Annotated in this window: 52 protein-coding genes and 1 tRNA gene (1 of these 53 running past the window's edge); 33 read left to right on the top strand and 20 right to left on the bottom strand. The window is 67.8% G+C overall.

Annotated elements, in window-relative coordinates; translation table 11 throughout:
• On the top strand, positions 1-133 hold the end of the coding sequence (gene tkt / locus ACPEH1_RS12085) for a transketolase (RefSeq protein ID WP_423715835.1). The gene continues 1877 nt to the left of window position 1, outside the view; the window shows 133 of its 2010 coding nt (coding positions 1878-2010); its start codon lies beyond the left edge, outside the window; the stop codon is at positions 131-133.
• Between the two features lie 114 nt (positions 134-247).
• On the opposite strand, the gene ACPEH1_RS12080 is transcribed toward tkt, so the two are convergent.
• A complete protein-coding gene (locus ACPEH1_RS12080; protein ID WP_017356320.1) occupies positions 248-2194 on the bottom strand; it encodes an acetyl-CoA hydrolase/transferase C-terminal domain-containing protein in 1947 nt (648 codons plus the stop codon).
• A 31-nt stretch (positions 2195-2225) separates the two neighbouring features.
• On the bottom strand, positions 2226-2783 hold the full coding sequence (locus tag ACPEH1_RS12075) for a flavin reductase family protein (RefSeq protein WP_423715834.1): 558 nt from the start codon (positions 2781-2783) through the stop codon (positions 2226-2228).
• A gap of 118 nt (positions 2784-2901) precedes the next feature.
• Between ACPEH1_RS12075 and ACPEH1_RS12070 the strand changes: the two genes are divergently transcribed.
• The 3 genes from ACPEH1_RS12070 to ACPEH1_RS12060 are packed head-to-tail and all read left to right on the top strand — an operon-like array spanning position 2902 to position 5010.
• Positions 2902-3267, top strand: a complete 366-nt coding sequence (locus ACPEH1_RS12070) for a BlaI/MecI/CopY family transcriptional regulator (RefSeq protein ID WP_136002991.1) — start codon at positions 2902-2904, stop codon at positions 3265-3267.
• Positions 3260-4441: a TonB family protein gene (locus tag ACPEH1_RS12065; RefSeq protein ID WP_153164710.1), complete on the top strand. Its 1182-nt coding sequence runs from the start codon at positions 3260-3262 to the stop codon at positions 4439-4441. The genes ACPEH1_RS12070 and ACPEH1_RS12065 overlap by 8 nt, the downstream gene beginning before the upstream one ends.
• On the top strand, positions 4438-5010 hold the full coding sequence (locus ACPEH1_RS12060; protein WP_423715833.1) for a hypothetical protein: 573 nt from the start codon (positions 4438-4440) through the stop codon (positions 5008-5010). The genes ACPEH1_RS12065 and ACPEH1_RS12060 overlap by 4 nt, the downstream gene beginning before the upstream one ends.
• Positions 5011-5029: 19 nt before the next feature.
• On the opposite strand, the gene ACPEH1_RS12055 is transcribed toward ACPEH1_RS12060, so the two are convergent.
• Positions 5030-5842 carry an MBL fold metallo-hydrolase gene (locus ACPEH1_RS12055; RefSeq protein ID WP_313242643.1) on the bottom strand — a complete coding sequence of 271 codons (813 nt, stop codon included), beginning with the start codon at positions 5840-5842 and terminating at the stop codon, positions 5030-5032.
• Between the two features lie 9 nt (positions 5843-5851).
• Positions 5852-6676 carry a S1/P1 nuclease gene (locus tag ACPEH1_RS12050; protein WP_017356073.1) on the bottom strand — a complete coding sequence of 275 codons (825 nt, stop codon included), beginning with the start codon at positions 6674-6676 and terminating at the stop codon, positions 5852-5854.
• A gap of 97 nt (positions 6677-6773) precedes the next feature.
• Here ACPEH1_RS12050 and ACPEH1_RS12045 point away from each other — a divergent pair, with 97 nt between their 5' ends.
• On the top strand, positions 6774-7469 hold the full coding sequence (locus ACPEH1_RS12045; RefSeq protein WP_136002996.1) for an aspartate/glutamate racemase family protein: 696 nt from the start codon (positions 6774-6776) through the stop codon (positions 7467-7469).
• A gap of 161 nt (positions 7470-7630) precedes the next feature.
• Here ACPEH1_RS12045 and ACPEH1_RS12040 read toward each other — a convergent pair whose 3' ends face one another.
• Positions 7631-8260, bottom strand: a complete 630-nt coding sequence (locus ACPEH1_RS12040) for an OmpW/AlkL family protein (protein ID WP_017356071.1) — start codon at positions 8258-8260, stop codon at positions 7631-7633.
• A gap of 205 nt (positions 8261-8465) precedes the next feature.
• On the opposite strand from ACPEH1_RS12040, the gene gap reads away from it, so the two are divergent.
• The 9 genes from gap to ACPEH1_RS11995 all read left to right on the top strand — a co-directional run bounded on the left by gap (position 8466) and on the right by ACPEH1_RS11995 (position 20078).
• Positions 8466-9470 (top strand): type I glyceraldehyde-3-phosphate dehydrogenase, encoded by a 1005-nt coding sequence (gene gap / locus ACPEH1_RS12035; RefSeq protein WP_017356070.1) that lies wholly within the window; start codon positions 8466-8468, stop codon positions 9468-9470.
• Between the two features lie 165 nt (positions 9471-9635).
• Positions 9636-12296 (top strand): DUF2339 domain-containing protein, encoded by a 2661-nt coding sequence (locus ACPEH1_RS12030; RefSeq protein WP_287249930.1) that lies wholly within the window; start codon positions 9636-9638, stop codon positions 12294-12296.
• Complete coding sequence (locus tag ACPEH1_RS12025) at positions 12293-13645, top strand: DUF3999 domain-containing protein (protein ID WP_166473383.1); 1353 nt, start codon at positions 12293-12295, stop codon at positions 13643-13645. Before ACPEH1_RS12030 ends, ACPEH1_RS12025 begins: the two co-directional genes overlap by 4 nt.
• A gap of 108 nt (positions 13646-13753) precedes the next feature.
• Positions 13754-14929: a phosphoglycerate kinase gene (locus tag ACPEH1_RS12020; protein ID WP_017356580.1), complete on the top strand. Its 1176-nt coding sequence runs from the start codon at positions 13754-13756 to the stop codon at positions 14927-14929.
• Between the two features lie 17 nt (positions 14930-14946).
• A complete protein-coding gene (locus tag ACPEH1_RS12015; protein ID WP_229296481.1) occupies positions 14947-15615 on the top strand; it encodes an HAD hydrolase-like protein in 669 nt (222 codons plus the stop codon).
• Positions 15616-15828: 213 nt separating this feature from the next.
• A complete protein-coding gene (pyk, locus tag ACPEH1_RS12010) occupies positions 15829-17295 on the top strand; it encodes a pyruvate kinase (protein ID WP_017356578.1) in 1467 nt (488 codons plus the stop codon).
• Between the two features lie 231 nt (positions 17296-17526).
• The gene (locus ACPEH1_RS12005) at positions 17527-18531 is read left to right on the top strand and encodes a class I fructose-bisphosphate aldolase (RefSeq protein WP_017356577.1); all 1005 of its coding nucleotides are present in this window, start codon (positions 17527-17529) and stop codon (positions 18529-18531) included.
• 200 nt (positions 18532-18731) lie between these two features.
• A complete protein-coding gene (locus ACPEH1_RS12000; protein ID WP_423715832.1) occupies positions 18732-19271 on the top strand; it encodes a hypothetical protein in 540 nt (179 codons plus the stop codon).
• Between the two features lie 24 nt (positions 19272-19295).
• Positions 19296-20078 carry a M1 family aminopeptidase gene (locus ACPEH1_RS11995; RefSeq protein ID WP_423715831.1) on the top strand — a complete coding sequence of 261 codons (783 nt, stop codon included), beginning with the start codon at positions 19296-19298 and terminating at the stop codon, positions 20076-20078.
• Here the strand turns inward: ACPEH1_RS11995 and ACPEH1_RS11990 are convergent.
• Both ACPEH1_RS11990 and cysK read right to left on the bottom strand, forming a co-directional pair.
• The gene (locus ACPEH1_RS11990; protein WP_017356575.1) at positions 20075-20698 is read right to left on the bottom strand and encodes an O-acetyl-ADP-ribose deacetylase; all 624 of its coding nucleotides are present in this window, start codon (positions 20696-20698) and stop codon (positions 20075-20077) included. The genes ACPEH1_RS11995 and ACPEH1_RS11990 overlap by 4 nt on opposite strands.
• Positions 20699-20943: 245 nt before the next feature.
• Positions 20944-21903: a cysteine synthase A gene (gene cysK, locus ACPEH1_RS11985; protein WP_136002998.1), complete on the bottom strand. Its 960-nt coding sequence runs from the start codon at positions 21901-21903 to the stop codon at positions 20944-20946.
• 248 nt (positions 21904-22151) lie between these two features.
• Between cysK and ACPEH1_RS11980 the strand changes: the two genes are divergently transcribed.
• The 7 genes from ACPEH1_RS11980 (at position 22152) to ACPEH1_RS11950 (ending at position 32781) form a co-directional block, all read left to right on the top strand.
• Positions 22152-23135, top strand: coding sequence for a LysR family transcriptional regulator (locus ACPEH1_RS11980; protein ID WP_017356573.1), 984 nt, complete (start codon positions 22152-22154; stop codon positions 23133-23135).
• A gap of 87 nt (positions 23136-23222) precedes the next feature.
• Complete coding sequence (locus tag ACPEH1_RS11975; protein ID WP_423666491.1) at positions 23223-23705, top strand: hypothetical protein; 483 nt, start codon at positions 23223-23225, stop codon at positions 23703-23705.
• Positions 23706-23781: 76 nt separating this feature from the next.
• Positions 23782-25842, top strand: coding sequence for a TonB-dependent copper receptor (locus ACPEH1_RS11970; protein WP_153164704.1), 2061 nt, complete (start codon positions 23782-23784; stop codon positions 25840-25842).
• A 221-nt stretch (positions 25843-26063) separates the two neighbouring features.
• Positions 26064-27167, top strand: a complete 1104-nt coding sequence (locus ACPEH1_RS11965; RefSeq protein WP_423715830.1) for an efflux RND transporter periplasmic adaptor subunit — start codon at positions 26064-26066, stop codon at positions 27165-27167.
• Entirely contained in the window at positions 27164-30289 is a 3126-nt protein-coding gene (locus ACPEH1_RS11960) for an efflux RND transporter permease subunit (protein ID WP_026071006.1), read from the top strand. Before ACPEH1_RS11965 ends, ACPEH1_RS11960 begins: the two co-directional genes overlap by 4 nt.
• 142 nt (positions 30290-30431) lie before the next feature.
• Positions 30432-31949: an alanine/glycine:cation symporter family protein gene (locus ACPEH1_RS11955; RefSeq protein WP_136003004.1), complete on the top strand. Its 1518-nt coding sequence runs from the start codon at positions 30432-30434 to the stop codon at positions 31947-31949.
• The gene (locus tag ACPEH1_RS11950; protein ID WP_136003005.1) at positions 31942-32781 is read left to right on the top strand and encodes a TrmH family RNA methyltransferase; all 840 of its coding nucleotides are present in this window, start codon (positions 31942-31944) and stop codon (positions 32779-32781) included. Before ACPEH1_RS11955 ends, ACPEH1_RS11950 begins: the two co-directional genes overlap by 8 nt.
• Before the next feature lie 319 nt (positions 32782-33100).
• Here ACPEH1_RS11950 and ACPEH1_RS11945 read toward each other — a convergent pair whose 3' ends face one another.
• The 4 genes from ACPEH1_RS11945 to ACPEH1_RS11930 form a co-directional block, all read right to left on the bottom strand.
• Positions 33101-34516, bottom strand: coding sequence for a M28 family peptidase (locus ACPEH1_RS11945; protein WP_423715829.1), 1416 nt, complete (start codon positions 34514-34516; stop codon positions 33101-33103).
• 167 nt (positions 34517-34683) lie between these two features.
• Positions 34684-35088: a large-conductance mechanosensitive channel protein MscL gene (gene mscL / locus ACPEH1_RS11940; protein ID WP_017356191.1), complete on the bottom strand. Its 405-nt coding sequence runs from the start codon at positions 35086-35088 to the stop codon at positions 34684-34686.
• 55 nt (positions 35089-35143) lie between these two features.
• The gene (locus ACPEH1_RS11935; protein WP_136003007.1) at positions 35144-35851 is read right to left on the bottom strand and encodes a fumarylacetoacetate hydrolase family protein; all 708 of its coding nucleotides are present in this window, start codon (positions 35849-35851) and stop codon (positions 35144-35146) included.
• Positions 35852-35976: 125 nt separating this feature from the next.
• Positions 35977-36252 (bottom strand): hypothetical protein, encoded by a 276-nt coding sequence (locus ACPEH1_RS11930; protein WP_017356189.1) that lies wholly within the window; start codon positions 36250-36252, stop codon positions 35977-35979.
• Positions 36253-36429: 177 nt separating this feature from the next.
• On the opposite strand from ACPEH1_RS11930, the gene ACPEH1_RS11925 reads away from it, so the two are divergent.
• On the top strand, positions 36430-36777 hold the full coding sequence (locus tag ACPEH1_RS11925) for a Rieske (2Fe-2S) protein (RefSeq protein WP_423715828.1): 348 nt from the start codon (positions 36430-36432) through the stop codon (positions 36775-36777).
• Here ACPEH1_RS11925 and ACPEH1_RS11920 read toward each other — a convergent pair whose 3' ends face one another.
• The 4 genes from ACPEH1_RS11920 to thiS all read right to left on the bottom strand — a co-directional run bounded on the left by ACPEH1_RS11920 (position 36778) and on the right by thiS (position 40446).
• Entirely contained in the window at positions 36778-38625 is a 1848-nt protein-coding gene (locus ACPEH1_RS11920) for an SLC13 family permease (RefSeq protein ID WP_017356187.1), read from the bottom strand.
• Positions 38626-38652: 27 nt separating this feature from the next.
• On the bottom strand, positions 38653-39387 hold the full coding sequence (gene trmB, locus ACPEH1_RS11915) for a tRNA (guanosine(46)-N7)-methyltransferase TrmB (protein WP_017356186.1): 735 nt from the start codon (positions 39385-39387) through the stop codon (positions 38653-38655).
• Positions 39387-40181, bottom strand: coding sequence for a thiazole synthase (locus ACPEH1_RS11910; protein ID WP_017356185.1), 795 nt, complete (start codon positions 40179-40181; stop codon positions 39387-39389). Before ACPEH1_RS11910 ends, trmB begins: the two co-directional genes overlap by 1 nt.
• 64 nt (positions 40182-40245) lie before the next feature.
• Positions 40246-40446, bottom strand: coding sequence for a sulfur carrier protein ThiS (gene thiS / locus ACPEH1_RS11905; protein WP_017356184.1), 201 nt, complete (start codon positions 40444-40446; stop codon positions 40246-40248).
• Positions 40447-40650: 204 nt separating this feature from the next.
• Between thiS and ACPEH1_RS11900 the strand changes: the two genes are divergently transcribed.
• The 7 genes from ACPEH1_RS11900 (at position 40651) to ACPEH1_RS11870 (ending at position 47018) form a co-directional block, all read left to right on the top strand.
• The gene (locus ACPEH1_RS11900) at positions 40651-42480 is read left to right on the top strand and encodes an autotransporter domain-containing esterase (protein ID WP_017356183.1); all 1830 of its coding nucleotides are present in this window, start codon (positions 40651-40653) and stop codon (positions 42478-42480) included.
• Between the two features lie 116 nt (positions 42481-42596).
• Positions 42597-42670: transfer RNA gene (locus ACPEH1_RS11895), tRNA-Gly, on the top strand.
• Positions 42671-42877: 207 nt separating this feature from the next.
• Positions 42878-43330: a hypothetical protein gene (locus ACPEH1_RS11890; RefSeq protein WP_136003008.1), complete on the top strand. Its 453-nt coding sequence runs from the start codon at positions 42878-42880 to the stop codon at positions 43328-43330.
• Positions 43331-43399: 69 nt separating this feature from the next.
• Complete coding sequence (gene rimK / locus ACPEH1_RS11885; RefSeq protein WP_423715827.1) at positions 43400-44293, top strand: 30S ribosomal protein S6--L-glutamate ligase; 894 nt, start codon at positions 43400-43402, stop codon at positions 44291-44293.
• Positions 44294-44531: 238 nt separating this feature from the next.
• Complete coding sequence (locus ACPEH1_RS11880; protein ID WP_423715841.1) at positions 44532-44996, top strand: hypothetical protein; 465 nt, start codon at positions 44532-44534, stop codon at positions 44994-44996.
• An 8-nt stretch (positions 44997-45004) separates the two neighbouring features.
• Positions 45005-45682, top strand: a complete 678-nt coding sequence (locus ACPEH1_RS11875; protein WP_017356179.1) for a response regulator transcription factor — start codon at positions 45005-45007, stop codon at positions 45680-45682.
• A 4-nt stretch (positions 45683-45686) separates the two neighbouring features.
• Entirely contained in the window at positions 45687-47018 is a 1332-nt protein-coding gene (locus ACPEH1_RS11870; protein ID WP_017356178.1) for a sensor histidine kinase, read from the top strand.
• A 27-nt stretch (positions 47019-47045) separates the two neighbouring features.
• On the opposite strand, the gene coaE is transcribed toward ACPEH1_RS11870, so the two are convergent.
• The 3 genes from coaE to ACPEH1_RS11855 are packed head-to-tail and all read right to left on the bottom strand — an operon-like array spanning position 47046 to position 49804.
• The gene (gene coaE, locus ACPEH1_RS11865) at positions 47046-47663 is read right to left on the bottom strand and encodes a dephospho-CoA kinase (RefSeq protein ID WP_017356177.1); all 618 of its coding nucleotides are present in this window, start codon (positions 47661-47663) and stop codon (positions 47046-47048) included.
• 10 nt (positions 47664-47673) lie between these two features.
• A complete protein-coding gene (locus tag ACPEH1_RS11860; protein WP_017356176.1) occupies positions 47674-48537 on the bottom strand; it encodes a prepilin peptidase in 864 nt (287 codons plus the stop codon).
• A gap of 7 nt (positions 48538-48544) precedes the next feature.
• Positions 48545-49804, bottom strand: coding sequence for a type II secretion system F family protein (locus ACPEH1_RS11855; protein ID WP_312707860.1), 1260 nt, complete (start codon positions 49802-49804; stop codon positions 48545-48547).
• A gap of 361 nt (positions 49805-50165) precedes the next feature.
• Between ACPEH1_RS11855 and ACPEH1_RS11850 the strand changes: the two genes are divergently transcribed.
• The 3 genes from ACPEH1_RS11850 to pilB all read left to right on the top strand — a co-directional run bounded on the left by ACPEH1_RS11850 (position 50166) and on the right by pilB (position 53002).
• Positions 50166-50594, top strand: a complete 429-nt coding sequence (locus ACPEH1_RS11850) for a pilin (protein WP_312707862.1) — start codon at positions 50166-50168, stop codon at positions 50592-50594.
• 130 nt (positions 50595-50724) lie between these two features.
• Positions 50725-51138 (top strand): pilin, encoded by a 414-nt coding sequence (locus ACPEH1_RS11845; RefSeq protein ID WP_312707864.1) that lies wholly within the window; start codon positions 50725-50727, stop codon positions 51136-51138.
• Between the two features lie 130 nt (positions 51139-51268).
• The gene (gene pilB, locus ACPEH1_RS11840; RefSeq protein WP_312707866.1) at positions 51269-53002 is read left to right on the top strand and encodes a type IV-A pilus assembly ATPase PilB; all 1734 of its coding nucleotides are present in this window, start codon (positions 51269-51271) and stop codon (positions 53000-53002) included.
• Positions 53003-53026: 24 nt separating this feature from the next.
• Here the strand turns inward: pilB and ACPEH1_RS11835 are convergent, their stop codons facing one another.
• Positions 53027-54415, bottom strand: coding sequence for a sigma-54-dependent transcriptional regulator (locus ACPEH1_RS11835; RefSeq protein ID WP_017356172.1), 1389 nt, complete (start codon positions 54413-54415; stop codon positions 53027-53029).
• A 78-nt stretch (positions 54416-54493) separates the two neighbouring features.
• The gene (locus ACPEH1_RS11830; RefSeq protein ID WP_017356171.1) at positions 54494-56107 is read right to left on the bottom strand and encodes a sensor histidine kinase; all 1614 of its coding nucleotides are present in this window, start codon (positions 56105-56107) and stop codon (positions 54494-54496) included.
• Between the two features lie 317 nt (positions 56108-56424).
• Here ACPEH1_RS11830 and ACPEH1_RS11825 point away from each other — a divergent pair.
• The coding region (locus tag ACPEH1_RS11825) for an ATP-grasp domain-containing protein (protein ID WP_423715826.1) at positions 56425-56714 on the top strand (290 nt) is incomplete at its 3' end.

The raw sequence follows: 56714 nt of genomic DNA, 5'->3' as shown, positions 1-56714 counted from the left end.
CGTGGGCCTGGACGGTGCGGTGATCGGTATCGACACCTTTGGTGCCTCGGCCCCGGCCGATGCGCTGTACAAGCACTTCGGCATCACCACCGAGGCGGTGGTGGCCGCGGCCAAGGCGCAGCTGGCCAACTGATCGCCGTCGGGTGATCCCGTGGACGCCGAGCTCTGCTCGGCGGCTGCAAACGGAAGGCCGGGCATTGCCCGGCCTTCTGCGTTTCTCCCGGCGTACCGGGCAGGTGAGCAGCGCCTACGCGGTACGCGCCAGTCCCAACCGCACCAACCGTGCTTCGATCCGTTCGCCGATGTCCTTCGGCGCCTCCAGCCCCATGCGTTGCAGATACACCGCGTCGCCGTCACCGGCCGGCTGCATGATCGCCGCCAGGACCGTGCGAAGCTTGGCCGCGCGCGTCTGCGTGTTCTGTTTCAGCCAGCCCAGCGCCTTGACCAGGTGCTGCTCGACCTCGGTGAAGTCGCTGCCCAGCGGGTAGTCCGGCAGCAGTCCGGACTGGCGGAACGGCGCCAGTGCCGCGCTGACCGCCGTGGCGGAATTGCGCTGCCAGGCCGGCGGTGCGGCAAATCCCGCAGCCAGCTTCTTCGCGGCTTTGGCCTGGTCCAGCAGTGCCGCCTGGAAGCGTGCATCGGTGATGCCCGCCATCGCGATCACGCAGTCCTCGTCGGTCATGTTGCGCAGGTCGGCAATGCCGTACTCATTGATGTAGAGGTCGCGCAGATGGCGCGGGATAGTGGTGTGGCCGTAGTTCCAGCGCACGTTCGACTGCAGCACGCCCTTGTCCTCGCGCGTGGCCCGGAAGATCAGCGCACTGCGCGCGCCGGGCAGGGCATGGGCCATCGCCACGAAGTTGTACTGCCCGCCCACGCCGGAGACCACGCGTCCGTCTTCCAGCGCATCGGAGACGGCCGCGCCCAATGCGGTGGCCATCATGCAGGAGTTGAAGAAGCGCGCATCGCGGCGTTGCATCCGCTCCAGCGTCTCATCGCCGCCGTAGAGCTGGTTGATCTCGCTGATCCGACGCATGCCGATCGCACGGCGTTCGTCATCGGGCAGGTCGCGCAGCCACTCGTAGAACTCCGGCGAGCCCAGGTAGAAGGCGCCGTGCAGGTACTCGCCTTCGGCGTCGAGAGTGGCGTAATCGGTGGTCCAGGCGGTGCCATTCTCGATCCGCTGCAGCAGGGCCAGATCGTCGTGCACCTTGCGCCGGATCACCCCGGTCTGGACCAGCCGGCGGAAGCCTTCGTTGAGCATCTCACTGCAGCCGTACAGGCCGATCTCGAACGGCTCCAGCCCGCCGGAGGCGAGCACGCTCGGGTGCGTGGCCAGGTCGGGATCGAGCGCCTGCAGGATCTGCCGATAGCGCGCGTTGTCGGTGTGCCGCAGTACCAGCGCGTGGCTCAGCGCATCGGCCAGGGTCCCGATGCCGATCTGCAGGGTGCCACCGTCGCGTACCAGTGCACTGGCATACAGGCCGATGGCGTAGTCGGCATCGCCGACCGGTTGACGCGGCAGGCCGAACAGATCCGGATATGGCCCGGGCGGCGTGATCACCAGATCGAAGAACGACACATCCACCGTGGCCGAGCCGGCCAGGTAGGGCAGTTGCGGATCGATCTCGGCGATCATCAGCGGGCGCGGCAGCCCGCGCGCGACCATTGCATCCAGGGTGTCCTGGGTGATGTCGTTGTTGCACGACAGCGACAGGCGCCGGTCGTTCGCACGCATCGCCACCTTCTGCACGATCGCATGCGGCGCGCGCTGCGCCACCGCATCGGCGGCGTGGGTGTAGTTGAGGCTGGTGTAGCTGCGCTGCGCCTGCGACGAGCCCAGCATCGCGCCTGACTGCATGTAGAACTCCTCCACCTGCACATGGTCGGGCAGGCGGTCGCGCGCCATCGCATCGGCATAGGCCAGGCGCGGGAAACCGGCGCCGAAGTGGCGCTCGGCAAACGGTCCCATGAAGCGCGCTTCCAGCCCGGCACCGCCGCGTGGCGGGTTCAACGACAGTGCGGTGTACAACTGCAGCGGCCGCGAGGCATCGTTCTCCACGCGCGCATACAGGGCATTGAGCAGGCGGTGCGGCTTGCCCAGCGCCAGCGGGGCACCCACGCGAAGGGGGCCGTCGACCCGCTGCAGCAGCCAGTCGACGGCGGCGTCCAGGTCGGTCAGGTGGTCGGTCATGCGGCGCGTTCCTGCGAAATCATGCGGGCCATTACAGCATTTCGGGGTTGAACAGACGGCGACGGGAGACCTCGGCGCCGGAGACCATGAACTGCCCATCGCCGCGGTAGTGCACGGTGTGCGGCAGTTTCGGCGAGCGCGCGACGTGCGCCTTGACCACCTCCCAGATGAAGAGGCCATGCCGGCTGATCTGGCTGCGGTCGACCAGCCGGCACTCGAAGCTGGCGTGGCATTGCGCGATCAGCGGGGCGGCCACCACGCTGCCGGGCACGGCATCCAGGCCGAAGTGCGCGAACTTGTCGATGTCCGCGCCGCTGCTGTTGCCGATTCCCACGACCGTATCGAGCAGTGCGGCAGTGGGCACATTGATGACGCATTCGCCGCTGCGGCGGATCAGCCCGAAGCTGTGGTTGCCGCTGGAGATCATGGTCGCCAGCCGTGACGGGGTGAATTCCAGAACCATGTGCCAGCCCATCGTCATGATGTCGCGCTGGCCTTTCCACGCCGAACTGACCAGCACCACCGGCCCGGGTTCGAGGAAGCGCCGCACCTCGGCGACGGGGAAGTCCACTTTCCGATAGCGTCTCATCGGCGGCTCCACGGGGAATCGCCCGATGCTGGCAGCGTGCGCATGAACCGGTTGTCGAAGGGCTTGACACCGGATTCGATTACGGGCGTAATCGGTTTGTCGATTACGGATGTAAATGATGAGCCAGATCAGCGAAGCCGAAGCCGTGGTAATGGACGTGTTGTGGCGCAACCATCCGCTGGGCGCCGACGAGGTGGTGGCCGCCCTGGCCGATCGCGACTGGGCCGAGCCCACCATCAAGACGCTGCTCAATCGCCTGCTGACCAAGGGGGCCATCAGTGCCAGCCGCGACGGCCGCCGCTATCGCTACTCGCCCGTGCTGCAGCGGCAGGCGTGGGTGGCCGAGCAGAGCGAGGGCTTTCTCGGGCGTGTGTTCGACGGGCGCGTGGCGCCGCTGGTGGCGCACTTCAGCCAGCGTGGCGAGCTGAGCGCGCAGGACATCGCCGACCTCAGGAAGCTGATCCAGGAGCTGGACCATGACTGAGCTGCTCAACGCACTGTTGCAGGCCAGCGTGTGGCTGTCGGTGGCCGTGCTGGTGCTGGCCGCGATACGGCCGGTGCTGCTGAGGCTGGGCGGCGCGGCGCTGGCGTACCGCGGCTGGTGGCTGCTGCCGATGCTGCTGGTGGTGCCGTACCTGCCGTTGCCGAACCTCCCGATCACCGGGTCCGCGCCGGTGAAGGGGGTGGCGGCCGCGCTGCGCGCACCGGATATGTCCGCCGATACGCCGGTGTGGCCATTGCTGCTGTTTGCCGCGTGGCTGGCCGGTGCGCTGGCGATGGCCACGGCCAGCTGGCGTGCGCAGCGCCGCTTCGAACGGGCGCTCGGCCGCCTGCAGCCGCGTGTCGATGGCAGCTGGCAGGCGCAGGGCGATCCCGGTCTGCCGGCGCTGGTGGGCCTGTGGCGGCCGCGCGTGGTGGTCGGCCCGGATTTCGAACAGCGCTTCAGCCCGGCCGAACAGGACCTGATCCTGCGCCACGAACACAGCCACCGGCGGCATGGCGATCCGTGGGCCAATGCGGCGCTGGCGGTACTGCGCTGCGTGTTCTGGTTCCATCCGCTGCTGCCGTGGACCGTGCGCCGCCTGCTGCGCGACCAGGAACTGGCCTGCGACGCGCGCACGGTCGATCCGCATCCGGCCCTGCGCCGTCTTTATGCCAACGCGCTGTTGAAGGCGCAGTTGGCCCACCCGGTTGCGCCGATGGCATGCCACTGGCGCAGCCAACCCATGTTGAAGGAGCGTATTGCCATGCTGAAGCAGCACAAACGGAAGGCGTTGCCGTGGTTGTCCGGGCAGGTACTGGTGGTGGGGTTGTGCGTGGGGCTTGGCGGGATCGCATGGGCCGGGCAGGGTACCGGTGCCGCACCAGTGCAGGTGAATGCCAAGCCGAAGGAGATGGCAGCGCCGCAGTATCCGCGCAGCGCGTTCGAACAGGGCGTGTCGGGCGAGGTGCTGCTGCGTGTGGAAGTGGATGCGCAGGGCAGGACCGGCGACATCCGGGTGTTGACGTCGACGCCGGCCGGCGTCTTCGATGCGGCCTCCATCGCCGCGGCGAAGCAGTGGACCTTCGAACCGGCGCTCCGGGACGGCAAGGCGGTTGCCACGGCACTGAAGATACCGATGTCGTTCAAGCTCGACGACACCGGCCCTGGCCAATGAGGCATGCCCTGGCACCGCTGCTGGTGTCGGTGCTGGTGACCGGCGGTTGCGCCGGTCACGACCAGCTCACCACCGTCGATACCCGCAGGGAAAACGTGGATCATCAGCGGCTGAACGTGGACGGCGCCGACGGGGGTGCCGGGCAGGTGCAGCCGTACACGCTGAAGGCGAGCGAAGGCTACCGCATGCCGCAGCTCTATGCCGCGCCCGATCCGGTGGTCGGCGACCGCGATCCGCGCCGCGCACTCGCGCCGACCACGATCTGCCTGCAGGTGGTGGTGGATGCCGAGGGCCGGGTGGAACGCAGCCTGCCGCTGACCGATCGCGAGTCGTGCAATGCCGCCACCGCGGCAGAGAACACGCCCCTGCTGGACGCCGCGCAGGCGGCGGTGGCGCAGTGGCGCTACTCGCCCGCAGCGGTGTGCCACTATCCCGCCGGCCAGGTGCCGAGTGATCGGGGCGATTGCACAGGGGCCAAGCGCATCGAGCCGGTGCCGGTCAGCCTGCTCTACGCGTTCACCTTCGAGATCGTGAACGGACAGCACACGGTTCGCCGCCAGCGTCGTTGAGCGCCGGCGGCGGCAGGGCTCAGGTGGCGCGTTGCGGGCCGCCCTGCAGGTTCGCCTTCACTGACGGATGCATCAGCTTCGGCTCGGCCAGCGTCGCATCGCGGGCCTGTCGTGTGGCGACGAACTCGGCCAGGCTGACACTGTCGCGCAGGTGGATGTTGCGCGCGCGCTGGTCGCCGATGGTGGTTTCATTGGCGACCTCGCGCCCACCCGGGCCGTAGTCGTGGCAGATGAACACGCGGGTGGCATCGGGCAGGGCGAGCAGCCGCTGGATGGAACGGTACAACTGGGCGGCGTCGCCACCCGGGAAATCACAGCGTGCCGTGCCGCCATCGGGCATGAACAGCGAATCGCCGGTGAACAGCGCATCGCCGATGCGGTAGGCCACGCTGTCGCTGGTATGGCCCGGCACCGCGATGACCTCGGCGGCTATTTCACCGAGCGCGAAGCGCTCGCCATCGGCGAACAGATGGTCGAACTGCGAGCCGTCGGTCGGCACGTCCAGCGCATAGCGCGGGGCGAACGTTCGCTGCACCTGCACGATGCCCTGGCCCATCGCCAGCGTGGCCTGTGGCCAATGCGGTTTGAGCCAGCGGCCGGCGCTGATGTGGTCGGCATGGGCGTGGGTTTCCAACAGCCAGCGCACCTGCAGGCCGTGCTCGCGCACATGTGCAAGCAGCGGCTGCAGCGGCCCGGCACCGAGCGCGTCGGTGTCCGGATCGTAATCCAGCACCGGATCGATCACGGCGGCCTGCCGCGTCGCCGGGTCGTGCACCACGTAGCTGAAGGTGTGGCTGTCCGGATGGAAGAAGCTGGCGACGTGCGGTGTCATGGGGGTGCCTCAGCGTTTGCCCAACGTGTCATTGAGCAGCACGGCCAGGCGCTCGCCGGCCAGGCGCAGCTCACGCTCGGCGACCGGGCGGTAGGTCGCGGCATACGACGTGGGAAGCGTACGCCTGTCCGGGTAAACGCCGGGTGCAATGGCGATGCGGCAGCTGGCTTGGGCCCATTGCACGGCGTCGCGGTCGATCTTCGAGCGCTTGTCCACCTTCGGCGCGGGCAGTGCCATCAGGCGCGCCAGATACTGGTCATCGTCCAGCTTCAGCGCATTGAGCATGCCGCTGTCCCACAGCGAGTGCAGGTTGGTACCACGGTTGTTGAACTGCACCTGGAAGTCGTTGCCGCCCTTGTCGTGCCCGTAGCCGGCATGCATCGGCTGATGGATGTCGCCGGCGAAATGCACAACGAATTTCAGCGCCTGCGCGCGCTCGGCATCGGGACGGGTGCGGTCGGCAAGGATGGCGGTCTGCGCCTTCAGTGCCTCGACCACGCAGTTGCCGCCTTTGCAGTGCTTCTGCACGGCGTAGCGGCAATCGTCTTCACCGATGTTGACGTAGTGCCAGCGCGCCGATCGGCGACCCAGACCGGGGTCTTTGGCGCGCAGTTCATCGGCCCAGGGGGCGATGGCGTGCAGGGTCGGGTCGGGCTCGCCGGCCAGCAGACGGTCGACCTGCGCCTTGGCCTGCGGGGTGAGGCGGACTTCGGCGACGCGGGCGACAAGGCGATGGCCTTGTGCGCCCCAGGCGAGGGCATCGGTGGAAACGGCGGTGAGGGCCAGCGCGAGGGCGGCGGCCGGAAGCAGGGAGGCGATGTTCATCGGCTGCATTCTAGCGGGCGCGTCCACCGCCGGGTTTGCCCGGATCTGGCCGGCCGGCCGTCAGGGCGGGTAGGCTGGGCGCTGGCCAACCACGGGAGCGGCAGCGGTGCAGAAGGTCCTGGGCTTGATCGGTGGCATGAGCTGGGAAAGCTCGGCGCACTACTACCGGATGATCAACGAGCAGGTGCGCGACGCCCAGGGCGGAATGCATTCGGCGCGCCTGCTGATGTGGTCGTTCGATTTCGCCGACATCGAGGCGCTGCAGCGGGCCGGTGACTGGGCAGCGGCGACCCGCGCGATGGTCGACGTGGCGCGTCGTCTGGAAGCGGCAGGTGCGACCGCCATCGTGATCTGTACCAACACCATGCACCTCATGGCCGATGCGGTACAGGCGGCCATCGGCGTGCCGCTGCTGCATATCGCCGATCCGGTGGGCGCGCTGATCCAGGCGGCGGGCCTGCAGCGGGTTGGGCTGCTCGGCACCGCGTTCACGATGGAGCAGGACTTCTATCGCGTACGGCTGGCCGAACGCTTCGGTCTGGAGGTGCTTGTGCCCGAGGCGGACGACCGCGCCGTGGTCCACCGGATCATCTACGACGAGCTGGTACAGGGCCGGGTCCTGCCGGCATCGCGCGACGCCTATCGTGGGGTGATGCAGCGGCTGGTGGAGCGGGGCGCGCAGGCCATCATCCTGGGCTGTACCGAAATCATGCTGCTGGTCACCGACGAGGACGCCACGGTGCCACTGTTCGACACCGCCGCGCTGCACGCGCAGGCGGCAGGGCGTCACCTGCTGGACTGACGGGGGCTGCGGGGCTGCCGCGCTGGACGGCAGCCGGGTAGAACCCGGCTCTACGGGGCTGCGGCGACGGGGGAACCCGGCAGATAAAAAAATCCCCGGCCGGAGCCGGGGAAAGCGCTTTGCTGCGAGGGGTGTTGCGCGGTGGGGTTCCGATCCGCCGATCAGAACTTGAATACGTAGGACACGCCGTAGGCCAGCGGGTCGATGTTGACGGTGCCGATCTTCTCGCCATCGAGCTTGACCCCGGTGTCGATGTCGATCCAGCGCACATCCACACGCAGCGAGCCCTTGTCGCTGACCGCAAAGTCCACGCCGGCGTGGGCGGCCAGGCCCCAGGAGTCGTCCAGCTTCAGCGAGCTGCCGGCCAGCGCACCGCCGGTTTCCTCGCTGAAGAAGGTGGTGTAGTTCAGGCCGGCGCCGACGAACGGCGAGACCTTGCCCTTGCTGTTGAAGTGGTACTGCAGCGAGACCACCGGCGGCAGGTGCTTGGTGCTGCCCACGCGGCCCAGGCCGGCGATGTTGATGTCGTGCTTGAACGGCAGCGCGGCCAGCACCTCGATGCCCAGGTTGTCGGCGATGAAGTATTCGCCGGTGATGGTCGGCTTGATGTCGTTGTCGACGTCGACCTTCAGCGTTCCGCCGGCCAGTGCGCCGTTGTTCGACTTCGGGGCGACCTGGTGCACGCCGGCACCGATCGTCCAGTCGCCCTTGGACTGGGCCATTGCGGGGGCGGCGGCCAGCGCCAGGGCGGCGGCCAGGCTGGACAGCAGGAGGGGGGCGGTCTTGCGCATGAGGGTGTCTCGTTGCGGGGTGGAATGGAGTGGGGCCAGTGTTCCCCTCCGTGCCCGCCGGCGCCTTGATTCTGATCAATCCCCGGTTCGCGGTGTGTAACCGTTTACCTCCGGCCGGGGCCGGAAACGGGCCGGTCCGGCCCTGCTAGAATGACGGCCCCTTACCATCGGCGCCGCACCGTCGCGGCTGCAGGAGCTTGTGAACATGGCAATCAAGGTTGGCATCAATGGTTTCGGTCGCATCGGGCGCAACGTGCTGCGCTCGGCCGTGCTGAACTTCGGCAATGACATCGAAATCGTCGCCATCAACGATCTGCTCGAGCCGGACTACCTGGCTTACATGCTGAAATACGACTCCGTGCATGGCCGCTTCAAGGCCGACGTGGCCGTGTCCGGCGGCGATCTGCTGGTCAACGGCAAGAAGATCCGCCTGACCCAGGAACGCGACCCGTCCAACCTGAAGTGGGACGAGGTGGGCGTGGATGTGGTCATCGAATCGACCGGCCTGTTCCTGACCAAGGACACCGCGCAGAAGCACATCGATGCCGGCGCGAAGAAGGTGATCATGTCGGCGCCGTCGAAGGACGACACCCCGATGTTCGTGTTCGGCGTCAACGACAAGACCTACGCCGGCCAGGCCATCGTCTCCAATGCTTCGTGCACCACCAACTGCCTGGCCCCGCTGGCCAAGGTGATCAACGACAAGTGGGGCATCAAGCGCGGCCTGATGACCACCGTGCATGCGGCCACCGCCACCCAGAAGACCGTCGACGGCCCGTCCAACAAGGACTGGCGCGGCGGCCGCGGCATCCTGGAGAACATCATTCCGTCCTCCACCGGTGCAGCCAAGGCCGTGGGCGTGGTGATTCCGGAGCTGAACAAGAAGCTCACCGGCATGAGCTTCCGCGTGCCGACCTCGGACGTGTCGGTGGTTGACCTGACCGTCGAGCTGGAAAAGGAAGCCACCTACGCCGAGATCTGCGCCGAAGTGAAGGCACAGAGCGAAGGCGCGCTGAAGGGCGTGCTGGGCTACACCGAAGACAAGGTCGTGGCGACCGACTTCCGCGGCGAGACCCACACCTCGGTGTTCGACGCCGACGCCGGCATCGCGCTGGACGGCACCTTCGTCAAGCTGGTGTCCTGGTACGACAACGAGTGGGGCTACTCCAACAAGTGCCTGGAAATGGCCAAGGTCGTGGCCGCGAAGTAATCGCGCGCGCCTTCCCGCTGTACCCACGAACCCCGGCACTGCCGGGGTTCGTGCGTTTGGGCACCGCATCGCGCTGCCCGCCGCCGCGATCCATTAGCATGGCCGCGTACCGTGGATGCGCGTCCAGGCGCGCGGCCGCGGCTTTGCCGATAAGGATCTGATGGAATGGAAGCTCTGATTGTCCTGCTGGGACTGGCGGTGCTGCTGGTGCCCGTGCTGCTGGTGGTCGCGCTGGTGATGATCGCCGGGCTGCGCCGGCGCGTGGCCGCGCTGGAAGCCGCTCAGGCCGATGCCCAGGCACGTCCTGCAGCGCCGGAGATTGCCGTGCCGGCGCCCGTTGCGGCGCCCGTTGCCCCGCCGCGTGCGGTCGAACCGGTGCGGGTCGAGCGGCCGTCGGCCGTCGCAGCCCCGCCACCGCCGCAGGTCGCCGCGCCGCCGCCGTTGCCGCAGGCGGCGGCCCCGGTGTCCACGCCATCCCCCGTCCGCCCGGTCGAGCCGGAGCCCCACGAGCATCGGCCGGACCTGGCCGAACGTGCGCTGGCGGCGGTCAAACGCTGGTTCACCGAAGGCAACGTGCCGGTCAAGATCGGCATGCTGGTGCTGCTGGCCGGCGTGGCCGCGCTGCTCAAGTACGTCAGCGACCAGGGCTGGCTGAATCCGCCGATCGAGATGCGCCTGGCCGGCATCGCCGTCGGCGCACTCGCCGGCCTGGTGTTCGGCTGGCTGCAGCGCGACCGTCGGCGGCTGTTCGCGCTGGCCCTGCAGGGCGGGGCGATCGGCATCCTGCTGCTGACGATCTTCGCCGCGTTCAAACGCTACGACCTGATCGATCCGCTGCCGGCGTTCGTCATGAGCGTGCTGCTGATCGCCGGCATGGGTGTGCTGGCGGTGGTGCAGAACTCGCGCACATTGGCGGTCCTGGGCATCCTGGCCGGGTTCATGGCGCCGATCTGGCTGTCCACCGGCAGCGGCAACCACGTTGCGCTGTTCTCCTACTATGCCGTGCTCAACACGGCCATCCTGGCGATCGCCTGGTGGCGGCCGTGGCGCGCGCTGAACCTGCTTGGCTTCGCGTTCACCTTCGGCATCGGGACCGCCTGGGGCGTGCTGCAGTACGCACCGGACAAGTTCGTCAGCACCGAGCCGTTCCTGCTGCTGTTCTTCGCGTTCTACCTGGCCATCCCGATCCTGTATGCCCGCCGGCAACCGGCGGAGAAGCGTGATCTGGTCGATGGCAGCCTGGTGTTCGGCACGCCGCTGATCGCCTTCTCGCTGCAGGCCGGCATGCTGCACGACAACCGTCTGGCCTTGGCGCTGTGCGCGCTCGGGCTGGCGGCCGTCTATGCGGGCCTGGCGTGGGCGTTGATCCGGCGCCCGCGCTACGCCGCGCTGGGCCAGTCGCATGCGGTGCTGGCGGTGGGCTTTGCCACCCTGGCGGTGCCGCTGGCCCTGTCCGCACGCGCCACGGCCAGCGTTTTCGCGCTGGAGGGCGCCGCGCTGGCGTGGCTGGGCCTGCGCCAGCAGCGCTGGTTGCCGCAGATTGCCGGGGCACTGCTGCAGCTCGGCGCCGCGTTCGGCTTCGTGGTCGGCGCCGATTACTGGCACCTCGACGCCACCGCGATCGCCAATCCCACCTTCATGAGCGGCCTGCTGCTGGCGCTGGCCGGGTTCGCCTCTGCCTTCAGCTACCGGCGCGCCGGCCACGATGCGCCGGCCATCGTCTATTACCTGTGGGGCCTGCTGTGGTGGCTCGGCAGTGCGAGCCACGAGATCGTCCGCTTCGTTGCCCATGACAGCCGTCCGGACGCGCTGCTGGTTGCCGTTGCGGTGACCGCATGGGGGGCCGCCGAGGCGCACCGGCGCGGGCCGGCACGTGCGCTGGTGCTGACCACGCTGGCGATGCTGCTGGCCGCCTTCCCGCTGGCGCTGTGGCAGGCGGCGGTGCACGACCAGCCGTTCGCCGGCCACGGTGCCTGGGCCTGGGCGGCGTTCGCGCTGCTCGGCGTACGCGGGCTGTGGTGCCTGCGTGGCGCGCAGGACCGCACTGCGCTGGCCGCCCAGTTCGTGTGGTGGATGCTGTGGCCCAGCGTGCTGACCCTGCTGGCCGGCTGGCTGGCCGACCGCTTCGCCCTGGCGCCGGGCTGGACCGCCGCACTGGCGATGCTGCCCTGGCTGGTGGTGGTGGCCATGTCGCTGCAGCGCTGGCGGTGGCTGTCGCTGCCATTGGGCGAGCGCTTCGACGTTGCGCGTCCGGCGTTGCAGGGCACCTGGTTCGGTGTGTTGGCGCTGGGATGGGGGGTGAGCGTGTGGCTGGCTGGCGACCCGCGTCCGCTGCCGTGGCTGCCGCTGCTCAATCCTATGGAGCTGGCTCAGATGGCCGTGCTGGTGCTGCTGGCGCGCTGGGTGTGGTCACCGGCCGCCCCGGCGGGCGCTGCCGGCTGGCGCGTGCCGCTGCTGGCGATCGCCGGCTTCATCCTGCTGACCAGCACGACGCTGCACACCGTCCATCACTGGGGCGCGGTGCCGTGGAACCGGGCGCTGTGGTCGTCGACCCTGGCCCAGACCAGCCTGACCGTGGTCTGGAGCGTGCTCGGTGTGATCAGCTGGGTCTGGGGGTCGCGGCGCGGCCAGCGCCTGCTGTGGCTGGTGGGCGCGGTGCTGATGGGCGTGGTGCTGGCCAAGCTGGTCCTGATCGATCGCCAGCACCTGGGCAACCTGCTTGGCATCGCCTCGTTCATCGCCTACGGCCTGCTGTGCACGGTCGTGGGTTACCTGGCACCGGCGCCGCCGCGTGCGCCGGAATCCACCGTGGAGCCGCAGCCGTGAACCTCGTCGCCCGTCTGATTGCCGCATTCTCCGTTGCCTTGGCCGCGCCGGCTGTTTCGGCGGCCGATGCCCGCCAGGACTACCGCGAGCAGTGGCCACTGCAGCTGTCCTCGCCGCAGGCCGGTGCCTACCGGCTGATGCTGGGCGAGGCGCAGTACCGCAGCGCGGTCTCGCCGCGGCTGGCCGACGTGCAGGTGTTCAACGCGCAGGGACAGGCGCTGCCCTCGGCGCTGCTGTCGGCCGACCAGCCGCTGGCGCAGGCCGCGCAATGGCAGTCCCTGCCGTGGTTCCCGCTGCCGGCCCGTGCCGGCGGTGCGGGCGACGACCTGCAACTGCTCACCGAGCGCAACACCGACGGCAGTGTGCGCCGGGTCGAGGCACGGCTGGGCCGCAGTGTCGGCACCGCCGATCCCGGCGGCTGGCTGGTCGACGCCAGCGCGCTGCGCAGCAGCGTGCAGGCGCTGCGGCTGGACTGGCAGGCATCGGCGGCGCTGCAGGTGCGCGTGCGCGTGGACGCCAGTGACGATCTGCGTGACTGGCAGCGGGTGGCCGATGAGGTGCCGCTGGTCGACCTGCAGCATGATGGCCGTCGCCTGCAGCAACGCCGGATCGAAATCGGCCGCCAGGCGAAGTATTTCCGCATCCTGCCGGTGGCTGGCGATGCGCTTCCCGCGCTGTCGGCAGTGCAGGCCGAGCGCGTGCCGCCCGCACAGGCGATCCAGTGGCAGTGGCGTTCGCTGACCGGCACTGCCGGCACGCGGGGCGAGTTCGAGTACACGCTGGACGGCCGCTTCCCGGTTGCCCAGGCCGACATCGCCACCGCCGACAACAGCGTGGTGCAGTGGACGCTGCTCAGCCGCGATGATCCGGGTCAGCCGTGGCAGGTGCGTGCCGGCCCGTGGGTGGCCTACCAGTTGCAGGACACCGCCGCGCGCCGGCAATCGCAGGCCCAGTCGCTGGCGGTTGCCACGCGCGACCGTTACTGGAAGCTGGCGGCATCGCAGGGCCAGGGGGGCGTCGCCCCGACGCTGAAGCTGGGCTACCAGCCCGAGGCGCTGGTCTTCCTCAGCCAGGGCGAGCCGCCGTTCAGCGTTGCCGCCGGCAGCGTGCGTGCCGCACGCATCGATGCACCTGTCGGCACGGTGATCGCGCAGCTGCGCGAGCAGCAGGGCGCCCAGTGGCAGCCCGCGCTGGCGACGGTGCAGGGGCCGGCGCAGCCGCTTGGCGGTGATGCGGCGGTGCAGCCGGTGCGTGACTGGAAGCGCTGGCTGCTGTGGGGCCTGCTGGTGCTCGGTGTGCTGGTGGTGGGTGGGTTTGCGGTGAGCCTGTTGCGGCAGACGCCGCGGTAGTTGACGACCCCTCGTCGTCACCTGCCGGCCATGTGCCGAAGCGGGTCATCTACAATGGGCGTCTGCGTCGTACGCGGCGCCCTTTCCCTTTCCGCCAAAGAGTTGCCCATGTCCATCGTTCGCATGACCGACCTCGACCTTTCCGGCAAGCGCGTGCTGATCCGCCAGGACCTCAACGTACCGATCGAAAACGGCCGCATCACGTCCGAGCAGCGCATCAGCGCATCGCTGCCGACGTTGAAGCTGGCCCTGGAGAAGGGCGCGGCGGTGATGGTGACCTCGCATCTGGGGCGCCCCACCGAAGGCGTGTGGAGCGACGCCGATTCGCTGGCACCGGTGGCGCTGCGTCTGTCGCAGCTGCTGGGCCGCGAGGTGCCGCTGGTGCGCGACTGGGTCGACGGTGTCGACGTTGCGCCAGGCTCGATCGTGCTGCTGGAAAACTGCCGCATGAATGTCGGCGAAGGCAAGGACGATGAAGCGCTGTCGCGCAAGTACGCAGCGCTGTGCGACGTGTTCGTGATGGATGCGTTCGGCACCGCGCACCGTGCGCAGGCCTCCACCCACGGCGTGATCCGCTTTGCCCCGGTGGCCGCCGGTGGCCCGCTGCTGATGGCCGAACTGGACGCGCTGGCCAAAGCGCTGCTCGCGCCGGCCCAGCCGCTGCTGGCGATCGTGGCCGGCAGCAAGGTCAGCACCAAGCTGGAACTGCTGGCCAACCTGGTCGGCAAGGTCGACCAGCTGATCGTGGGCGGCGGCATCGCCAACACCTTCATCGCCGCCGCCGGCCATGCCGTGGGCAAGTCGCTGTACGAGCCGGACCTGCTCGACACCGCCCGCAGGATCGTGGCCGATGCCAAGGCGCGCGGTGCCGAGATCCCGCTGCCCACCGACGTGGTGGTGGCCAAGCAGTTCCTGCCGGACGCCGAAGCGACGGTCAAGGCGGTCACCGACGTGGCCGAGGACGATCTGATCCTGGACATCGGCCCGGACACCGCCCAGCACTACGCCGGGCTGATCGCCAAGGCGGGCACCGTGGTCTGGAACGGCCCGGTCGGCGTGTTCGAGTTCGAGGCGTTCAGCCACGGTACGCAGGCGCTGGCGCAGGCGATCGCCGCATCGTCGGCGTTCTCCATTGCCGGTGGTGGCGATACGCTGGCCGCGGTCGACAAGTACGACATCGCTGACCAGGTGAGCTACATCTCCACCGGTGGCGGCGCGTTCCTGGAGTTCCTGGAAGGCAAGACCCTGCCGGCGGTGGCCGCGCTCGAGGCCCGCGGCCAGTGATCGACCACGATCGGGGCGTGACCACCGTGGGCCGTCCCGCCGTTGAAGCACGTGCAACGCTTTTCTTCGACCTCGACGGTACGTTGATCGACTCGGCCGTGGGCATCACCCGTTGCGTGGCGCATGCGCTCACCGCGTTGGACCGGCCGGTGCCGCCGGAGGAGGAACTCCGGCGCTGGATCGGACCGTCGCTGCGCACCAGCTTCGCGCCGCTGTTCGATGATCCGGCACAGGTGGAGCAGGCGGTGGCGTTCTATCGCGAGCGCTTCGAGGTGCTCGGCTGGGAAGAACACGTGGTCTACCCGCAGATCGGCCAGGTCGTGCAGGCACTGCACGAGCGGGGCCACCGGCTGGCGATCGTCACCGCCAAGAACGAGCCGCATGCACGCCGCATCATCGAGCACCTGCCATTTGGGGGCTGCTTCGAGGATGTGATCGGCGCGACCCTGGACGGCAGCCGCAGCGAGAAGCCGCAGCTGGTGGCCGAGGCGCTCCGGCGTCTGTCACGGGTGCCGGAGCAGTGCTGGATGATCGGCGACCGGCGCATGGATATCGCCGGCGCGCGTCATCACGCGATGCGCAATATCGGTGTGTTGTGGGGATTCGGCGGTGCCGATGAGCTGCGCGATGCAGGCGCGCAGCACATCGCGGCCTCGCCGGAGGCCCTGTTGTCGTTGATCGATTGAGGGCGGCGGCGGCGTTCCGTACGCCGCCGCATGTCGAGCGAAGAGTCAACAGGGTCAGGCGTTGGCGTCCTGCTGACGCGGCGGGATGTCCGCCCTGTCATCCTGCGCTGTCTGCAGGACATCGGACAAAGCCAGCTACGACAAGGCTGTAAACGTATTCATGGGACGTGAAGGGTGTGCTAATTTCGAGCCTTTCCCGGGAGCCCATTTACCATGATTGAGCGTCAGCGCCGCACCAAGATCCTTGCCACCCTCGGACCGGCGACCGACCCGCCGGGCGTGCTGGAGGATCTCTTCCGCGCCGGCGTGAACGTGGTCCGCCTCAACTTCAGTCACGGCGACCCGTCCGGCCAGGCCAAGCGCGCCGCCGACGTGCGCGCCGCCGCGCAGCGGGTGGGCGTGGAAGTGGGCATTCTGGCCGACCTGCCGGGCCCGAAGATCCGCATCGAGCGTTTCGCTGAAGGCAAGATCCATCTCAAAGCGGGCGATCGCTTCGACCTGGTCGCCTCGCCGAACGCACCGGCCGGCGACAGCACCCAGGTGGGCGTGAGCTACCTCGGCCTGCCGCAGGACGTGGTGGCCGGTGACGTGCTGCTGCTCGACGATGGTCTGATGCAGCTGCAGGTGCTGGAAGTGCAGGGCGAGCGCATCATCAACACGGTCCTCAATGACGGCGTGCTCTCCGACCGCAAGGGCCTGAACAAGCAGGGCGGTGGCCTGTCGCTGGGCGCGCTGACCGAGCGCGACAAGGAACTGATCGGCATCGTGGCCAAGATCGGCGTGGACTTCATCGCGGTGTCGTTCTGCCGCAATGCGCAGGACATGAACGATGCGCGCGCGATCGCCGAATCGCACGGCTGCTACGCCGCACTGGTGTCCAAGATCGAGCGCACCGAAGCCATCGAGAACCTGGAAGAGATTGTCGACGCCAGCGACGTGGTGATGGTGGCGCGTGGCGATCTTGGCGTGGAAATCGGCGACGCCGAACTGCCGGGCCTGCAGAAGAAGATCATCAAGGCCTCGCTGGCGCAGAACAAGGTGGTGATCACCGCCACCCAGATGCTGCAGTCGATGGTGGAAAGCCCGATCCCCACCCGCGCCGAAGTGCTGGACGTGGCCAACTCGGTCATCGACGGTACCGATGCGGTGATGCTGTCGGCTGAAACCGCCGCCGGTGCGTACCCGGTGAAGGCCGTGGAAGCGATGGCGCGCATCTGCCTCGGTGCCGAACGCCAGTTCCAGACCGAGACCGACTTCGGCGCCTCGCCGCGCAACCTGGAACGTGCCGATCAGGCCATCGCAATGGCGACCATGTTCCTGTCCCAGCACGTCGGCGTGCGCGCGATCGTGGCGATGACCGAATCCGGCGGCACTGCCCGCTACCTGTCGCGCTTCCGTGCCTCGGCACCGGTGTTCGCGGTGACCCGCCATGATGGCGCCCGTCGCCAGATGGCGCTGATGCGCGATGTGTTCCCGATCAACTTCGACAGCCGCGGCTTCACCCCGCGCGAAGCGGCGCGCGGCAGCATCCGCCTGCTGGTGGAAGCCAACCTGCTGCAGGCCGGCGACCGCGTGGTGTTCACCAGTGGTGAGCACATGGAAACCCACGGTGCGACCAACACCCTGCGCCTGCTGGAAGTGGGCGAAGACGGCCGCGCGAGCGGCCTCGGCGACCTGTAACGGGTCCGCGCCTGCGCGCTGGTGCACCCCGGTCTGCACGGCAGACCGGGGGCCCGGCGGCCGCACGCGTCCGCCGCCACGCGGCCACCCCCGACGCCCGGACGCGTCCCGGCCACATCACGCCGCATCGGGGCCTGCGCGTCTGAAAGCGTTTCCAGATTCCGTGGACGGCCAGTTCACGGAAGGCGGGGGCTATAATTGCGGTTTTCCCGCACCCGCCACAGGAAATACATGAGCATCGAACAGCTGGCCGAAACCGCCCAGGCCATGGTCGCCCCGGGCAAGGGCATCATCGCGATCGACGAATCCACCGGTACCATCGCCAAGCGCTTCGCCAGCGTGGGCATCGAGAACACCGAGGAGAACCGTCGCGCCTACCGCGAGCTGCTGCTCACCACGCCGAAGCTCAACGAGCATATTTCCGGCGCGATCCTGTACGACGAAACCATCCGCCAGTCCACCAAGGACGGCGTGCCGTTCGCCAAGTACATGGCCGACCACGGCATGATTCCGGGCATCAAGGTCGACAAGGGTGCCCACCCGCTGGCCGGCTGCCCGGGTGAGATGGTCACCGAAGGCCTGGACGGCCTGCGTGAGCGTCTGCAGGAGTACTACAAGCTGGGCGCGCGCTTCGCCAAGTGGCGTGCAGTGATCAACATCGGCGAGAGCATTCCGTCGGGCACCTGCATCGAGTCCAATGCGCACGCGCTGGCCCGTTATGCAGCCCTGTGCCAGGAATGCGGCCTGGTGCCGATGGTGGAGCCGGAAGTGATCATGGACGGCGACCACGACATCGAAACCTGCTACGAAGTCACCGAAGCCACGCTGCGTTCGCTGTTCGACGCGCTGTACCAGCAGAACGTGCTGCTGGAAGGCACCATTCTGAAGGCGTCGATGGTCATCTCGGGCAAGGGCTGCGATGAGCAGGCCGACGTCGAGGAAGTGGCCGAGTCGACCGTGATGTGCCTCAAGAGCACCGTGCCGGCGATCCTGCCGGGCGTGGTGTTCCTGTCCGGTGGCCAGAGCGACGAGCAGTCGACCGCGCATCTGAATGCGATGAACCAGATGGGCAACCTGCCGTGGCCGCTGAGCTTCTCCTACGGTCGTGCCATGCAGCAGGCCGCGCTGAAGCTGTGGGCCAAGGACACCAAGGCCAACGTCGCCAAGGCGCAGCAGACGGTCTACGACCGCGCCAAGGAAAACGGCCAGGCCGCGCTGGGCAAGTGGAACGGCTGATCCGTTCGACGCCCTGCGTGCGCTGAACAACGCCGGCCTCTGGGCCGGCGTTTTTTTTCCTGCCGCCCTCCGCGCGGCCCGCGACCGTCCGTGCGTTCCGCAGTGCGACGCACATCGCAGGGCCGACTGCGGGTCGGCCGACGGAGCGCATGTTCTGGCAGGATGTCGCTTCTTTTTCCGCACAGGGATGTCTGCCGGTGATGCAACGTTGCGCTGGTCTGCTGGGACTGTGGTGGCTGTTGTCCGTTCCGGCAGCATGGGCATCACCGGTACGGGGATTCGATGTGCTGCATTACGCGGTGGCGTTGGACCCGGACATCGCCGGTGGGCGCATCCAGGGCAACGAGGTGGTGCGGCTGCGCGCGCTGCGTGCCGGGCTCGCGGAGATCACCCTGGATGCCGGTGCGTTGACCATCACGTCGGTACGGCAGGGCGGCACGCCATTGACGTTCGTGCGGGAGCAGGGGCAGGTGCGGATCGCCCTGGCGCGGCCGCTGCGGGCCGGGCGCAAGGTGGACCTGGAGATCGCCTATCACGGCGCGCCAGCCTTCGGGCTGGAGTTCGCGCCGGCACGCGAGGAGGTGTACACGATCTTCTCCACCAGCCAGTGGATGCCGTCGGTGGACGCGCCGGACGAGCGCGCGACGCTGTCGCTGTCGCTGACCCTGCCGGCAGGACTGCTGGCGACCGGCACCGGACGCGCGCTCGCGCCGCGCACGCTGGCCGATGGCCGCGTGTAGCACCGCTGGGCGTTGGAAACGCCGATGCCCGGCTACGTGTACGGCTTCGCAGCCGGGCGGTACCGCGAGGTGGTGCAGCCGGGCAGGGTGGCGCTGCGCTATCTGTCGGCGGAGCGCTCGCCGGACGAGCTGCGCCGGGTGTTCGCGCCCACGGCGGACATGCTGGCCTTCTTTGCCGAGCGTGCCGGCCTGCCGTATCGGGGCGACTACCAGCAGGCGCTGGTGGCGCGCACGATCGGGCAGGAACTGGCCGGGGTGTCGCTGCTGTCCGAGGCGTACGGCGCCGAGGTGCTGGAGGCACCGGAGAAGACCGCGCTGATGGCGCATGAGGCCGCGCACCAGTGGTGGGGCAACCGGGTCACCTGCGCGAGCTGGGAACACTTCTGGCTCAACGAAGGCATGGCCAATTTCATGACTGCGGCCTGGCTGCAGCATGCGCAGGGCGAGGCCGCCTACCAACGGCAGGTGGCGGGCTGGCGGGCGCGGCTGGACCGTCTGCGCGCCAAGGGCACCGATCACGCACTGGTCTACGCCGCGTGGGATGCGCCCAGCGCCGACGACCGTACAGTGGTCTACCAGAAGGGCGCCTACGTGCTGCACCTGCTGCGCGAGGAACTGGGCGAGGCGGTGTTCTGGCAGGGGCTGCGCAGCTACACCCGGACGCACGACGGGCGGGCGGTGGTGACGGCCGACTTCCAGCGCGCGATGGAGCAGGCCGCAGGGCGTCCGCTCGACGACTTCTTCCAGGCCTGGGTGTACGGTACGGCCGGCGTATTGCCGACCGTGCCGGTCTCGGCCGGCGGTTAGAGTGCCGCGGCCGGCGGCAGACCGAGATCCAGGTCCAGGCCGGTGCGCCCCGGCGATGCGGGGGTGCCTGCGAGTACCGGGCTTTCCACTGGCTGGCCCTGCGCGGCCAATGCCTGCTGGTAGACCTTGAAGGTGGCGGCGTTGTACGCCACCAGGATGATGCGGCGCGGCTGGCGGTGAGAGCGCTGCCAGGTCAGGGTCTCGGTGGCGGCGATCTGTGCGGCCTGGTGCAGCGGGTAACCGAACACGCCGCAGCTGATGGCCGGGAAGGCGATTGACTGCAGGTCCAGCTTTTCCGCCAGCTGCAGCGATTTCCAGTAGCAGTTGGCGAGCAGCGCCGGTTCATCGCGCTGTCCGTCCTGCCAGACCGGGCCCACGGTGTGGAACACATAGCGCGCCGGCAGGTCGTAGGCATCGGTGGCGCGAACCTCGCCGGTCGGGCAGCGCATGCCCGGGCGGATCTCCGGTAGTGCCCGGCAGGCCTCGAGCAGGGCCGGGCCGGCCGCGCGATGGATCGCGCCGTCCACGCCGCCGCCGCCGAGCAGGGATTCGTTTGCCGCATTGACGATCGCATCCACCGCCAGGGTCGTGATGTCGCCCTGCCACACTTCGATCTTCATGCGTACCGCTCCTTACTGAGTCCGGGTCCAACCAACGGGATGACATCCTTTCCTGCACAGTAACGGGCAGGGCATCTAGGCTGCGTCATCGTCGTCTCAGGCAGTGCGACCCGGTGTTGCGCTGCCCGATGCCGACACCATGCGGTGCGCCGGCTTCACGGCAGATGAAGGCGCCGCAGGTGCGATGAATACGACGACGCCCACCGTGGGGTGGGCGTCGGGTGGCTACCGGGACAACGTGGGGATCAAGGCAGACCGGCCAGCCAGTCGTCGTCGGAGCCTTCGTTGATGTCGGCGAACAGCGGGGTGGAGAAGTAGCGTTCGCCGGTATCGGGCAGCATCGCCAGGATCACGCTGCCTGGTTCGGCGCGTGCGGCGATGTCCAGCGCGCTGGCCACCGTGGCGCCGGCGGAGATGCCGACGAAGAGGCCTTCCTCGGCCGCCAGGCGGCGCGCGGTCTCGATGGCGCGGGCATCGTCGACGGTCAGCAGCTCGTCGTAGACGCTGCGGTTGAGCACCTCCGGCACGAAATCCGGGGTCCAGCCCTGGATCTTGTGCGGCTTCCACTCGTCGCCCTTGAGCAGGGCCGCACCCTGCGGCTCGGTGGCGATGATGCGGGTGTCCGGGCGGGCCACTTTGAGCACTTCACCCACGCCGGTCAGGGTGCCGCCCGTGCCCCAGCCGGTGACGAAGTAGTCCAGCCGCCTGCCGGCGAAGTCACGCAGGATCTCCGGCGCGGTGGTGTTGCGGTGGTAGGCCGGGTTGGCCGGATTGGCGAACTGGCTGGCCAGGAACCAGCCGTGTTCCTCGGCCAGTTCCTTCGCGCGGCGGACCATGCCCGAGCCGCGTTCGGCGGCCGGGGTCAGGATCACCTTGGCGCCGTAGGCACGCATCAGCTTGCGGCGTTCGATCGAGAAGGTTTCCACCATCGTCGCCACGAACTTGTAGCCGCGCGCGGCGGCCACCATCGCCAGGGCCACGCCCGTGTTGCCCGACGTGGCCTCGACGATGGTGTCCCCGGGCTTGAGCAGGCCCCGCGCCTCGGCATCCAGCACGATCGCCAGCGCCAGCCGGTCCTTGACCGAGCCACCGGGGTTGAATGCCTCGACCTTGGCGTACAGGGTCACGTGGTCGGGGGCCAGGCGATGCAGACGCACCACCGGGGTGTTGCCGATGGTGTCCAGAATGGAGTTGTACAGCGTCATGGGAAGCTCCAGAGCGGTTCGGTGCCGCCCGGTGGCCGTGCGGCGGGGGAGTCGGGCGCCGGATCGCGGTGGCGCCGGCCCGGCGCGGCCGCAGGGGCGTCTCCGGGTGTACCGGCAGACCGTAGCGCCGGCATATGACGCCGGGAAATGACCTGATACCCTTCTTAAACAACGTTTGGTTATAAGCTGGTGATGGCAATTGCCCTACAGTCGGATTGCCTCCTTTCCGCCAGCGGCACCGCACGCCCATGACGCTCACCCAACTCCGTTACCTGGTGGCCATCGCCGACGCCGAGCTGAACATCACGCTGGCGGCCTCGCGCGTGCACGCCACCCAGCCCGGCCTGTCCAAGCAGCTCAAACAGCTGGAGGACGAGCTTGGCTTCCTGCTCTTCGTGCGCAAGGGCCGCAGCCTGGAAGCGGTGACGCCGGCCGGCGTCGAGGTGATCGGCCGCGCCCGGGCGGTGCTGTCCGAGGCCAACAACATCCGCACCTATGCGGCCAACCAGCGCCGCGAGAGCCAGGGCCAGCTGATCCTCACCACCACCCACACCCAGGCGCGTTTCGTGCTGCCGCCGGCGGTGGCGCGGATCAAACAGGCCTACCCGCAGGTCAGCGTGCATCTGCAGCAGGCCGCCGAAAGCGATGCGCTGGACCTGCTGAGCCAGGGCGATGCGGACATCGCGATCATTTCCACGGCCGGGGCCGAGCCCAGTGCCGGCATCGCCATTCCGCTGTACCGCTGGCGTCGGCTGGTGCTGGTGCCGCGCGGGCACGCGCTTGACCGTCCCGGCGCCGCGCCGGACCTGCAGGCGCTCGCCACCCATCCGCTGATCAGCTACGAATCGTCCACCCGGGGCAGCTCGTCCCTGCAGCGGGCCTTCGCCAGCGCCGGGCTGACCCCGGACATCGCCTTGACCGCGCTCGACGCGGATCTGATCAAGACCTACGTCCGCACCGGCCTGGGCGTGGGCCTGCTGGCGGAGATGGCGGTCAATGCCAGTGATGAGGACCTGCGCGCCTGGCCCGCCCCGGCGCCGATCGACGAGTGCATCGCCTGGGCCGTCCTGCCGCGCGACCGTGTGCTGCGCGACTACGCGCTGGAGCTGGTGCACGTGCTCGCTCCGCAGATCGATACCCGCGACCTGCGCCGTGTGATCGACGGCAACCAGGAGGCCAACTGGCCGCTGCCGCCCACCTGGGAGTCGCTGACCCAGACCATCACCGTATGATCGGTGAGGGCCGACCCGGGCGTCGGCACGAGTGCCTGCGACGGTTCGTCGCACGGCCAACCCTGGAGCGCGGTCTACACTGATGCGGTGAACCGTCGTCGCCGCCCGTACGCCTTCTTTCTGCAGCTCGCTTTCGTGGCGACCCTGCTGATGGCGCTGGCGCCGCTGGTGAGCCGCTGGCAGCAGGCCCATGCCGATGCGCCGGTGATGGCGATGCCGATGGGCATGGCCCATCCGCTGCCGATCGCTGCCGCCGTCGATCCCCATGCCGGCCACGCAATGGCCGGCCACGCGATGCCCGGCCACGACATGGCCACCCACGCCCCGCACGGCGACGCCCATGCCACCCCGGCCACGCCGGTTGTGCCACCGCTGGGCGAACACGCCGGGCATGGCGAGGCGTGCGAGTACTGCATGATGGCCTCACGGCTGATGCCGTGGCTGGCGGTGCTGGTGCTGTTGCTGCCGGCACTGCCGGTCATCGCGCCGCGTGTCCTGCGTGCGGTCGCCGCCCCGCGGAGCCTGCGCTGGCCCGCGCATGCGGCCCGCGGCCCGCCGTTGAACGCCTGAGATCCATCCTCTCTCTCTTCCTGCTGCGCGACGCCGTGATGGCGCCGCGCGCCTGTGCGTTTTCCGGAGTTCCACCATGATCGCTTCTTCCCGCAGCGCGGGCGCATCGACGCGCCTGTCTGTTTCCCTGTCCCTTGCGCTGGCCGCACTGCCACTGCACGCCGCCGAGCGCGATACCGCCCGTACCCTGGACACCCTGGTGGTCACCGCCAGTGCGCCGTCCTCGCCGCTGCACTGGGTCACCGACCCCCGGCTGCCACGCCAGCCGGTGCCGGCCAGCGACGGTGCCGACTACCTCAAGACCGTTCCCGGCTTCTCGGCCATCCGCAACGGCGGTACCAACGGCGACCCGGTGCTGCGCGGCATGTTCGGTTCGCGCCTGAACATCGTCAGCAACGAGGGCAACCTGATCGGTGCGTGCCCGTCGCGGATGGACAATCCGCTGTCCTACATCGCGCCGGAAACCTTCGACCGGCTGACCATCATCAAGGGCCCGCAGAGTGTGCGTTGGGGCGCCGGGGCATCGGCCGGCACGGTGCGCTTCGAGCGCGACACGCCGCGCTTCGATACGCCGGGCATCGATGTGGATGCCAGCGCGCTGGTCGGCTCGCGCAATCGCAATGACCAGGTGCTTGATCTCACCGCCGGCGCCAGCGCGGGCTATGTGCGGGTCAACGGCAACCGCTCCGAAGCGGACGACTACACCGATGGCGACGGCAACGTGGTGCCGTCGAAGTGGCGCAAATGGAACAGCGACGTCGCCATCGGCTGGACGCCCGATGCCGACACCGTGCTCGAACTGTCGGCCGGCACCGGCGACGCGATCGCGCGGTACGCCGGGCGCGGCATGGACGGGGCGGCGTTCAAGCGCACCAGCTACGCGGCCCGCTTCGAGAAGGACAACCTGCCCGGCGCGTGGGACAGGCTGCAGGCCAACGTCTACTACAACGACGCCGACCACGTGATGGACAACTACACGCTGCGCACGCCGAACCCGGACAGCAGCATGCCGATGCCGATGGGCTCCAACGTCGACCGGCGCACTACCGGTGGCCGCATCGCCTCGGAATGGCGCTGGCAGGACATCGCCATCGTTGCCGGCATCGATGCGCAGGACAGCCGCCATCGCAGCCGCAACGCGATGGGCCGCAACACCTACCGGCTGCAGCCCTGGCGCACCGATGCACGCCTGGATACGCGCGGCGCGTTCACCGAGATCACCCTCGGTGAAGGCACCACGCAGCGCTGGCTTGGCGGCCTGCGCATCGACCGGGCGGAGGTCACCGACAAACGCGCCACCACCGGCATGATGGGCATGCCCAATCCCACCGCCGGGCAGACCCGCCGCGAGGACCTGGGCAGCGGCTTCCTGCGCATCGAGCGCGACATCGCGCCGGCGCTGACCTGGTACGCCGGCATCGGCCACAGCGAGCGCATGCCGGACTACTGGGAACTGTTCTCGCCGGACATGGGGCCGATGCACGCGCCGAACGCGTTCGCCGGCATCCAGCCGGAGAAGACCACCCAGCTCGACCTCGGCCTGCAGTACCGCAGCGAGCGCCTGGAGGCGTGGGTGTCGGCATATGCGGGCCGGGTGCAGGACTACATCCTGTTCACCTACCACGAGGGCGGCATGATGGGCAGCATGGCCCAGGCCGGCAACATCGATGCGCGCATCGCCGGTGCCGAAGCCGGTGCGGACGTGCGGCTGGGTGAACGCTGGAAGCTCGGCGGCACGCTGGCCTACGCCTGGGGCGAGAACCGCACCAACGGCGGCGCACTGCCGCAGATGCCGCCGCTGGAAGCCCGGCTCAGCGCCAACTGGGAAGGCGAGCGCTGGAGCGTTGGCGCGCTGGGCCGGGCGGTGACCCGCCAGCACCGTGTGGCGGTGGGGCAGGGCAATGTGGTCGCCCGCGACCTCGGCCCCAGCGCGGGCTTCGCCACGCTGGCGCTCAACGCCGGCTACCGGCTCAGCGATGCACTGCGGCTCAGCGCCGGCATCGACAACCTGTTCGACCGTGCCTACAGCGAGCACCTGAATCTGGCCGGCAGTGCCGACTTCGGCTTCCCGGCCGATCCGGTCCGCATCAATGAGCCGGGCCGCACCGCCTGGATGAAGGTGAACTACCGCTACTGAGTACGTGAAGTGGGGGCGCTGAGCGCCCCCCTTCCGGAGGGTCCAGCGACGCAAATCGACACGCGCTGACACACGCCGTTACATGCGTGGCAAGCCCCAGCACGAAAGGCGTTGCGCCTGTCATCGACCGATGTGAAGCCCGTGGTAAACGCTTGGCACATATGTCTTGACACAGCCCGTGGCTACACTTGCCGGTCGTGGAACATCCGGGATTTTTCTTCATGTTGGGACGCATCACCGCGCGCATCGCCGTTGGCCTCGGGCTGGCCTTCCTGGCCGGCTGTGGCAGCAAAGACGAGGCCGCACGCCGGCAGGCCGACGCCGTGCCGGTGACGGCCCAGGTGGTGCAGCCCTCGGCATGGAGCGACACGCTGCAGGCGCTGGGCACCGCCAAGGCGCGCGAGTCGGTGACGATCACCGCCAAAGTCAGCGAGATCATCGAAACGGTGCACTTCGAGAGCGGGCAGCAGGTCAACGCCGGCGCACCGCTGGTGACCCTGCGCGGCCAGGCCCAGGAAGCGGCCCTGCTGCAGGCGCAGGCGACCTTCGCCGAAGCCGACCAGCTGTACAGGCGCCAGCGCGAACTGGCTGCCCAGCAACTGGTGGCCAGCGCGACGCTGGATACCCAGCGCGCCATCCGCGATGCCGCCGAGGCACGTGTGCGTGAAATGCAGTCGGACATCGGCGACCGCCGGGTGCGTGCGCCCTTCGCCGGTGTGCTCGGCATCCGCCAGGTCAGCGCCGGCTCACTGGTGACGCCGTCCACCACCATCGCCACGCTGGATGACATCGAGCGGATGCACGTGGACTTCCAGGTGCCGGAGGCCGAACTGGCCTCGCTGACCACCGGCGACAAGGTCAGCGCCACCAGCGTGGCCTATCCCGGCCGCACGTTCGACGGCGAGGTGGCCACCATCGACACCCGTGTCGATCCGGGCACCCGTGCGGTCACCGTGCGCGCGGACTTCATCAATGCCGATCATGCGCTGCGTCCCGGCATGCTGCTGGACGTGCGCATGTTCAGACCGGAACGCCAGGCCCTGGTGATTCCGGAAATCGCCGTGGTCCAGGTCGGCCGCGACGCCTTCGTGTACCGGGTCAAGGCCGACCAGAGCGTGGAGCGTACCGATGTGACCACCGGCGCCCGCCGCGCCGGCGTGGTCGAGATCCGCAGCGGCATCCAGGCCGGCGACCGCATCGTGGTGGACGGCACCGGCAAGCTTCGCCCCGGCCTGAAGGTGCAGGCGCACGACGCCGCGCCGGCCACCGCTCCCGCCCCGGTGGCGGCACCGGTACCGGCCGCACCGACGGGCGCCGGCGGATGAAACTCTCCGACGTCTCCATCCAGCGCCCGGTATTTGCCGTGGTGATGAGCCTGCTGCTCGTCGTGCTGGGCATCATGTCGTTCACCCGCCTGACGCTGCGCGAGCTGCCGGCCATCGATCCGCCGATCGTGTCGGTGTCGGTGGACTACACCGGCGCCTCCGCGGCGGTGATCGAAAGCCGCATCACCCAGGTGCTGGAAGACGCACTCGCCGGCATCGAGGGCATCGACACCATCAACGCGCGCAGTTCCAACGGCCGCGCGCAGGTCAGCATCGAGTTCACCTCCAACCGCGACATCGAAGCGGCCGCCAATGACGTCCGCGACGCGGTCAGCCGGGTCGCCGACCGCATGCCCGAAGAGGCGCGGCCACCGGAGATCGCGAAGGTCGAAAGCGACGCCGACCCCATCATCTGGCTCAACATGAGCTCGACCACGATGGACACGCTGGAACTGAGCGACTATGCCGACCGCTACGTGGTCGACCGCTTCTCCAGCCTGGACGGTGTGGCGCAGGTGCGTATCGGCGGCCGCCAGCGCTATGCGATGCGGATCTGGCTGGACCGCGACCAGCTCGCCGCGCGCGGCCTGACCGTGGGCGATGTCGAAACCGCGCTGCGCAACGAGAACGTGGAGCTGCCGGCGGGGCGGATTGAATCGGCTGACCGCGATTTCACCCTGCGCGTGGAACGCAACTACGTCAAACCCGAGGACTTTGCCGGCATTCCGCTGGGCAAGGGCGCCGACGGTTACGTGGTACGCATGGGCGATGTGGCCAGGATCGAGCTGGCCTCGTCCGAACGCCGCGCCTATTACCGCAGCAATGGCGAGCCCAACATCGGCCTGGGCATCGTCAAGACCTCCACCGCCAATGCGCTGGATGTGGCACGCGAGGCCCGCGAGGAAGCCGAACGCATCGGCAGCACGCTGCCGCAGGGTACGCGGATCTTCGTCGCCTTCGACAACACCACCTTCATCGAAGCGGCGGTGGACCGCGTGTACGCCACGCTGGTCGAGGCGATGCTGCTGGTGCTGGCGGTGATCTGGCTGTTTCTCGGCAGCTTCCGCGCCGCACTGATTCCCGCCGTGACGGTGCCGGTGTGCCTGGTGGCCGCCTTCATCGCGCTGTACGCCTTCGGCTTCTCGATCAACCTGCTCACCCTGCTGGCGCTGGTGCTGTGTATCGGCCTGGTGGTGGATGACGCCATCGTGGTGGTGGAGAACGTCCAGCGCCGCATCGATCTCGGCGAACCGCCCCTGGTCGCCTCCAAACGCGGTACCGCGCAGGTCGCCTTCGCGGTGATCGCCACCACGGCGGTGCTGGTGGCCGTGTTCCTGCCGGTCGGCTTCCTCGAAGGCAACACCGGCCGCCTGTTCCGCGAACTGGCCGTGGCGCTCGCGGCGGCCGTGGCGTTGTCCGCGTTCGTGTCGCTGACGCTGACCCCGATGATGGCCTCCAAGCTGCTCAAGCCGCATGCCGGCCAGCCGCCGCGCGGCCTGCATGGGGTGATCAACCGCAACCTGGACCGCCTGTCGGCCGCGTACGGCCGGGTGCTTGACGCCCATGTCGGGCGCACCTGGATCTACATCGTGGTGATGGTGCTGTCGCTGCTGGCCAGCGCGGCGCTGCTGAAGCTGCTGCCATCCGAGCTGGCGCCGGCCGAAGACCGCGGCTCGTTCCAGATCATGATCGATGGCCCCGAAGGTGCCGGCTTCGACTACACGGTCGGCCAGGTCCAGCAGGTGGAGAAGATCGTGTCCGGCTTCGTCGGCGAGGACAAGCCGATCGTGCGCGCCAATCCGCGCGTCCCCGGTGGCTTCGGTGCCAGCGAGGAAATGCACACCGGCCGCATCAGCGTGTTCCTGCAGCCGTGGCGCCAGCGCGATGTGTCCACCCCGGATGTGGCGGCCGATCTGCAGACCCACCTCAACGACCTGCGCGGCGTGCGCGTGCGCACCCAGGTCGGCGGCGGTCTGGTGCGCAGCCAGGGCCAGCCGTTCCAGATCGTCCTCGGCGGCCCCGAGTATGCCGAGATCGCCCAGTGGCGGGACCGCATGCTGCTGCGCATGGCCGACAACCCCGGTCTGGTCGGCGCCGATTCGGACTACAAGGAAACCCGCCCGCAGATGCGGGTCAACATCAACCGCCAGCGTGCGGCCGACCTGGGCGTGTCGGTCACCGCGATCGGCAGCGCGCTGGAGACGATGATGGGGTCGCGTCGCGTCACCACCTTCGTCGACAACGGCGAAGAGTACGACGTGCTGGTCCAGGCCGGCCGCGACGGTCGTGCTTCGCCGGACGACCTGGCCGCGATCCGGGTGCGGGCCGCCAACGGTGCGCTGATCCCGCTGTCCAACCTGGTCACGCTCAGCGAAGTGGCCGAGGCCGGCAACCTCAACCGGTTCAACCGGCTGCGCTCGATCACCATCAGCGCCGGCCTGGCGCCGGGCTATCCGCTGGGCGAGGCCATCGCCTGGGCCCAGCAGACCGCCCGCGAGGAACTGCCGCAGCATGCGCAGATCGACTGGAAGGGCGAGTCGCGCGAGTACCAGAACGCCGGCAGCGCGGTGCTGCTGACCTTCGCGATGGCGCTGCTGGTGGTGTACCTGGTGCTGGCCGCCCAGTTCGAGAGCTTCATCCACCCGCTGGTGATCATGCTGACTGTGCCGCTGGGCGTGCTCGGCGCGCTGCTGGGGCTGTACGTCAGCGGCGGCACGATCAATCTGTTCAGTCAGATCGGCATCGTGATGCTGGTCGGCCTGGCCGCCAAGAACGGCATCCTGATCGTGGAGTTCGCCAACCAGCTCCGTGACGAGGGCCGCGACGTGCACCAGGCCATCGTCGAATCGGCGATGGTGCGCCTGCGCCCGATCCTGATGACCTCCATCGCCACCGTGGTCGGCGCGATCCCGCTGGTGGTCGCCGGCGGGCCCGGTTCGGCCAGCCGCGGCACCATCGGCATCGTGGTGATCTTCGGCGTCACCGTCTCCACCTTCCTGTCCCTGTTCGTGGTGCCCGCGTTCTACTCGCTGCTGGCCCCCTACACGCGTTCACCCGAAGCGGTGGCGCGCGAGCTGGCCAGGCAGGAGGCGGACACCCCGTCCGTGGGCGGGCACGCCTGAGGCATCGGCGCGGCCTGCGGGCCGCGCCCACCGCCCATTCATCGAAATTGCCACTACGCAGGCCGGCGCGGATCGTGGAGAATCAACCCGGTCCTCCCAGCCGACGGGGACGTTCCTTTTTTCCGCCGACTGGAGAGAGCGCGTGGAAGCAGCTGTACATTTCATCAATGGCATCATCTGGAGCAAGGCACTGATCTTCGTGTGCCTGGCCGCTGGCCTGTTCTTCAGTGTCCGCACCCGGTTCATGCAGATCCGCGGGTTCTTCGAGATGTGTCGCCTGACCGTCCGGGGCGAGAAGTCCGACGCAGGCGTGTCGTCGTTCCAGGCGCTGGCCATGTCGATGGCCGGGCGCATGGGCATCGGCAACATCGCCGGCGTGGCCACCGCGATCGCCTTCGGTGGCCCCGGCGCGATCTTCTGGATGTGGGTGATGGGCTTCCTTGGTGCATCGACCTCCTACGTCGAGTGCACCCTGGCGCAGATCTACAAGACCAAGGATGCCGAAGGCCGCTACCGCGGCGGTCCGGCCTATTACATCGAAAAAGCGATGGGCCTGAAGTGGTACGCGCTGGCCTTCGCCGGCGCCACGATCATCGCTGCCGGCTTCCTGATGCCGGGCGTGCAGGCCAATGCGATCGCCGACAGCATCATCAATGCCTGCCGCGGCGGTGCGCTGTGCGGGCCGCTGGACGGCCAGGTGATGGGCATGGAATCGGCGCAGGCGCTGAAGCTTGGCATCGGTATCGTGGTGTCGCTGCTGCTGGGCGTGGTGATCTTCGGCGGCGTCAAGCGCATCGCCAACTTCGCCGAAGTGGTGGTGCCGTTCATGGCCGCCGGGTTCATCCTGATGGCCATCGCCATCATGATCATCAACTACGACCGCGTGCCGGACATGTTCGGCATCATCTTCAACAGCGCCTTCGGTACCCATGCCGCGTTCGGCGCGATGATGGGCCTGGCGGTGGAGTGGGGCATCAAGCGCGGCATCTATGCCAACGAGGCGGGCCAGGGTTCCGGGCCGCATGCCGCCGCGGCCTCGGAGGTCTCGCACCCCGCCAAGCAGGGGTACGTGCAGGCCTTCGCGATCTACTTCGACACCATGATGGTGTGCACGGCCACTGCGTTCCTGATCCTGGCCAGCGGCACCTACAACGTGTACTCGCCGGTGGCCGGTGCCGAGCCGATCTTCCAGGGCCTGGCCGGTATCCCGGAAGGTGCCGGGTATGCGCAGGCGGGCGTGGAAGCGGTGCTGCCGGGATGGGGGGCGTCGTTCGTGTCGGTGGCGATCTTCTTCTTCGCCTTCACCACGATCATGGCCTATTACTACATGGCCGAGACCAACCTCAGCTACATCAACCACAACCGCAAGCGCCCGGCCACCGTGCTGCTGCTGCGTCTGGGCATCATCGGCATGGTGGTGTTCGGTGCGTTCCACAACGCCACGCTGGCGTGGGCGCTGGGCGACATCGGCGTGGGCCTGATGGCCTGGTTGAACATCATCGCCATCCTGATCGTGCAGAAGCCGGCCATGCTGGCCCTGCGCGATTACGAACGACAGAAGAAGCTCGGCCTCGACCCGATCTTCGACCCCGATGCCCTGGGCATCAAGAACGCCGACTTCTGGCGTCAACGCAAGCTGGAGCAGTCCCGTAGTGAATGATCCCTGGAAAAATGCCCGCCGCCCGTCGGCGCGACCGCCGCGGGCCACCCCGCTGCCGCCGCGCGAGCAGGGCGGCAGCCCGCCGCCGCCGGGCCGTGGCAATGACGAACTGCGTCTGTACGGCTGGAACGCCGTGCAGGCGCTGTTCGAGCGCCGCCCACAGGCGCTGCGCAAGCTGTACCTGGCCGAGTCGCTGATTCCGCGCCTGCAGCCGATGCTGAAGTGGTGCGTGGCCAACCGCGTCGGCTACCGCGTGGTGGAGGAGGGCGATCTCAACAAGCTCGCCGCGACCACCCACCACGAAGGCGTCGTCGCCGATGTGGTGCGTGCGCCGATGCTGTCCCTGGCCGAGTGGCTGGACACGCTGCCGACGAGCGGCCCGGTGCTGGCACTGTGGCTGGACGGGGTGGGCAACCCACACAACTTCGGCGCGATTCTGCGCTCGGCCGCGCACTTTGGCGTGGCCGGCCTGCTGTTGCCGCCGGGTGCGACGCTGGCGCTGTCCGGTGCCGCCGCACGCGTGGCCGAAGGCGGCGCCGAAGCGGTGCCGCTGGTACGCCTGCCGGAGCTGCCGCAGGCGATGTCGCAGCTGCGTGCTGCCGGCTTCGGGCTGGCGGCGACGCTGGTGGACGGTGGCGACAACCTGTTCGCGGCCGCGCTGCCCGAGCGCCTGGTGTATGTCATGGGGGCCGAAGGCGAGGGCATGGACCGCGACCTCGCGCAGGACTGCGATCTGCAGGTCTCCATTCCCGGCAGTGGCGCCGTGGAAAGCCTCAACGTGGCCTCGGCCACGGCGGTGCTGCTGTCGCATTGGTACGGCCGCAAGGGGTGATCGCGGCACCTGTTTTACGGGTAGCGCACACGAGCGCGCCGCTCCATGTTGTGATCGGTTCCACCGAACTGGCTGCGACTACATTCGATTCGGACTTTTCGCATGGTGAAGTGGATTCCATTCCACGCACAGTGTGACGGCGGCGCTGCGTTGCGTAGGTGAGGAGAGACACCCACCCAGCGCGGCGATCCGCTTGTCCGGACGTACGTAAGACTGCGGCATTCACCGCGTGGGGTGTGATGCAATCCCGGTAGCCCGACCGTTCGCGGTCGGGCTTTTTTTTTGAGGTGCGGCGAGCATGGGCCGCCGCACCGGGCCGTCACTCGTTCGGCGGCGTGGTCGGCTTGGCTTCGCTGCCGAAACTGCCGTCGGCCTCGGCCGCGAGGTAGGCAAAGACGGTATAGGCGGCTACGTTCTGCGCCAGCGCGGCCGGGTCGATCTTGTCCAGCGTGTCGTCGGCGGTGTGATGCAGGTGGAAGTAGTCGCTGCCGTCCTGCGCCAGCCAGGCCCATGCACCGCCCTTGGCGGCCAGCGGACCGACGTCCGGGCCCGGGCCGCCCTTGTCCGGCGCATACTCGATGCCCAGCGGCTTGAGCACCTCGGCGATCTGCCGGGTCGCCTCACGCGACTCGGCCGGGTTCGGTGAGCCGGTGTTGAACGCGTAGATGCGGCCGGCGCCGAAATCGCTTTCGGCGGCGAGCTGGTGCCGGACCACGTCCTTGGCGTGCGCCTCCGCATAGGCCTTGCCGCCGTACAGACCCTGTTCCTCGTTGGCGAAGGCCACCACGCGGATGGTGCGCTTCGGTGCCTGCTTGAGCTGGCCGATCAGGTGGCCGGCGGCCATCGTGATGCCCACGCCGGCGCCATCATCGACCGCGCCGGTGCCCAGGTCCCAGGAATCGAGGTGGCCACCGATCACCACCACTTCATTGGGCAGGCTGCGACCGGTGATCTCGCCGATCACGTTGTACGAGGTGGCCTTGCCATCCCAGCCGCAGTCCAGGCTGATCTTGAGCGTGGTCGGGCCAAGCGCGAGCAGGCGCGCCAGCTGGTTGGCGTCGGGCACCGACAAGGCGGCCGCCGGTACCGGCGTCAGGCCGTCGTCGAAGCGGGTGATGCCGGTATGCGGCACGCGGTGTGAATCGGTGCCCGCCGAGCGCATCACAAAGCCGATCGCTCCCTTGCGGATCGCCTCGGACGGCCCCTTGCTGCGCACTGCGCCGCCATTGCCGTAGTCGCGGCCATCGCGGTACGCGGTCATCTGGTAATCAACGAAGGCGATCTTGCCGGTGAGCGAGCCGGCCGGTGCCGCCTGAAGGGCGGCCAGGTCGGCGAAGCGCACCACCTCGGCCTCGACCGTGCCGCCCGGGCTGCCGCCCAGTGCGGTGATGGTCAGCGGCTGGGCGTGCGTACCGGTCACTTCGGCGTGCTCGCTGCGGCGCTCCCACTTGGGGAAGGTGACCGGCTCGGTCCACACCTTGTCAAAGCCCAACGCCTTGAATTTGGCCACCGCCCAGGCCACCGCGCGCGCGTCGGCCTCGCTGCCGGCGATGCGCGGCCCGATCTCGGTAGTGAGCGACTCCACGACCTTCCAGCCGGTGTCGTCCTTCAGCGCCTGCTCGCGCAGCTCGGCGGCGGTGGCCAGCGACGCGGGCGGCAAAGTCGTCGGCGCGGCGAAGGCGGGCCCTGCCAGCAGGGCAAGGGTGGATGCGATGGCAAGAACGCGGCGACGCATGGACGAACTCCGGAAACGGGGCGGAAGCATCCGAGCTTAGCAGTCTGCCGGCCCGGCACATGGGCGGGAGGTCATGGTCCGGCGGACGCTGCTTCCCCTACGCGAAAGCCCCGCCGGAGCGGGGCTTTCGGATGCCGGTCGGTACCAGCCGTTGGCCGGCGTGCGGCTTACTTTTTCAGGGTGTCGCGGATCTCGCGCAGCAGCAGCACTTCTTCGGCCGGCGCGGCCGGGGCGGCTTCCTTCTTGCGGGCCAGGCGATTGATCACCTTCACCACCAGGAAGATCGCAAAGGCCACGATCACGAACTGCACCAGCGTGTTGAGGAAATCGCCGTAGCCGATCACCACTGCGGGAATTTCCTTGCCGTCCGCTCCCGGTCGTGCCGGGGCCAAGGTCCAGGCCAACTGCGAGAAATCCACCCGCCCGATCAGCCAGCCCAGCGGCGGCATGATGATCTTGTCCACCAGTGCGGTGACGATCTTGCCGAACGCGGCACCGATGACGACACCGACCGCCAGGTCGATGACGTTGCCACGCATGGCGAATTCCTTGAACTCGGTAATCATTCCCATCGGGTTCTCCTGTCGCGGGGGGATCAAAGGACGCCGCAGCGTAGCGCAGCGGTTGTCATCCGGCGATGACGCCGTGGCGTTCGGCGACATTCTCCAGGCGCGCGCTGAAACGATCGCCCGGGTGCAGCGCGGCCACACCCGCAGGCGTGCCCATGAACACCAGATCGCCCGCACGCAGCGCCCACAGTTTGGACAGCTCGTGCAGGATTTCCGGCACGTTCCAGATCATCTGGTCCAGCAGCGACTGCTGGCGCACCTCACCGTTGATTTCCAGCGACAGATTGAGCGCGGCAAGATCGCCCACTTCACCGGCCGGCACCAGTTCGCTCACCGGGGCGGAGTGATCGAAGCCCTTGGCGCTGTCCCAGGGGTGGCCCTTGGCCTTGGCGGCCGCCTGCAGGTCGCGACGGGTCAGGTCCAGGCCGACGCCATAGCCGAACACCAGCGCCTCGGCCTGTTCCACCGGCAGCACGCCTGCCGGCGCATCGCGGCCGATGGCCACCACCAGTTCCACCTCGTGGTGCAGGTCGCTGGTGGCCGGCGGGTAGGGGATCACATCATCGTGGCCGACCACGATCGCGTCGGCCGGCTTGCTGAAGAACATCGGGCGGCCGCGGTCGTCGGCGGCCGGCACGGCTGCCCCCATCTCACGCGCATGGTCGGCGAAATTGCGGCCCACACAGTAGATGCGACGCACCGGGAACGTTCCGCCGCCGGCAACCGGAATGCGCGGCGGCACGGGCGTGGGGATTACATCGGTCATGCTCGCGTCCTGTCATGGAAGGGTCGCGGCAGTCTAGATCGTGCGTGCACGACGTGCCATGCCAAGCGTGGCACGTCGACAGCGTCAGGGCAGGGCAGGCCCGCAGGTGCGGGCCGTGCAGCGGATCAGCGCGACAGCGGCAGGGCCGGCTTGCGCACCACGCGATACTCACCGTCCATCACCTGCGACGGGGCCGGGCGAGCGCTCTTGCGCTGGGCAAGCAGCTTCCACGCCACGCCGGCGATGATCATCGCCGCACCGACGAACACGCCCACGAACACCAATGCGGCCAGGATCGCCAGGCCCAGCAGGCCGACCGCAACGCGCACCAACGGGTGACGCGGCTTGCGCGGGGCAAACAGGGAGCGGAACTGGTTGAACTGGAAGAAGCGGCTGTACATGGCGGTTTTCTTGGCTGAAGTCAGCGAGTGCTGAGTATCTGCGGTGGCCACTGTCATTGAGTGAAAAAGTCGTTAAGCGTAGCGTTCAACTGTTTCAGATCAATGACTTGGGTTCATGCAGGAGCCAGCGACATGACGACGTGAGACACTGGTCGCCTTTCGTGGTCACGATCCGACATGCCTGAACTGCATTCCCCCGACACCGCCCTGATTGCCCTGGACGCCATTGCCGACGCCGGCTTCGCCGAAGTGGAGGCCTGCATCGACGGCGACGCCGAATCGGTGGTGCTGTACCGCGACGGCGCGCAGGTGCGCGGCTGGCTGAACATCTGCCCGCACGCGGGTCGCCGGCTCGACTGGGCGCCGGGACAGTTCCTCAGGAGCCGCGAGGGGCATCTGGTGTGCGCCGCGCACGGGGCTTCGTTCTCGCTGGACACCGGCGACTGCGTGGCCGGCCCCTGTCGGGGGGATCGCCTGCGCCCGGTGCCGCTGCAGGTGCGCGACGGCCAGGTGTGGCTGGCCTGATCAGAACATCAGGTTGATCATCACCACCACCACGATGGTATAGATCAACGACAGCGGCGCGCCCACCCGCCACAGCTCGCGCGGTGTGTAGTTGGCCGGGCCGGTGATCATCGAAATCACCGGATTGGAGGCGGTCATCAGGTTGTTGGACGCCGACAATGCCACGATCAGTGCGAATGCGGTGGGGTTGCCGCCGGCGGCCAACGCGAGGTTGACCGCGATCGGCACCATCACGATGGTCGCCCCGACATGGCTGATCACCAGCGAGAACACCGTGGTCAGCAGCGCCAGCGCGATCTCCAGCACCCACACCGGGATGCCGGTGGGCAGGCGGTCGATGGTATGTCCGGCGACCCACGCGGCCGCACCACTGCTGTCCATCGCCCAGCCGAGCGGAATCAGCCCGGCCATCATGAACACGGTTTTCCAGTTGATCGCAGCGTAGGCCTCGTCCATGCGCAGCACGCCGGTGAGCAGCATGCCGGCCACGCCGGTCATCAGGGTCAGCGCCACCGGCAGCTTGGAAGTCAGCGCGATGAGGATGGTGAGGGCGAAGATCGCCATCGCCATCTTGAACTTGTGCGGGCGCTGCTCGCCCTTGGGATAGTCGGTGACCACCACGAAGTCGCGGCTCTTGGCGGCCTGCGCCAGGTCGGTCCAGATGCTGTGGAACACCAGCATGTCGCCGGCCCGCAATGCGACGTTGCGGACGTCCTCGCGGATCACCTGCTTGTCGCGGTTGATCGCCAGCAGGCTGATGCCGCGCTGCTTGCGCAGGCGCAGGTCCGAGGCGCTCTTGCCGATCACATCCGAGGTGGGCGGCACCACCGCTTCGGAGATGCCGGCGCGGCTGGGATTGAACAGATCGCCCAGGTGCTTGAGGCGCGAGGACATGCGCAGGAACTGGTTCTGCGCGAAATCGCTGACCTGCTGGCGGGCGCCCATCACCCCGAGGACGCTTCCCACCCAGATGCGCATCTCCGCCGGCGGGGCCAGGCGGGTGTCGTTGCCCGTCTTCAGGGCCAGCAGCAGCGGGGCGTCGTGCACGTTCTCCGCTTCACCCAGAGTCATGCCGACCAGCGGGCTTTCGGCGGTGACCACCAGCTCGAACACGTCGCCTTCGATGCCGTAGGTCTTGGCGAAGTAGCTGTCCGTGCGCGCCGGGGTCACGCCGTCGTTGGCCAGCGATTCCTCTTCGACCAGCTTGCGGTCGCCGTAATAGCGGAAGTACAGCAGCGAGGCGATCAGCAGCGCCACGCCGATCGGCAGCGGCGCGAACATGCGCAGCGGTTCGATGGTGGCCAGGCCGGAGGGCAGGTTGTTGTTGGCCGAAGCCAGCAGATCGTTGAGCAGGATCAGCGGCGAGTTGCCGACCATCGTCAGCGCGCCGCCCATCACGATTGCCGCCGAGATCGGCAGCAGCAGCCGCTGCAGGGTCAGCCCGGTGCGTGCGGCCAGGCGCGAGGCCACCGGCAGGTACAGCGCCATCACCGAGGGGTTCTGCATGAACGAGGAGTTCAACCCGGCGATCGCGGTGGTCATCATCAGCAGACGCTGCTCGACGCCGTGGCCGCGGCGCAGCAGCCAGGCGGCCAGCCGGTTCAGTGCGCCGGTCCGGTCCAGGCCCGCGCCCAGGATGGTGGTGGCGATGATGCTCATCACCGCGTTGCCGGAGAAGCCGCCGAAGATCTCCTCCGGCGCGATCAGGCCGGTCACGCCGAGCACCACCAGCACCACCAGTGCCACCACGTCGGCGCGGATGCGCTCGAACAGGAACATCGCCATCGTGAAGCCGACCAGCCCGAGTACGAGCTTCATGTCCGTGGTCAGCGTCAGCGCGGTATCCATGAGGTGGCGCGGTTCCTTGGGCTCGGGTCAGGTACGGTCGTACAGCAGGTCCCACACCCCGTGGCCGAGCTTCTGGCCGCGGGTCTCGAAGTGGGTCTGCGGGCGCCATTCGGGACGGTCGACCTGGCCGCGCGGACCGGCCCGGTTGCTCAGCCCGGCCGTGGCGTCGAGCACGTCCCACATCTGCTCGGCGTAGTCTTCCCAGTCGGTGGCGCAGTGCAGGCGGCCGCCGACGCGCAGCTTGCGCACCAGCAGGTCGGCGAACGCCGGCTGGATCAGCCGGCGCTTGTTGTGGCGCTTCTTGTGCCACGGGTCGGGGAAATAGATGCGCACTTCATCCAGCGCGCCATCGGCGATTTCCTTCTCCAGCACTTCCACCGCATCGTGGTGGTACAGGCGCACGTGGTCGGCGTTGTCGTCGGCCAGCGCATTGAGCAGGCGGCCCACACCCGGCGCGTGCACTTCCAGCCCGATGTAGTCGCGGCTCGGGTCCTGCTGGGCGGCAAAGCGCAGCGCGGCGCCGTTGCCGAAGCCGATCTCCAGCACCTTGGGTGCATCGCGCCCGAAGGTGGCGTCCAGATCGCGGGGCTCACCGGTGAAGTCCAGCCCGAAGCGCGGCCAGCGGTCATCGAACGCGCGCTGCTGGGCCGGCGTGAACCGGCCCTGGCGAAGCACGAAGCTGCGCACCTCGCGGCGGCCTTCGGTGACGGTGAAGGGCTTGGGCGGCGCCTTGGCGCCGGCGCTGTCAAAGGGATTGGTCATCAGGCGATCAACCCATCCACCGGCGAGGACGCACTCGCGTAACGCCTGCGCGGGATGCGCCCGGCCAGGAACGCCTCGCGGCCGGCCTCGACCGCCTTGCGCATCGCGCTGGCCATCAGCACCGGGTTGCGTGCGCCGGCAATGGCGGTGTTCATCAGCACGCCGTCGCAGCCCAGTTCCATCGCGATCGCCGCGTCGGAGGCGGTGCCCACGCCGGCATCGACAATGATCGGCACCTTGGCGTTCTCGATGATTTCCAGCAGGTTGTACTTGTTCTGGATGCCCAGCCCCGAGCCGATCGGCGCGGCCAGCGGCATCACCGCAGCGCAGCCGATCTCTTCCAGGCGCTTGGCCAGGAGCGGGTCGTCGGAGGTGTAGACCATCACCTCGAAGCCGTCCTTGACCAGTTGTTCGGCGGCCTTGAGGGTCTGTACCACGTCCGGGTACAGGGTCTTCTGGTCGCCCAGCACTTCCAGCTTGGTCAGGTTGTGGCCGTCCAGCAGCTCGCGCGCCAGACGGCAGGTGCGCACCGCGTCGTCGGCGGTGTAGCAGCCGGCGGTGTTGGGCAGGAGGGTGAAGCGGTCCGGCGGCAGCACGTCGAGCAGGTTCGGCTCGCCCGGGTTCTGCCCGATGTTGGTGCGGCGGATCGCCACGGTCACGATCTGCGCGCCCGCGGCCTCGGTGGCTGCACGGGTCTGGTCCAGATCCCTGAACTTTCCGGTGCCGGTCAGCAGGCGGGAGGCATAGGTCTTGCCGGCGATGACCAGCGAGTCGGAGGGGGCATGTACGTTCATCGCCGAATTATCGCCTATCGCGCGTGACCCTGCTGGCCCGGCGCGCGGCCGCTGGACAGCGTGCTCAGCCGCCGCCCAGCGCGTGCACGATCTCGACCACGTCGCCGTCCTGCAGCACGTGCCCGGCATGGCGGCTGCGGGTGATGATCTGGCCATTGACCTCTACCGCCACGCGGCGCTCGGCCAGGTGTTCGGTCTGAAGCAGGTCCAGGACGGTGGCAGTGTGCGGAAGCTGGCGGGATTCGCCGTTGAGCTGGATGTTCATGTCGTTATTGTCCCCCAATGAGGGGCAAGTGCGTACCCTTGCCGGCCCTGTGCGCGGTGCCGGGATGCAGGCCCCTCAAGGGTATGCGGCCGGCGCGCGGGACTTCATGCGGCGGCGCAGCGTGAAGTCGCCGAAGCGCAGTGAAACCATTGTCACCGTGCGCTGGCGTATGCCGCCGGCCTCCCACCTCTCAAGGAGCTTCACATGCTGATCAGCAAGCGCCCCCTGCGTTCCCTGATGGCAGTCGCCATCGCGCTGGCCGCCGTGCCTGCAATGGCGCAGTCCCCGTACTCCCGCACCGTGTTCATCGGCGACAGCCTGACCGATGCCGGCTACTTCCGTCCGCTGCTGCCCGCCAGCGTGCAGCCGGTCACCGGCCAGTTCACCACCAACCCGGGCTGGACCTACGCCCAGTACGTGTCCAACTACTACGGCACCAATGGCGCGGCACACGGCAACGGCCAGGGCGGCGACAACTACGCCATCGGCGGCGCGCGCGTCGGTGTGGATGTCAGCCAGAGCCTGGCACCGGGGACCCCGGCCATTCCGGTCTACTCGCTGAAGACCCAGACCGCGCAGTACCTGGCCGCCAACGGCGGCAAGGCCGACGCCAATGCCCTGTACACCGTGTGGGGCGGCGCCAACGACATCTTCGCGATCCAGGGCGGTGCACCGCTGCAGGCCACCCTGGGTGCGGCAGTCACCGACCAGGTCGGCATCGTCGCCACCCTGAAGGGCGCCGGCGCGCAGTACATTGTGGTCCCGACCCTGCCGGACATCGGCCTGACCCCGGCCGCCCGTGCCGGCGGCGCCGTCGGCATGGCGCAGGGCACCGCTCTGGCCAAGGCCTACAACGATGCGCTGTTCGGTGGCCTGAAGGCCGCCGGCCTGCAGGTGATCCCGGTCGACACCTTCCACATCCTGCAGGAAATCGTCGCCAGCCCGGCCGCCTACGGTTTCATCAACGTGACCAGCCCGGCGTGCACCACGGCCTCGTCGCTGACCTGCAACCCGACCTCGTACGCCAACCCGGACGCAGCCAACAACTACGTGTTCGCCGACGGCGTGCATCCGACCTCGGCCACCCACGCCATGCTGGGCGCCTACACGCTGTCCATCCTGGAAGCGCCGCGCCTGCAGCAGATCCTGACCCACTCGGCACAGACCGTGGGCCGTTCGCGCGCCGACCAGGTCAGCATGCACCTCGGCGGCCGCCCGGCCGACGGCCTGAGCTGGTGGGGCAACCTGCGCGGTGACATGCAGCGCTACGCCCATGCCGACCTGTACGACGGCATGGCCCCGGCCGGCCTGTTCGGTGTGGATTGGGCGCGTGATGGCATGGTTGCCGGCGGCTTCGCCGGTTACGGCCGCATGGATGCCGACTTCGGCAACAGCCAGGGCGACTTCACCCAGTCCGACACCACCGTGGGTCTGTTCGCCGGCTGGTACGGCGAGCGCGCCTGGGTCAACGGCCAGGTCAGCTACAGCTGGCTGGACTACGACGTCACCCGCAAGCTGCACCTCGGCCCGGCCACCCGCGAGCACAAGGGGTCGCCGGAAGGCAGCAACCTGACCGCCGCGCTGAATGCCGGTTACGAGTTCGGCAACGAAGGTGGCTTCCGCCACGGCCCGGTGGCCGCGGTGATCTGGCAGAAGGTCAAGCTGGACGGCTACACCGAAAGCAACGTCAGCGCCTCGGCGCTGGGCTACGGCGACCAGGACCTGGATTCCACCGTCGGCCGCGTTGGCTGGCAGGCACGCTTCGACGGCGGCAACGTCAAGCCGTACCTGCAGGTCACCTACGACCACGAGTTCGAGGACGGCAAGCAGGCCAGCGCCTGGCTGCAGACGATGCCGGACGTGGGCATGTACAAGGTGCCGGGTCTGGAGTTCGACAAGGACTACGCCACCGCAGTGATGGGCGCCCGCATGACCCTGTTCGGCCTGAACAGCAATGTCGGCATCAGCACCACCACGCTGCAGAAGCGCGCCCGCGACGCGACCGTGTTCGCCAGCTTCAGCGGCAGCTTCTGATCCACCTCCGTTGTCCACGCGCCGCCGAGTCGCGTGGACAACGGCAGCGCAACGGGCGGCCCAGTGCCGCCCGTTGCCTTTTTACCGGTCCGGCGCATAAACTTGCCGGACATCCTGCGGGTGTAGCTCAATGGTAGAGCTGTAGCTTCCCAAGCTACTGACGAGGGTTCGATTCCCTTCACCCGCTCCAGATGTCCGCCTCGGCCCGCAATGGGCCGACGGTGCAGGCCGCAGCGGCGTTGAACGTGCGCCGTGCCGCCAAGCTGCTCTGTCCTGTCCGTCCAGCCCGTCCAGGCGTCACTGCAGCGCAGCGATACATGCGTCGATGCCGGCCATTGCGGTTGGTCGCCCCGACCGCCGCCGTCATACTGTCTGCCCGATCTGAAAAGGACTGTTCATGATCCGTCGGAGCGTCGTCCGCGTCTCGTCCCGCCTGGTGTATCTGCCGGCACTGTTGTTCACCGTCATGCTTGCACCGGCATGGGCGGTACTGCCGGCGGCGGATCAGTTCCCGGCCGAACCCGGCATGCTCGCGACGGTGACGGTGCGGACCACGTTGCCCGATGGCACGCGACGCGTGGAAGGAAGCGTGCCGCGGTACAACACCTACCGCGTCGAGGCCGATTGCGGGCGCGGTACCGTCGCGATGTACCGGAGGGAGGAAAACGGACAGTGGGACCAGCGTTATGCCGCACGGCGACGTGCGGACGGCTGGGAGCGCACCACGATCGAGGGACCGGCGGCGCGCATTCCCGCAGGGTCCAACCTCGACTGGCTGGCCAGCGCGCAGCATGACGCAGTCTGCAGGCCGAACACCGGTCTGGCCGCGCCGCGTGACGTACAGGGCTGACGCCGGCCGCCGTCATCGCGCCGTATCGCCTGCGCGCTATGCTTCGCGCTTTCCTCCCTGCGCACCACCATGAAGCTGGCCATCCTTTCCCGCAACAGCAAGCTGTACTCGACTCGCCGTCTGGTCGAAGCGGCGCGTGCCCGTGGTCATACCGTGCGGGTGCTCGATCCGCTGCGCTGCTACATGCGCATCGCGGCGGACGGTTTCAGCATGCATTACAAGGGGCGGGCGATCACCGGCGTGGATGCGGTGATTCCGCGCATCGGTGCGTCGGTAACCCGCTATGGCACCGCCGTGCTGCGCCAGTTCGAGATGATGGGCGCGCGTACGCCCAACCCGTCAGATGCCATCCTGCGCGCGCGTGACAAACTGCGTGCGCACCAGATACTGGCGTCCAAGGGCATCGACATGCCAGTGACGGTGTTCGGCGACAACCCCGACGACACCGTGGACCTGCTGTCCATGCTCGGCCCGCCGCCGCACGTGGTGAAGCTCAACGAGGGCACCCAGGGGCGAGGCGTGATCCTGACCGAGAAGGCCAGCGCGTCGCGCGGCATCGTCGAGGCGCTGCGCGGCTTGTATGCCAACTTCCTGATGCAGGAGTTCATCGGCGAGGCCCAGGGCGCCGACCTGCGCTGCCTGGTGGTAGGCGACCAGGTGGTGGGCGCGATGCAGCGCCAGGCGCCGGACGGTGACTTCCGCTCCAACCTGCATGCGGGCGGCAGTGCCCGTGCGGCCAAGGCGACACGAGCCGAACAGCAGGTGGCCGTACGCTCGGCCAAGGCGCTCGGCCTGAGCGTGGCCGGCGTGGATCTGATCCGCTCCAGCCGCGGCCCGCTGGTGCTGGAGGTCAACTCCACCCCGGGGCTGGAAGGGATCGAAGCCATCTGCCAGACCGACCTGGCCGGACGCATCATCGACCACGTTGCGTCGATGAAAAAGCCTTCCGCTTCAAAGGTTTGAACATTAATGCGGGCCTCGGCGACGCTTTTAACACGGGTTTAATCGACCCCGGCGTAGGCTCTGTCGAACCGCAGCTCTGCCCTCCTCAGCAGGATTCGGTAATCGGGAAACACCTTCAGGCCCAGGCGGCTTCCGCCTGGGCCTTTTTATGCCCTGTCGTTGCGCACTTGCTGGCGTGAAGGTGACGGGGATACAGTCGGCGTTCACTCCAAGCAAGGAATGGCTGGGCATGAAAGGCATGACGAAGGTGTTGGCGACAGCGGCGCTGCTGATGTGCGTGGCGACGGCCGCACACGCGGCGCCGAAGAAGGAGGTGTTCGAGTCGGGCAAGCCGCTGGCTGAACAGATCACCAGGATCGAGATCGAGCTGAACGATGGCGAGACCTACTCCGAACTGGGCGTGGCCGAGCGTGGCCGGGTCCGGGAAGCCTTGACGCGTATGCGCGGCGTGGTCGACCAGTACCCCGAGCAGAAGGCGTTGCCGGAGAGTGCGAGGATGGCGCTGTTCAACGATCAGCAGGTAGTAAACACCGTTTTGACACAAGCGCGCGAAGATAGCCGTCTAATATGTAAACGTGAAAAGGCGATCGGGTCCAATTTCCCGGTCACCCAATGCATGACCGTTGCCCAGCGCGAGCGCATCAAGGCCCAGGCCCAAGGTCGCATGGATAAGACGCAACGGGTCGGCAACTATTCTTATTAGAGGTCACAGTGCGAATTCTTGTAATTGAAGACAACAGCGACATCGCCGCCAACCTGGGCGACTACCTCGAAGACCGCGGGCATACCGTGGACTTCGCCGCCGATGGCGTGACCGGCCTGCACCTGGCGGTGGTCCATGAGTTCGACGCGATCGTGCTGGATCTCAATCTGCCGGGGATGGACGGCATCGAGGTCTGCCGCAAGCTGCGCAATGAAGCGCGCAAGCAGACCCCGGTACTGATGCTCACCGCACGGGATTCGCTGGACAACAAGCTGGCCGGGTTCGATTCCGGTGCGGACGACTACCTGATCAAGCCGTTTGCGCTGCAGGAAGTCGAGGTCCGTCTGAACGCTCTGTCGCGTCGCGGCAAGGGCGTGCAGACCCGCGTGCTGGAAACCGGCGATCTGGAATACAACCTGGATACGCTGGAAGTCCGCCGACAGGGCAAGCTGCTGCAGCTCAACCCGACGGCGCTGAAGATCCTGCAGGCGCTGATGGAAGCGGCGCCGGCCGTGGTCACCCGCCAGGAACTGGAAACCCGCGTGTGGGGCGAGGAGCTGCCGGATTCGGACTCGCTGCGCGTGCACATCCACGGCCTGCGTGCCGTGGTGGACAAGCCGTTCGAGGTGCCGCTGATCCAGACCCGCCACGGCATCGGGTACCGCATCGCCGCCCCGGAAGCCTGATCGGGTGAGCGCCAAGGGGGGCCGCCGCCGCGCACCGTACCGGCGGCGGCTGCGCAGTCGCATCATCGTTTCGTTCGCGTTGTTGGGCTTCTGCCTGACGACGCTGTTCGCGTTCGCCACCAACTGGGCCCGCAGCCGCGTGGAAAACCAGCTGGTCGAGGACGTGATGAACCGCAACGTCGACGAGTACGCACGACGGTTCTATTCCGATCCCAGCCGCAGCCCGGACCTGCCGGTCGAACAGATGCTGGCGTACGTGTTTCCCAAGGACAAGTTCGACCGTGTCCGCCAGGAGCGCCCGGAGTGGACGCGGCTGCCCAATGGCAACCACAACATCACCGGCATCGACGACCAGGGCAAGCCGTTTGCCTACAAACTGGCCGTGCGCAAGACCGACAGCGAGTGGTTCTTCCTGCTCTACGACATGACCCAGGCCCAGCGCGGCGAGATGCAGCTCAAACGGGCGCTGCTGATTTCCGTGCTGGTGTTCAGCCTGTTGTCGGTGGTGCTGGGCTGGTGGTCGGCGTCGAAGGTCATGAAGCCCGTGTCGGACCTGGCCGCCCGGCTGCGGTCCTACCGTGGCGGCACGATCGAGCCGGAGCCATTGGCACCGCGCTTCCCCGACGACGAGGTGGGCCAGTTGGCGCAGGCCCTGGATGACTATTCCTCGCGTCTGACCGAAGTGGTGCAGCGCGACCGGGAGTTCAACGCCGACGTCAGCCACGAGCTGCGTACGCCGCTGGCGGTGATCCGTGGCGCCACCGAGCTGCTGCTGGCCCGTCCCGGGCTGGACGACAAGGTGCTGCAGCGCCTGCAGCGCATCCAGCGTGCCGAACAGCAGTGCACCGACCTGATCGGCTCGCTGCTGCTGCTGTCGCGCAACGAGCGCGGGCAGGGCACCAGCAATGTGGCGCGTGTCGCCGAGCAGCTGCTCGACGCGCACCGTGCCCAGCTCGGCGGCAAGCCGCTGGAGCTGATCCTCGAAGGCGGCCACGAGCTGGTGGTGGACGCGCCTGAAGCGGCCCTGTCGGTTGCGCTGGGCAACCTGATCGGGAACGCGGTGAAGTACTCGCAGGAAGGGGCCGTGCGCGTGCGCATCCTGGCCAACAGCGTGGAGGTCATCGACAGTGGCCCGGGGCTGAGCCGGGAAGATGCCGAGCGCCTGTTCCAGCGAGGCTACCGGGGCACCCATGCGGGGCATTCGCAGGGCGGGGGCATCGGCCTGTCGATCGTCAGCCGCCTGTGCGACCTCTACGGGTGGCAGGTCAGCGTGCGCCCGGGCGAAGAGCGTGGCGTGATCGCGACCCTGACCTTCTCGCCGGCCACCCACGCCTGAGGGGACCGCGGCTGCCGGGCGGCCGCATCAGTCGTGGCGTTCGGCCAATGTCCGGTACTGGCGGTCCAGCCGTTCCACATGCGACTGCAGGTGGTCCGGATGGCCATCATTGGTCACCACGTCGTCGGCCAGCGCCAGGCGCGCGTCACGGCTGGCCTGGGCGGCGATCATGCGGTCGGCCAGGTCGGCGGTGATGCCGTCGCGCTGCACCAGTCGCGCGTGCTGCACCGCCGCCGGCACATCCACGACCAGGATGCGGTCCAGCCACGGATAGTGCTGGCGGCCGCCGGCTTCGGCCAGCAGCGGGATGGCCGCGATCGCGTAGGGACCGGGCGCCTGTGCGCAGATGTCGCGCAGCCGCTGGCGGATGGCCGGGTGGGTGATCGCCTCCAGCGCCTGGCGCGCCGGGGGAGAGGCGAAGATGCGCTCGCGCAGGGCGGCGCGGTCGAGCTGACCGTCCGCCAACAGGATGTCCGCACCGAAATGAGCCGCAATGCGGGCCAGGCCTTCGCTGCCGGGGGCGACCACCTCGCGGGCGGCCAGGTCGGCATCGGCCACGGTCACACCCAGCGCCTCGAAGCGGCGGCTGACCTCGCTCTTGCCGGCGGCAATGCCGCCGGTCAGGCCCACCACGAAGCGACTCATCGGCCGGCCCTCAACGCAGGCCGGCGTAGCTCAGGTAGCCGTTGATCAACGGCTCGCCCCAGAAGAACACGATCCAGCCGGCGATGGCCAGGTACGGCCCGAACGGAATCGGGCTGGCGCGGTCGCGGCCACGCGAATACAGCCAGATCGACCCGATGATCGCTCCGACCACCGACGACAGCAGGATGATCGGCAGGATGCCCTTGAGCCCGCACCACGCGCCCAGCGCAGCCAGCAGCTTGAAATCGCCGTGTCCCATGCCTTCCTTGCCGGTGAGCTGTTTGAACAGCCACCACACCGACCACAGCGACAGATAGCCGGCCAGCGCGCCGAGCAGGGCCGGCTTGGCCGGCATGTACAGGTTGTCGCTGGCCGCGATCAGGCCCAGCCACATCAGCGGCAGGGTCAACTGGTCCGGCAGCAGCTGGGTGCGCAGATCGATGCCCGACAGCGTGATCAGGAAGCAGGTCAGCACGATCGCGCCGAAGCCCTGCCAGCCGAAGCCGAACTGCCAGACGCTGGCAACCACCAGCAGCGCGGTCAGCGCCTCCACCAGCGGGTACTGGATCGAGATCGGCGCGTGGCAATGGCGGCACTTGCCGCGCTGGACCAGCCAGCTGAACAGCGGAATGTTTTCGTACCAGGCCAGCTTGTGCTTGCAGTGCGGGCAGTGCGACGGCTCCACCACGATTCCTGGCGGTGGCGGTTCGTAGATGTCCGGCTCTTCCAGCACTTCGCGGGCGTCGCGCTTCCACTGCCAGTCCAGCCGCTTGGGCAGGCGCAGGATCACTACATTGAGGAAGCTGCCCAGAAGCAGCCCCAGACCGGCCGCGGCGGGAAAGCCGAGACCGGGATGCTGGTCAAGAAATGCCATGTATCACTTATCCGACAACCGCGCCGAGTTTGAAGATGGGCAGGTACATACCGATCACCATGCCACCGACGATGGTACCAATGAATACCATGATCATCGGCTCCAGCAGGCTGCTCAGGGCATCCACGGCGTTGTTGACCTCCTGCTCATAGTACTCGGCGACCTTGAACAGCATGGTATCCAGCGCGCCGGCCTCCTCGCCGATGGCGGTCATCTGGACCACCATGTGCGGGAACAGGTTGACCTGCTTCATCGCCATGTTGACCGGGTAGCCCACCGAGACGTCGTCGCGCATGCGCAGCACGGCCTCCTCGTAGACCTTGTTGCCGGTGGCGCCGGCCACGATGCCCAGCGCCTCGACCAGCGGCACGCCCGCCTTGAAGGTCACCGCCGTGGTCCGCGAGAAGCGGGCGATCGAACTGTTGTTCATGATCTCGCCGATCACCGGCACTTTCAGGATCAGGCGATCCATCGTGTGCTGCATGGAGGGGGATCGCTTGTAGGCGTATAGAAAGCCAAAGATCGCTCCCAGTGCAACAAAGAGCATCGCCCACCAGTAGGAGACCATGAATCTCGACAATCCAACAATCAACTGCGTGAACGCAGGAAGTTCGGCGCCAAAGCCCCTGAATACTTCCTCAAACTGGGGGACGACGAAGATCAGCAGAATCGCACTGACGATAATGGCAACCGCCACCACCATCGCTGGATAGAACAGTGCCTTTCTGATTTTGCCCTTCAGTCCTTCGATGTTCTCTTTGTAGGTCGCTACCGTATCCAACACGGTCTCAAGAACACCGGCGCCTTCGCCTGCACGGACGAGATTGCGGTACAGCTCATCAAACTGGACAGGATGCCTGCTGATGGCCTCGTAGAGCGAAGACCCGCCTTCGATATCCGTACGGATCGTATCCACCAGCTTCTTCATGCGCGGGTTCTTGTGACCGCTGCCGATGATTTCCAGTGCGCTGACAATGGGAACGCCGGACTTCATCATGGTCGCCATCTGGCGGCTGAAGAAGGCAATGTCCTTCGGTCCTACGGCTTTGCCCGCAGCGCCGAACAGCGGTTTGGGCTTTGGCTTCACTACCGAGGGCATAATGCCCTGGCGACGCAGTTCCGCGCGCAGCAGGTTGGCGTTCTTTGCGGACTGTTCGCCCTTCATCTTGATGCCGCGCTTGTCCGTCCCTTCCCAGACAAACGGCAGTAGTTCCGTGGTGTTTCGCGCCACGGGCTCCTTCTTGATCGCGCTACGGCTGACAGACATTTTGGGCTCCCCAGCCACACCATCCCCAGGTGGGCTATCTGACCGCATGGTAGCGGTTTCCGAAACCGGTTGGCATCCCTTGACAGCGGGCGCTGGCGGGCCGACTGGCTGGGCGGGTTCCGTCAAAAGGTGACGTGGAGCGTCACATTGCCGGGTCCGTCGCAGAATTCTGTGAGGGGGGTTCCAATCCTGAGGATTGCTGCCATCATTGCGCCGGGGAATGCTGGGGAGCATTGCTGGCACTGTTGGCACGCAACCTGCTTCGATCCACCCGCACAGGGCGCCCGCCCCGCTCAACCGGCTTGCCGGCCCGGCGACGGCCCAGTGCCCTACCATCTATCTACCTCTTGGGGATGTACACATGAAGAATCAGAAGGGCTTCACGCTGATCGAACTGATGATCGTCGTCGCGATCATTGCCATCCTGGCTGCCATCGCGCTGCCGGCCTATCAGGACTACACCATTCGTTCACGTGTGTCGGAACTGGCAGTCATGGCTAGCTCCTTCAAGGCGACTGTTGCAGAAAATATCGCCAACAACGGCGGCACGATCCCGGCAACCGGCGCTTGCGATGGCACCGGTGCAACTGCCGCCACTGTCAACATGGCCAGCATCGGCTGCAGCGGTCTGGGCGTGATCGAGGTTGTCGGCGACGCGACCAAGACCAAGGGCACCACCCTGACCTACACCCCGACCGCCGGTGGCGACAACTCTGCTGTCGGCACCACTTGGGAATGTGTGGGTAGCGGCAGCGACGCGAAGTACTATCCGGCTGAATGCCGCAACTGATCAGTTTCGACGGATCCGGCAGAAAGCCCCGCCTCGGCGGGGCTTTTTGTTGGCACGGTTTGTGTTTGATTCCTGCCGCTTCGGCAGGGTCTCATCTATGGGGGATGGGGGAATGAAAAGGGGATGGGGAATGAACCGTGTCAGGGGATTCACCCTGATAGAACTTATGATTGCTGTCGCCATCGTCGCGATCTTGGCCGCAATTGCTCTCCCAGCCTATTGGGACTATGCGATTCGTGCCCGGGTTGTCGAGGCGATGAGCATGGCGGGTCATGCCAAATTGGTTGTGACGGAGAACGTCAACAGTTCCAACGCGCTTGATGCTCGGGCTTGCACTGGCGTGACGAATCTGAGTGCTGCAACGCGCAATGTCGTTGCGTTGACCTGCAGCGGAGATGGTGTTGTCTCTGTCCGAACCAGCCGGGCTGCGGGATCGGTCATCTTGGCATTCAACCCTGTCATAATCGGCGGGGATTTGGTTGCATGGCGATGTGAACGTGTGGCGGGTCTAGAGCAGCATGTGCCGGCCGAGTGCCGTCATTGATGTTTCGTCTTGTCCTTCTGGTACGAGTCAGAAGCTCTCTTCGGAGTCTCGCGCGCGGGGTGATCACCAATTGCTGTGCCTGCACTGCGGGCGTCGGTCATCGCAGGGATCGTAGGTAAGGAGCATCAAAATGAATGCGACTGTTGCTATCACGGCCAACCTGGTTGGGATCACTGGCATCGCCCGCCGTCTGGTCCAGGATGGAGCGCTCGAAGAAGCCGCCGCGCGCGACGCTATGGTTAGGGCCGCTGCGGCCAAGCAGCCGCTGCCGCAGTGGTTTGCAGAGCAAAAGATGGTAACCGCCGCGCAGCTTGCGGCGGCCAATGCGCTTGAGTTCGGGATGCCGCTCCTTGACGTCTCGGTCTTCGACGGCGCGCAGAATGCGATCAGCCTGGTCAGCGAGGAGCTGCTGCGCAAGCACCGCGTGCTGCCGCTGTTCAAGCGCGGCGGCAAGCTGTTCGTGGGCACCAGCGACCCGACCCATTCGCTGGACGAGATCAAGTTCCACACCAACTTGGTGGTGGAGCCGATCCTGGTCGACGAGGAGCAGATCAAGCGCACCCTGGAACAGTGGCAGTCCAAGCATGATGCACTGGGGGCGGCGCTGGGTGGCGACGACGAGGGCATGGGCGATCTGGATGTTTCCAGCGCCGATGAGGACGGCGTCAGCTCGGACGCCGGCGTGGACGCCAAGGGCGATGACACGCCGGTGGTGAAGTTCGTCAACAAGGTGCTGGTCGACGCGATCCGCAAGGGGGCGTCGGACATTCACTTCGAGCCGTATGAAGACGATTACCGGGTGCGGTTCCGTATCGACGGCCTGCTCAAGAATGTGGCCAAGGCACCGGTCAAACTCAACCAGCGCATCGCCGCACGCCTGAAGGTGATGTCGCAGCTGGACATCGCCGAGAAGCGCGTGCCGCAGGATGGGCGCATCAAGCTCAACCTGTCCAAGACCAAGCAGATCGACTTCCGCGTCAGCACGCTGCCGACGCTGTTCGGCGAGAAGATCGTGCTGCGTATCCTGGACGGCAGTGCCGCCAAGCTGGGCATCGACAAGCTCGGCTACGAGCCGAACCAGCAGAAGCTGTTCCTGGAAGCCATCCACAAGCCCTACGGCATGGTGCTGGTGACCGGTCCGACCGGCTCGGGCAAGACGGTGTCGCTGTACACGGCGCTGGGCATTCTCAACGACGAGACGCGCAATATCTCCACCGCTGAAGATCCGGTGGAAATCCGCCTGCCGGGCGTGAACCAGGTGCAGCAGAACAACAAGCGCGGCATGACCTTTGCTGCCGCGCTGCGCTCGTTCCTGCGCCAGGACCCGGACATCATCATGGTCGGCGAAATCCGCGACCTGGAAACGGCCGAGATCGCGATCAAGGCGGCGCAGACCGGCCACATGGTGCTGTCCACCCTGCATACCAACGATGCGCCGCAGACCATCGCGCGCCTGATGAACATGGGCATCGCCCCGTTCAACATCACCAGTTCGGTGACCCTGGTGATCGCCCAGCGCCTGGCGCGGCGGTTGTGCGGCAACTGCAAGCGGCCGATCGAGCTGCCCGCGCACGCGCTGCTGGCCGAAGGCTTCACCCAGGAGCAGATCGATGCCGGAATCCGGCTGTACGAGCCGGTCGGCTGCGAGGAATGCACCGAAGGCTACAAGGGGCGTACCGGCATCTACCAGGTGATGCCGATGAGCGAGGAAATTTCGGTGATCGTGCTGGCCGGTGGCAACGCCATCCAGATTGCCGAAGCGGCGCAGCGCGCCGGGGTCAACGACCTGCGCCAGTCGGCGCTGGTCAAGGCTGCGGCCGGCGTGACCAGCCTGGCCGAGATCAACCGCGTCACCAAGGACTGACGGGCGCCGGGCGGCGCCCGGCCCTCAATCCATGCCCAGCTTCTTGAGCTTGTAGCGCAGCGCACGGAAGGTGATGCCCAGTTGCGCGGCAGTGCGGGTCTTGTTCCAGCGGTTCTCTTCCAGCGCGCGCTGGATCGCGGTGCGCTCCATCTGCTCGATGTACGAGGGCAGGGCGCCATTGCCGGCCGGCAGATCAACCACCGCTTCTTCCTGGTGCGTCGCGGCGGACCCCCCGGCCACGCGGTGGCCGCCCGGGGCGGGCAGGCGCAGGTCGCTGGCCCCGATGCTGTCACCTTCGGCCAGCGCCAGGGCACGCTCGAGGATGTTCTCCAGTTCGCGCACGTTGCCGGGGAAGTGGTACTGCGCCAGCGCGTCCAGCGCCGACGGCGCCAGCAGCGGGGTGGGGCGTTCATGGGTGCGCGCCAGCCGCGCCAGAATCGAGGCAGCCAGCTGCGGCAGGTCGCTGCGGCGTTCGCGCAGCGGCGGCACGCGCAGTTCGATCACGTTGATGCGGTAGTACAGGTCGTGGCGGAAGCGGCCGTCCTCGACCAGCTCGCCGAGGTCCTTGTGGGTGGCCGAGAGGATGCGCACGTCGACGGCGACCTCGGTGGCCGCACCGACCGGGCGGATCGACTTTTCCTGGATGGCGCGCAGCAGCTTGACCTGCATCTGCAGCGGCAGCTCGGCCACTTCGTCCAGGAACAGGGTGCCGCCGTGTGCGGCCTGGAACAGGCCGGGCTTGTCGGCATGGGCGCCGCTGAAGCTGCCCTTCTTGTGGCCGAAGAACTCGCTCTCCATCAGCTCGGAGGGAATCGCGCCGCAGTTGACCGGCACGAACGGGCCGGCCGCGCGCGCGCTCTGGTCATGGATGGTGCGCGCGACCAGTTCCTTGCCCACGCCGGATTCGCCGAGGATGTAGACCGGCGCCTGGCTGCGCGCGACCTTGGCGATGGTGGCACGCAGGCCGTCCATCGCAGGCGACTCGCCGAGCAGGCGCGCAGCCTGTTCCGGGGCCAGCGTGGCGGGCGCGGCGCGCTCGCTGTTGTTGAGTTCCAGCGCATGCTTGACCAGCCCGCGCAGCACGGCGATGTCCACCGGCTTGCTGACGAAGTCGAAGGCGCCGGCCTTGAGCGCCTCCACGGCCAGGTCCATGCTGCCGAAGGCGGTGATCATCGCCACCGGCGTGCGTGGGTAGTGCTGGGCGATTTCGGTGACCAGCTCGATGCCGTTGCCGTCGGGCAGGCGCATATCGGTGATGCACAGATCGTAGGGATTGCTGGCCAGCAGCTCCCGTGCCTCGGCGAGATTGGCCGCCGTGCTGATGCGCAGGCCCATGCGGCCCAGCGTCAGTACCAGCAGTTCGCGGATGTCGCGCTCGTCGTCGACGACGAGGGCGCTGCGGTTGTCGTTCATGAGGAGGGAAGATAGCCGAGGGGGGTCATTGGCGACAAATGTTTGACGCGGGGTGGGCGGATGTGCGGCGGTCCGCGGTCATTCGTGCAGCATCGTGTGCGGGCCGGGCAGGATCAACCGGAAACAGGCGCCGCCCGCCGGGACGGACACGTACTCGAGCCGGGCCTGGTTGGCGCGGCAGAGCTCCCGGGCAATGTACAGGCCCAGGCCGGTGCCGTGCTCGGAGGTCGTATAGAACGGGCGGAACAGCTGGCTGGCCACGCTCTCGGGAATGCCCGGGCCGCGGTCCATCACATCGATCACCGCGGCGCGCTCCTGGCGCGCCACGCGCAGCCGCACGCGCGCCGGGTCCTGGCCGATGCGACCGTACTTGAGCGCGTTGTGCACCAGTACGGTGAGGATCTGGTGCAGGTGGCGCGGGTCCATCAGCGCGTGCACGGAGGTCTCGCTGATGATCGGCTCGACGCTGTCCGTCTCCAGGGTGATGCCCTGTTTGTACTCGATCACGAAGCGCCGCACGAACGCAGCCAGATCCAGGTTCTCCGGATTGGCGCGTTCGCGGCGGGCCAGGCCGAGCACGCTTTCGACGATGCCGTTGGTGCGCTGGCACTGCTGGTGGATGATCTGCAGCAGGCGGCGGTCGGTCTCGCCGATCGCGGTGGATTCCTCCAGCAGTTGGGCGGCGTAGTTGATGGCCGCCAGCGGATTGCGGATTTCATGGGCCAGGCTGGCCGAGAAGCGGCCCATCGCCGAGAGGGTGAGCGATTCGGCACGGCGCGAGACCACGCTGGAGTCGTCCAGGAACACCAGGGTCAGGTCGCTGCCCGCGAGCAGCCGGGCGAAGCGGGGCTGCACTTCCGGCTGGTCGGGCGAGAGCTGGATGGGCAGCTCATCGTTGGTCCAGCCGTTGCGCCAGCGCTGCAGGCGCCGCGCCAGTTCCGGCGCGGCGCTGGCCAGCTCCAGGCGTCCACTGCCGCTGTTGCCGTCGGCGTCGCCGATCAGCGTAGAGGCCGCTTCGTTGGCGAGGGTGATGCGGTTGGCGCCGTCCACCACCAGCACGCCGGTACGCATGCGGCGGATGATCAGTTCGTTGATCTCGAACAGGTTGGCCACTTCGGCGCCACGCTGGTTGGCCAGCTGCTGGTTGCGGCGCGCGCGGTTGCCCACCTGGTAGCTGACGAAGGCCAGGGCGAGATAGCTGGTGATGAACATCGCCAGCTCGGCCAGGGTACGGGTCGGATCGCCGCCTTCCAGCAGCTTCCACACGTATTCCCCGGCGGTGGCGGCACTGGCGGTGACGGCGATGCCCAGCCCCCACGACAGCGGCAGCAGGGTCGCCGCGGCGGCGATGTTGAACAGCAGCGACATCGAGATGCCGGCGCTGGCGCCGGGCAGGGCGTGCGCGAGCAGGACCGCGGCGATGATGTCCACCGCCACGCCGCCGACCACGATCGGGCGCAGCCAGCGCTCGTTGCGGCCGATGAACAGCAGCAGGGCGGACAGCAGCAGATAGGCGGTGCCGACGATCCGCGCCAGGTACGGGTGGTCGGCTTCGCCCACCATCGAGCTGAGCGGGCTGAACAGCAGGGCGATGATCACCGAGGCGATCAGCAGCCGGTACAACGCGAAAAAATACAGTTCCCGCCTCGGAATGGATTCGATGCGGTCGATCAGTGAAGCGCTGGGTGACACGCCGGAACTCCCCTTCAGGCATTGCGGGGAGTGTAGAGGGTGTGGCCGCGCATGGGGGCGTGTCCCGGGACGGCGCCGGGACAGGGCGCTCCCCGGTTTGCGCGCCGCACCGGCCCGTTCCGGCGGCCGGGCGCCTGGGGAGTGGCGCAACTGCCTGAAAATCGGTCGAAAAACCCGTCGGGCCAGCGAGCGGAGGGCGCTGTCTTTGCGCCTGCGCGCCGGCTCGTCCACAATAGAGGGCCCGCCGCGGTCCGGACCGGCGCCCTGTGAGGGGGCCTTGGAGATGCGTGCGGTCGTTCCTATTCCCACGGTGACGCATGAATTTCCACGAATACCAGTCAAAACAACTGCTTGCCGAGTACGGCATCCCCGTTCCGGCCGGCAAGGTCGCGGCGACCCCGGACGAAGCCGTTGACGCTGCCAATTCCCTGGGCCAGGGCCCCTGGATGGTCAAGGCGCAGATCCATGCGGGCGGTCGCGGCAAGGCTGGCGGCGTCAAGTTCTGCAAGACCACCGACGATGTGAAGGCCGCTGCGGCCAAGATGCTCGGCACCAAGATGGCCACCTACCAGACCGCCGGCGTCGAGCTGCCGGTCAACCTGGTGCT

Source organism: Stenotrophomonas sp. NPDC077421 (genome assembly GCF_049545505.1).
Lineage (GTDB): Bacteria > Pseudomonadota > Gammaproteobacteria > Xanthomonadales > Xanthomonadaceae > Stenotrophomonas > Stenotrophomonas nematodicola.
This window is presented reverse-complemented; position numbering and strand designations above follow the sequence as displayed.

Bases quoted from the DNA above. Each gene is read 5' to 3' on its own strand.
- ACPEH1_RS12080 (WP_017356320.1), bottom strand. From the start codon at position 2,194: ATGACCGACCACCTGACCGACCTGGACGCCGCCGTCGACTGGCTGCTG.
- ACPEH1_RS12075 (WP_423715834.1), bottom strand. From the start codon at position 2,783: ATGAGACGCTATCGGAAAGTGGACTTCCCCGTCGCCGAGGTGCGGCGC.
- ACPEH1_RS12070 (WP_136002991.1), top strand. From the start codon at position 2,902: ATGAGCCAGATCAGCGAAGCCGAAGCCGTGGTAATGGACGTGTTGTGG.
- ACPEH1_RS12065 (WP_153164710.1), top strand. From the start codon at position 3,260: ATGACTGAGCTGCTCAACGCACTGTTGCAGGCCAGCGTGTGGCTGTCG.
- ACPEH1_RS12060 (WP_423715833.1), top strand. From the start codon at position 4,438: ATGAGGCATGCCCTGGCACCGCTGCTGGTGTCGGTGCTGGTGACCGGC.
- ACPEH1_RS12055 (WP_313242643.1), bottom strand. From the start codon at position 5,842: ATGACACCGCACGTCGCCAGCTTCTTCCATCCGGACAGCCACACCTTC.
- ACPEH1_RS12050 (WP_017356073.1), bottom strand. From the start codon at position 6,676: ATGCAGCCGATGAACATCGCCTCCCTGCTTCCGGCCGCCGCCCTCGCG.
- ACPEH1_RS12040 (WP_017356071.1), bottom strand. From the start codon at position 8,260: ATGCGCAAGACCGCCCCCCTCCTGCTGTCCAGCCTGGCCGCCGCCCTG.
- gap (WP_017356070.1), top strand. From the start codon at position 8,466: ATGGCAATCAAGGTTGGCATCAATGGTTTCGGTCGCATCGGGCGCAAC.
- ACPEH1_RS12030 (WP_287249930.1), top strand. From the start codon at position 9,636: ATGGAAGCTCTGATTGTCCTGCTGGGACTGGCGGTGCTGCTGGTGCCC.
- ACPEH1_RS12020 (WP_017356580.1), top strand. From the start codon at position 13,754: ATGTCCATCGTTCGCATGACCGACCTCGACCTTTCCGGCAAGCGCGTG.
- pyk (WP_017356578.1), top strand. From the start codon at position 15,829: ATGATTGAGCGTCAGCGCCGCACCAAGATCCTTGCCACCCTCGGACCG.
- ACPEH1_RS12005 (WP_017356577.1), top strand. From the start codon at position 17,527: ATGAGCATCGAACAGCTGGCCGAAACCGCCCAGGCCATGGTCGCCCCG.
- ACPEH1_RS12000 (WP_423715832.1), top strand. From the start codon at position 18,732: ATGCAACGTTGCGCTGGTCTGCTGGGACTGTGGTGGCTGTTGTCCGTT.
- ACPEH1_RS11995 (WP_423715831.1), top strand. From the start codon at position 19,296: ATGCCCGGCTACGTGTACGGCTTCGCAGCCGGGCGGTACCGCGAGGTG.
- ACPEH1_RS11990 (WP_017356575.1), bottom strand. From the start codon at position 20,698: ATGAAGATCGAAGTGTGGCAGGGCGACATCACGACCCTGGCGGTGGAT.
- cysK (WP_136002998.1), bottom strand. From the start codon at position 21,903: ATGACGCTGTACAACTCCATTCTGGACACCATCGGCAACACCCCGGTG.
- ACPEH1_RS11980 (WP_017356573.1), top strand. From the start codon at position 22,152: ATGACGCTCACCCAACTCCGTTACCTGGTGGCCATCGCCGACGCCGAG.
- ACPEH1_RS11970 (WP_153164704.1), top strand. From the start codon at position 23,782: ATGATCGCTTCTTCCCGCAGCGCGGGCGCATCGACGCGCCTGTCTGTT.
- ACPEH1_RS11965 (WP_423715830.1), top strand. From the start codon at position 26,064: ATGTTGGGACGCATCACCGCGCGCATCGCCGTTGGCCTCGGGCTGGCC.
- ACPEH1_RS11960 (WP_026071006.1), top strand. From the start codon at position 27,164: ATGAAACTCTCCGACGTCTCCATCCAGCGCCCGGTATTTGCCGTGGTG.
- ACPEH1_RS11945 (WP_423715829.1), bottom strand. From the start codon at position 34,516: ATGCGTCGCCGCGTTCTTGCCATCGCATCCACCCTTGCCCTGCTGGCA.
- mscL (WP_017356191.1), bottom strand. From the start codon at position 35,088: ATGGGAATGATTACCGAGTTCAAGGAATTCGCCATGCGTGGCAACGTC.
- ACPEH1_RS11935 (WP_136003007.1), bottom strand. From the start codon at position 35,851: ATGACCGATGTAATCCCCACGCCCGTGCCGCCGCGCATTCCGGTTGCC.
- ACPEH1_RS11930 (WP_017356189.1), bottom strand. From the start codon at position 36,252: ATGTACAGCCGCTTCTTCCAGTTCAACCAGTTCCGCTCCCTGTTTGCC.
- ACPEH1_RS11925 (WP_423715828.1), top strand. From the start codon at position 36,430: ATGCCTGAACTGCATTCCCCCGACACCGCCCTGATTGCCCTGGACGCC.
- ACPEH1_RS11920 (WP_017356187.1), bottom strand. From the start codon at position 38,625: ATGGATACCGCGCTGACGCTGACCACGGACATGAAGCTCGTACTCGGG.
- trmB (WP_017356186.1), bottom strand. From the start codon at position 39,387: ATGACCAATCCCTTTGACAGCGCCGGCGCCAAGGCGCCGCCCAAGCCC.
- ACPEH1_RS11910 (WP_017356185.1), bottom strand. From the start codon at position 40,181: ATGAACGTACATGCCCCCTCCGACTCGCTGGTCATCGCCGGCAAGACC.
- thiS (WP_017356184.1), bottom strand. From the start codon at position 40,446: ATGAACATCCAGCTCAACGGCGAATCCCGCCAGCTTCCGCACACTGCC.
- ACPEH1_RS11900 (WP_017356183.1), top strand. From the start codon at position 40,651: ATGCTGATCAGCAAGCGCCCCCTGCGTTCCCTGATGGCAGTCGCCATC.
- ACPEH1_RS11890 (WP_136003008.1), top strand. From the start codon at position 42,878: ATGATCCGTCGGAGCGTCGTCCGCGTCTCGTCCCGCCTGGTGTATCTG.
- rimK (WP_423715827.1), top strand. From the start codon at position 43,400: ATGAAGCTGGCCATCCTTTCCCGCAACAGCAAGCTGTACTCGACTCGC.
- ACPEH1_RS11880 (WP_423715841.1), top strand. From the start codon at position 44,532: ATGACGAAGGTGTTGGCGACAGCGGCGCTGCTGATGTGCGTGGCGACG.
- coaE (WP_017356177.1), bottom strand. From the start codon at position 47,663: ATGAGTCGCTTCGTGGTGGGCCTGACCGGCGGCATTGCCGCCGGCAAG.
- ACPEH1_RS11860 (WP_017356176.1), bottom strand. From the start codon at position 48,537: ATGGCATTTCTTGACCAGCATCCCGGTCTCGGCTTTCCCGCCGCGGCC.
- ACPEH1_RS11855 (WP_312707860.1), bottom strand. From the start codon at position 49,804: ATGTCTGTCAGCCGTAGCGCGATCAAGAAGGAGCCCGTGGCGCGAAAC.
- ACPEH1_RS11850 (WP_312707862.1), top strand. From the start codon at position 50,166: ATGAAGAATCAGAAGGGCTTCACGCTGATCGAACTGATGATCGTCGTC.
- ACPEH1_RS11845 (WP_312707864.1), top strand. From the start codon at position 50,725: ATGAACCGTGTCAGGGGATTCACCCTGATAGAACTTATGATTGCTGTC.
- pilB (WP_312707866.1), top strand. From the start codon at position 51,269: ATGAATGCGACTGTTGCTATCACGGCCAACCTGGTTGGGATCACTGGC.
- ACPEH1_RS11835 (WP_017356172.1), bottom strand. From the start codon at position 54,415: ATGAACGACAACCGCAGCGCCCTCGTCGTCGACGACGAGCGCGACATC.